44 protein-coding genes (2 of these 44 cut by a window edge) are annotated in these 57,671 nt (G+C 65.2%); 24 read left to right on the top strand and 20 right to left on the bottom strand.

The annotated features are described in order from the left end of the window. Positions 1-597: the 3' portion of a LysR family transcriptional regulator gene (locus tag AC3WJR_RS07950; RefSeq protein WP_492723722.1), read on the top strand. It extends 312 nt beyond the left edge of the window; only the last 597 of its 909 coding nucleotides appear in the window; its start codon lies off the left edge, out of view; the stop codon is at positions 595-597. Between the two features lie 82 nt (positions 598-679). Here AC3WJR_RS07950 and AC3WJR_RS07945 read toward each other — a convergent pair whose 3' ends face one another. Together AC3WJR_RS07945 and AC3WJR_RS07940 are read right to left on the bottom strand one after the other, a co-directional pair. Then, positions 680-1,615: an L-lactate dehydrogenase gene (locus AC3WJR_RS07945; protein WP_492723720.1), complete on the bottom strand. Its 936-nt coding sequence runs from the start codon at positions 1,613-1,615 to the stop codon at positions 680-682. A gap of 127 nt (positions 1,616-1,742) precedes the next feature. Then, entirely contained in the window at positions 1,743-2,048 is a 306-nt protein-coding gene (locus tag AC3WJR_RS07940) for a hypothetical protein (RefSeq protein WP_492723718.1), read from the bottom strand. An 84-nt stretch (positions 2,049-2,132) separates the two neighbouring features. On the opposite strand from AC3WJR_RS07940, the gene AC3WJR_RS07935 reads away from it, so the two are divergent. Beyond that, a complete protein-coding gene (locus AC3WJR_RS07935; protein ID WP_492723716.1) occupies positions 2,133-2,792 on the top strand; it encodes a Fe2+-dependent dioxygenase in 660 nt (219 codons plus the stop codon). A 107-nt stretch (positions 2,793-2,899) separates the two neighbouring features. Continuing rightward, positions 2,900-3,448 (top strand): ankyrin repeat domain-containing protein, encoded by a 549-nt coding sequence (locus AC3WJR_RS07930; RefSeq protein ID WP_492723715.1) that lies wholly within the window; start codon positions 2,900-2,902, stop codon positions 3,446-3,448. Here AC3WJR_RS07930 and AC3WJR_RS07925 read toward each other — a convergent pair. The 5 genes from AC3WJR_RS07925 to AC3WJR_RS07905 all read right to left on the bottom strand — a co-directional run bounded on the left by AC3WJR_RS07925 (position 3,445) and on the right by AC3WJR_RS07905 (position 10,193). After that, entirely contained in the window at positions 3,445-4,257 is an 813-nt protein-coding gene (locus tag AC3WJR_RS07925) for an NIPSNAP family protein (protein WP_492723713.1), read from the bottom strand. The genes AC3WJR_RS07930 and AC3WJR_RS07925 overlap by 4 nt on opposite strands. Before the next feature lie 251 nt (positions 4,258-4,508). Next, positions 4,509-5,933 carry a M20/M25/M40 family metallo-hydrolase gene (locus tag AC3WJR_RS07920; protein ID WP_492723711.1) on the bottom strand — a complete coding sequence of 475 codons (1,425 nt, stop codon included), beginning with the start codon at positions 5,931-5,933 and terminating at the stop codon, positions 4,509-4,511. Between the two features lie 74 nt (positions 5,934-6,007). Further along, on the bottom strand, positions 6,008-8,299 hold the full coding sequence (locus AC3WJR_RS07915; RefSeq protein WP_492723709.1) for a TonB-dependent receptor: 2,292 nt from the start codon (positions 8,297-8,299) through the stop codon (positions 6,008-6,010). A gap of 209 nt (positions 8,300-8,508) precedes the next feature. Further along, complete coding sequence (locus AC3WJR_RS07910; protein ID WP_492723707.1) at positions 8,509-9,315, bottom strand: phosphate/phosphite/phosphonate ABC transporter substrate-binding protein; 807 nt, start codon at positions 9,313-9,315, stop codon at positions 8,509-8,511. Then, positions 9,312-10,193, bottom strand: a complete 882-nt coding sequence (locus AC3WJR_RS07905) for a fatty acid desaturase (protein ID WP_492723705.1) — start codon at positions 10,191-10,193, stop codon at positions 9,312-9,314. The genes AC3WJR_RS07910 and AC3WJR_RS07905 overlap by 4 nt, the downstream gene beginning before the upstream one ends. Before the next feature lie 284 nt (positions 10,194-10,477). Here AC3WJR_RS07905 and AC3WJR_RS07900 point away from each other — a divergent pair, with 284 nt between their 5' ends. Beyond that, complete coding sequence (locus AC3WJR_RS07900; RefSeq protein WP_492723703.1) at positions 10,478-11,326, top strand: chromate resistance protein ChrB domain-containing protein; 849 nt, start codon at positions 10,478-10,480, stop codon at positions 11,324-11,326. After that, complete coding sequence (gene chrA, locus AC3WJR_RS07895) at positions 11,323-12,729, top strand: chromate efflux transporter (protein ID WP_492723701.1); 1,407 nt, start codon at positions 11,323-11,325, stop codon at positions 12,727-12,729. The genes AC3WJR_RS07900 and chrA overlap by 4 nt, the downstream gene beginning before the upstream one ends. A gap of 67 nt (positions 12,730-12,796) precedes the next feature. Here chrA and AC3WJR_RS07890 read toward each other — a convergent pair whose 3' ends face one another. After that, positions 12,797-15,190 (bottom strand): TonB-dependent receptor, encoded by a 2,394-nt coding sequence (locus AC3WJR_RS07890; protein WP_492723699.1) that lies wholly within the window; start codon positions 15,188-15,190, stop codon positions 12,797-12,799. A gap of 285 nt (positions 15,191-15,475) precedes the next feature. Here AC3WJR_RS07890 and AC3WJR_RS07885 point away from each other — a divergent pair, with 285 nt between their 5' ends. From AC3WJR_RS07885 to AC3WJR_RS07875, 3 genes are read left to right on the top strand one after another with little or no spacing between them, the layout of a single operon-like run. Beyond that, positions 15,476-16,228 carry a 3-keto-disaccharide hydrolase gene (locus AC3WJR_RS07885; RefSeq protein WP_492723697.1) on the top strand — a complete coding sequence of 251 codons (753 nt, stop codon included), beginning with the start codon at positions 15,476-15,478 and terminating at the stop codon, positions 16,226-16,228. Next, positions 16,225-17,931 carry a GMC family oxidoreductase gene (locus tag AC3WJR_RS07880; protein WP_492723695.1) on the top strand — a complete coding sequence of 569 codons (1,707 nt, stop codon included), beginning with the start codon at positions 16,225-16,227 and terminating at the stop codon, positions 17,929-17,931. Before AC3WJR_RS07885 ends, AC3WJR_RS07880 begins: the two co-directional genes overlap by 4 nt. Beyond that, positions 17,928-18,641, top strand: a complete 714-nt coding sequence (locus AC3WJR_RS07875; RefSeq protein ID WP_492723693.1) for a gluconate 2-dehydrogenase subunit 3 family protein — start codon at positions 17,928-17,930, stop codon at positions 18,639-18,641. Before AC3WJR_RS07880 ends, AC3WJR_RS07875 begins: the two co-directional genes overlap by 4 nt. A 41-nt stretch (positions 18,642-18,682) precedes the next feature. On the opposite strand, the gene AC3WJR_RS07870 is transcribed toward AC3WJR_RS07875, so the two are convergent. The 5 genes from AC3WJR_RS07870 to AC3WJR_RS07850 are packed head-to-tail and all read right to left on the bottom strand — an operon-like array spanning position 18,683 to position 26,687. Next, positions 18,683-19,861: a glycoside hydrolase family 76 protein gene (locus tag AC3WJR_RS07870; RefSeq protein WP_492723691.1), complete on the bottom strand. Its 1,179-nt coding sequence runs from the start codon at positions 19,859-19,861 to the stop codon at positions 18,683-18,685. Then, positions 19,861-22,662 (bottom strand): TonB-dependent receptor, encoded by a 2,802-nt coding sequence (locus AC3WJR_RS07865; RefSeq protein ID WP_492723689.1) that lies wholly within the window; start codon positions 22,660-22,662, stop codon positions 19,861-19,863. Before AC3WJR_RS07865 ends, AC3WJR_RS07870 begins: the two co-directional genes overlap by 1 nt. Positions 22,663-22,706: 44 nt before the next feature. Further along, positions 22,707-24,428 carry a class I mannose-6-phosphate isomerase gene (locus AC3WJR_RS07860; RefSeq protein ID WP_492723687.1) on the bottom strand — a complete coding sequence of 574 codons (1,722 nt, stop codon included), beginning with the start codon at positions 24,426-24,428 and terminating at the stop codon, positions 22,707-22,709. Continuing rightward, positions 24,415-25,344: an ROK family protein gene (locus AC3WJR_RS07855; RefSeq protein ID WP_492723685.1), complete on the bottom strand. Its 930-nt coding sequence runs from the start codon at positions 25,342-25,344 to the stop codon at positions 24,415-24,417. The genes AC3WJR_RS07860 and AC3WJR_RS07855 overlap by 14 nt, the downstream gene beginning before the upstream one ends. Beyond that, positions 25,341-26,687, bottom strand: coding sequence for a sugar porter family MFS transporter (locus tag AC3WJR_RS07850; protein WP_492723683.1), 1,347 nt, complete (start codon positions 26,685-26,687; stop codon positions 25,341-25,343). The genes AC3WJR_RS07855 and AC3WJR_RS07850 overlap by 4 nt, the downstream gene beginning before the upstream one ends. A gap of 302 nt (positions 26,688-26,989) precedes the next feature. On the opposite strand from AC3WJR_RS07850, the gene AC3WJR_RS07845 reads away from it, so the two are divergent. Next, positions 26,990-28,177 (top strand): ROK family transcriptional regulator, encoded by a 1,188-nt coding sequence (locus tag AC3WJR_RS07845; RefSeq protein WP_492723681.1) that lies wholly within the window; start codon positions 26,990-26,992, stop codon positions 28,175-28,177. An 8-nt stretch (positions 28,178-28,185) separates the two neighbouring features. On the opposite strand, the gene AC3WJR_RS07840 is transcribed toward AC3WJR_RS07845, so the two are convergent. Next, positions 28,186-29,619, bottom strand: coding sequence for a glycoside hydrolase family 125 protein (locus tag AC3WJR_RS07840; protein WP_492723679.1), 1,434 nt, complete (start codon positions 29,617-29,619; stop codon positions 28,186-28,188). Between the two features lie 306 nt (positions 29,620-29,925). Between AC3WJR_RS07840 and AC3WJR_RS07835 the strand changes: the two genes are divergently transcribed. From AC3WJR_RS07835 to AC3WJR_RS07805, 7 genes are all read left to right on the top strand, one after another. Then, entirely contained in the window at positions 29,926-31,335 is a 1,410-nt protein-coding gene (locus AC3WJR_RS07835; protein ID WP_492724226.1) for a glycoside hydrolase family 125 protein, read from the top strand. Next, positions 31,335-33,461, top strand: coding sequence for a glutaminase family protein (locus AC3WJR_RS07830; RefSeq protein ID WP_492723677.1), 2,127 nt, complete (start codon positions 31,335-31,337; stop codon positions 33,459-33,461). The genes AC3WJR_RS07835 and AC3WJR_RS07830 overlap by 1 nt, the downstream gene beginning before the upstream one ends. Before the next feature lie 34 nt (positions 33,462-33,495). Continuing rightward, positions 33,496-34,893 carry a Gfo/Idh/MocA family protein gene (locus tag AC3WJR_RS07825; protein WP_492723675.1) on the top strand — a complete coding sequence of 466 codons (1,398 nt, stop codon included), beginning with the start codon at positions 33,496-33,498 and terminating at the stop codon, positions 34,891-34,893. 67 nt (positions 34,894-34,960) lie between these two features. Beyond that, complete coding sequence (locus AC3WJR_RS07820) at positions 34,961-36,007, top strand: glycoside hydrolase family 43 protein (RefSeq protein ID WP_492723674.1); 1,047 nt, start codon at positions 34,961-34,963, stop codon at positions 36,005-36,007. A gap of 64 nt (positions 36,008-36,071) precedes the next feature. After that, positions 36,072-38,438, top strand: a complete 2,367-nt coding sequence (locus AC3WJR_RS07815; RefSeq protein ID WP_492723673.1) for a GH92 family glycosyl hydrolase — start codon at positions 36,072-36,074, stop codon at positions 38,436-38,438. Between the two features lie 322 nt (positions 38,439-38,760). Next, positions 38,761-39,873 (top strand): metallophosphoesterase family protein, encoded by a 1,113-nt coding sequence (locus tag AC3WJR_RS07810; RefSeq protein ID WP_492723672.1) that lies wholly within the window; start codon positions 38,761-38,763, stop codon positions 39,871-39,873. Positions 39,874-39,911: 38 nt separating this feature from the next. After that, positions 39,912-40,358, top strand: coding sequence for a DMT family transporter (locus AC3WJR_RS07805; protein ID WP_354282438.1), 447 nt, complete (start codon positions 39,912-39,914; stop codon positions 40,356-40,358). Positions 40,359-40,468: 110 nt separating this feature from the next. On the opposite strand, the gene AC3WJR_RS07800 is transcribed toward AC3WJR_RS07805, so the two are convergent. Further along, entirely contained in the window at positions 40,469-42,565 is a 2,097-nt protein-coding gene (locus tag AC3WJR_RS07800; RefSeq protein WP_492723669.1) for an alpha/beta fold hydrolase, read from the bottom strand. A gap of 179 nt (positions 42,566-42,744) precedes the next feature. Between AC3WJR_RS07800 and AC3WJR_RS07795 the strand changes: the two genes are divergently transcribed. Continuing rightward, positions 42,745-43,476 carry an SDR family oxidoreductase gene (locus AC3WJR_RS07795; RefSeq protein ID WP_492723667.1) on the top strand — a complete coding sequence of 244 codons (732 nt, stop codon included), beginning with the start codon at positions 42,745-42,747 and terminating at the stop codon, positions 43,474-43,476. 81 nt (positions 43,477-43,557) lie between these two features. On the opposite strand, the gene AC3WJR_RS07790 is transcribed toward AC3WJR_RS07795, so the two are convergent. Continuing rightward, complete coding sequence (locus tag AC3WJR_RS07790) at positions 43,558-44,670, bottom strand: alkene reductase (RefSeq protein ID WP_492723665.1); 1,113 nt, start codon at positions 44,668-44,670, stop codon at positions 43,558-43,560. An 865-nt stretch (positions 44,671-45,535) separates the two neighbouring features. Here AC3WJR_RS07790 and AC3WJR_RS07785 point away from each other — a divergent pair. After that, complete coding sequence (locus tag AC3WJR_RS07785) at positions 45,536-47,581, top strand: S8 family serine peptidase (RefSeq protein ID WP_492723663.1); 2,046 nt, start codon at positions 45,536-45,538, stop codon at positions 47,579-47,581. 54 nt (positions 47,582-47,635) lie between these two features. Continuing rightward, positions 47,636-47,842 carry a superinfection immunity protein gene (locus AC3WJR_RS07780; protein ID WP_492723661.1) on the top strand — a complete coding sequence of 69 codons (207 nt, stop codon included), beginning with the start codon at positions 47,636-47,638 and terminating at the stop codon, positions 47,840-47,842. A gap of 108 nt (positions 47,843-47,950) precedes the next feature. On the opposite strand, the gene AC3WJR_RS07775 is transcribed toward AC3WJR_RS07780, so the two are convergent. From AC3WJR_RS07775 to AC3WJR_RS07760, 4 genes are all read right to left on the bottom strand, one after another. Further along, the gene (locus AC3WJR_RS07775; RefSeq protein WP_492723659.1) at positions 47,951-48,448 is read right to left on the bottom strand and encodes a hypothetical protein; all 498 of its coding nucleotides are present in this window, start codon (positions 48,446-48,448) and stop codon (positions 47,951-47,953) included. Positions 48,449-48,662: 214 nt separating this feature from the next. Beyond that, complete coding sequence (locus AC3WJR_RS07770) at positions 48,663-49,247, bottom strand: hypothetical protein (protein ID WP_492723657.1); 585 nt, start codon at positions 49,245-49,247, stop codon at positions 48,663-48,665. A 362-nt stretch (positions 49,248-49,609) separates the two neighbouring features. Continuing rightward, positions 49,610-51,463, bottom strand: a complete 1,854-nt coding sequence (locus tag AC3WJR_RS07765) for a M61 family metallopeptidase (protein WP_492723655.1) — start codon at positions 51,461-51,463, stop codon at positions 49,610-49,612. A gap of 30 nt (positions 51,464-51,493) precedes the next feature. Next, positions 51,494-52,159: a TetR/AcrR family transcriptional regulator gene (locus AC3WJR_RS07760; RefSeq protein ID WP_492723653.1), complete on the bottom strand. Its 666-nt coding sequence runs from the start codon at positions 52,157-52,159 to the stop codon at positions 51,494-51,496. A gap of 103 nt (positions 52,160-52,262) precedes the next feature. Here AC3WJR_RS07760 and AC3WJR_RS07755 point away from each other — a divergent pair, with 103 nt between their 5' ends. From AC3WJR_RS07755 to AC3WJR_RS07735, 5 genes are all read left to right on the top strand, one after another. Beyond that, positions 52,263-53,462, top strand: a complete 1,200-nt coding sequence (locus tag AC3WJR_RS07755; protein WP_492723651.1) for an MFS transporter — start codon at positions 52,263-52,265, stop codon at positions 53,460-53,462. Between the two features lie 40 nt (positions 53,463-53,502). Further along, positions 53,503-54,516, top strand: a complete 1,014-nt coding sequence (locus tag AC3WJR_RS07750; RefSeq protein ID WP_492723649.1) for a zinc-dependent alcohol dehydrogenase family protein — start codon at positions 53,503-53,505, stop codon at positions 54,514-54,516. A gap of 660 nt (positions 54,517-55,176) precedes the next feature. Further along, positions 55,177-55,581, top strand: a complete 405-nt coding sequence (locus tag AC3WJR_RS07745; protein WP_354282416.1) for a DurN family substrate-assisted peptide maturase — start codon at positions 55,177-55,179, stop codon at positions 55,579-55,581. A gap of 70 nt (positions 55,582-55,651) precedes the next feature. After that, positions 55,652-55,918, top strand: coding sequence for a cinnamycin family lantibiotic (locus tag AC3WJR_RS07740; protein WP_492723646.1), 267 nt, complete (start codon positions 55,652-55,654; stop codon positions 55,916-55,918). 83 nt (positions 55,919-56,001) lie between these two features. Then, positions 56,002-57,671 carry the 5' portion of a type 2 lanthipeptide synthetase LanM family protein gene (locus tag AC3WJR_RS07735; protein ID WP_492723644.1) on the top strand. Its footprint extends 1,615 nt past the window's final position, so 1,670 of the gene's 3,285 nt are visible here — the first part of the coding sequence; it begins with the start codon at positions 56,002-56,004; its stop codon lies beyond the right edge, outside the window.

The raw sequence follows: 57,671 nt of genomic DNA, 5'->3' as shown, positions 1-57,671 counted from the left end.
GCGGCGCTGTCGCATGGGCGATTGCGCGTCGTGCCGCTGCTGGGCGCATTCGCGCAGGCGTATCCCAACATCCTGATCGACTTCGCGCTGACCGACACGATCGTCGACGTGGCAGCGGGGCAGGCGGACGTCGCGATCCGGTTCGGACCGCTGGGCGACAGCATGCTGACCGCGCGCAAGCTTGGCGAAAGCCGCCGGATGATCGTCGCGGCGCCCGACTATCTGGCGCGGTGCGGCACGCCGGTTCGCCCCGAAGACCTGCACCAACACAATTGCCTCAACTTCAATTTCCGCCGCGTCGAGCCCGTCTGGCCGTTTCGCGTCGACGGTCAGGATGTCGCGCTGACCGTGAAAGGGTCGATCGAGGCCAATAACGGCGAAACGCTGGGACAGTTGGCCGCCGCCGGGGTCGGCATCGCCCGCGTCGGTGCGTTCAGCGTCGTCGACGACGTCGCCGCCGGTCGGCTCGTTCCCGTGCTCGAGCAACTGAACCCCGGCGATGTCGAACTGATCCACGCGGTGTTCGTCGGCGGGACAAACACGCCCGCGCGCGTGCGCGCGTTCGTCGATTTTCTCGCCGAGCGCCTGACGAGTTGAGGGAGATTGCTGCCCGGCGTGAGCGACTTGCCCACCGCCGGGCCGATGCCGATCGAAGCCGACGCTCTGCCGCGAGCGGCTTTCAGTCGCTTCCTTCGGCATGGCGCAGAGTTTCCCGCAGCACCTCGGCAGACGCAAGCAGCGCCGTCTGCTCCTGATCCGAAAGCATAGGCGTCAGGACGCGCGATACGCCACCCGCGCCGATCAGACAGGGAAGGCTGAGATAGACACCGTCGATGCCATATTCGCCGGTGAGCAGCGTGGAGACGGGCAGGGCGACCCGCTCGTCGCGCACGACGGCCTCGCAAATGCGAACGATCGCCGAAGCGACGCCGAAGGAGGTGTAGCCCTTGCCTTCGCTGATTGTGTAGCCCGCGCGCATCACGTCGTGCGCGATCTGCGCGCGGTCGAACGCCTGTCCAGCCAAGAACGCGTCGAGCTCCATGCCGCCGATCCGAACCGTCGAATAGGCGACGACTTCGCTGTCGCCGTGCTCGCCCAGAACCTGCGCCTCGACCGCGCCGGGCGCGATGCCGAGTTCATCCGCCACACGCTTCCGGAAGCGGTTGCTGTCGAGCAGCGTGCCGGTCCCGATCACGCGTTCCGGCGGCAGACCCGATTCCTGCTGGGCGACTTGCGCCATCGCATCGGCGGGATTGGAGGCCACGACGAGGACACCGTCGAACCCGGCATCCATCGCCTGCCGCACGCACTCGCGCACGATCTTGGCGCTTCTGGCCGCAACAGCGGTACGAGCCTCGCCATCCTTGGTCGATGCACCCGCGGTGATCACAAGAATGCCGGCATCGGCGACATCGGCATAATCACCGCCCCAGATGCGGACCGGACGCGCGACCGCATTGGCATCGGCGATGTCGGTGGCCTCGGCGATGGCGTGGTCGATCGACTGGTCGATCAGCACGATCTCGGCGATCAGGCCGCGGAGCATCAGCGCATAGGCGGTGGTGGCTCCGACATGGCCAGCGCCGACGATCGCGATGCGGGAGGTCGCTGGCATGAAGGAGTTCCTCGGGGTGTGTGCGAATATGGCCGGAGCGCGCTGCTGCCGGTTTGTGGGTGCTCAACGATGACCGTACCGGCTGGTTGTCGCAAGCGTAAGTCCGGCGTGCTCGTGCACGGCCCTGTTAGCGTTCGCCTTCACCCTCGCCACGTTCGTTCTCGCCCCCTTCGCTTTCGCCTTCGCCGCGCTGTCCGCGATGCTGCTGTGCGGCCCGCGCGCGCCGCGGGTTCTTCACGATATGCTGCCCGTTCGTGCGCCGCACGACATGACGTTCGCCTTCACCTTCACCCTCGCCACGTTCGTTTTCGCCCCCTTCACCACGCTGATCGGCAGCGGCGGACAGCGGCAGGGCGGCTGCCTCGGTGAGAACGGCCTGACCCGATTGCGCCACGACGAACGCGCCGACACCAACCCACAATTTCATACGCATATGCTTTTTATCCCGTTTTCGCCGTAGGGCGTGAAACCGTTAGGGGGCCTGTGCGCTCCACGTCGGAACCAAGGATTTCCCATGTTGCTGATCATCGCCAACGTTCTAGACGCCAACAATCTCCGATGGTTACGAGATAAGCTTGGTGAGGTTCGCTATGTAGACGGCCGTCAGACGGCTGGCCGGGAAGCACGCACGGTCAAACGCAACGAGCAGGTCGATCGTGACGATCCGCTGCTGGCGGAGATGCAGCAATGCGTGGTCGACCGGCTGCTGGACAACCGCCTGTTCAAGATGGCGACGCGGCCGCATGTCGTCCGGCCACCGCTGTTCAGCCACTACGCGCCGGGCATGGAGTATGGCAGCCATGTCGACGATGCGATCATGGGCGGGATGCGGACGGATGTGTCGGTCACGGTCTTCCTGTCGGAGCCCGACGCCTATGACGGCGGCGCGTTGGTCATCGAGTCCTCTGCTGGGGAACAGGACATCAAGCTCGCTGCGGGTTCTGCGGTGGTCTATCCGACGACGTCGCTGCACCGGGTCGCGCCGGTCTTGGCGGGCGAGCGGCTGGCGGCGGTGACCTGGGTCCGCAGCCTCGTGCGTGATGCTGCTGCGCGCGAGTTGCTGTTCGATCTGGAGACGGCGCGGCACGGTTTGTACGAAAGGCTCGGCAAGACCCCGGAAATGGATCTTCTCGCCAAGACACAGTCGAATTTGCTCAGGCTCTGGGCGGAGGATTGAGCAAGCGTATCAGCCAGGACGCAGCCAAGGGCGGATCTTTCTTCCCATCGGTGGGAGCCAGTAGCGCGATCGGCTCGTTCAGGAGGCTCATCTTGTCAGGAAATGCCGTGTCCGAGCCCCAAACCACCGCCGATCCGCGCCCCCTGCCGCCGCGCGAGCGACTACAGGAACTGCTCCACGAGGCAGCACGGCTCGGGCGCGACGACGTGATCCCCGCGCTTCTGCAAGCGGGGGCGGAGATCGATGCGCGCGATGCCAAGGGATACACCCCGCTGATTCTCGCCAGCTATAACGGGCACGCCACCGCCACGTCGGTGCTTCTCGACCACGGCGCGGATGCCGCCGCGGGGGATGGCGCGCGCGGGAACACCGCTCTGATGGGCGTGGCGTTCAAGGGCTATGCCAGCATAGCGCGCTTGCTTGTGGATGCCGGCGTCGATGTGAACCAGCGCAATCTGGCGGGGCAGACCGCGGTGATGAACGCGGTCATGTTCGGCCATGCCGAGATCGCCGAGATGCTGCTCGCTGCCGGCGCAGAGACCGACGTGATCGATGCCGCCGGCAACACCCCGGCGAGCATCGCCGCCGGGCAGAGCAACACCGCGATGGCCGAGTTGATCGCGCGTGCCACGACCGCGGCACGTTCGACCGTCTAGATCTGCGAATAGGGCGTCGGGCTCAGGATCTGGTTGTCGATGCCCGTGGTGATCTCTGGGTCGGTAAGCCCCGGTGTCGCGATCAACCGCTGCCACGCGGGATCCGTGCCGAAGGTGCGCCAGTTCCGCTCGCGCGTTGCGAGGTCCGGGAAGGTCAGCAGGTAGGTCAGGCTGGGCAGGGTGGGTCCGGTCAGGTCCTGCGCGAAGAAGACGGGCTTGAGGCCGGTGCGGCGGAAAAGGTCGATCTCTCCGCCGGTATCGAACATCGCGATCTTGGTCGCCCCGGCCTTGTAGCTATGGCTCATATAGGTCCTGAGCTCGAAGATGCGGGCCTTGTTGCCCTCCGCAGTGTCGGGAACCTCGACACGAGGAAAGTGCGGGAACCCGCGCATCAGCTTCACGTCGAGCGAGGCATAGGCCGGGCTTTCCGGCGTGGCATTGGCAAACGCCGCGGCAGCAGCTGTATGCCGCGCGTCGGCGGCCAGCCGATCGGGCAAGGCGAGGAAGTCGGCGATCGAGGGATGCGGAACGACCACCTGGACGGCCGGGGCCCCGGGGCCGATCGCGACCGTGAACACGCCCACCGGCCCACACCCTGCGCGGCGTGCGGCCGGGATGAAGGCGTCCTTCAGATACGCGTCCAGGCGCGCTCTCATCGGGCCGTTGACCAGACTGTAGGTCCGCAGTTCATAGATTTCCGGAGTGGCGGCCGCGGTACCGCGCTGCGCCCTCGCTTCGGTGCTGGCAATGGCCACGCCGCCAAGCGCCGCGCCAGCGAGCAGCGAACGTCGATCGATTGGGTCCGCCATCATGTCCTCGCAAATTCACCTGGCCGCACAGGAAGCCCATGCCGCATCTATCGTCAACCCATCACCTGCGGCGTTTTGGTCGGCGGGTGAATGGCTTGGGGGAAAGCGCAGCCCGTCGGGAACGAACAGGCGACGTCACGACGCGAACCGGATCAATCCGCGCCGGTGCCCGGCGAGCGGAGCGCTGACCGTTTGGCCCCGAGCGGATTTTAGGCATCGCTGCCGATCCGCCTGGGGTTTCGGGGCGTTTGTCAGTGTGATGCGAAATGGGTCACGAGATCGTAGATGTAGTCCCGCCCGCGGTAGAGCGCATCCGCCGAAATCCGTTCGTTCAACCCATGCGTGCCTGCCGTGGCAGGGTCGTTCCAAAGCCCGGGAATGCCATACGTCGGAATGTTCAGCTTGCTGAGGTACGTCGCATCGGTAGCCCCCGCCGACTGCGTGGGGATGACGGGAATGCCCGGAAAGTGCTTCGCCCCAATCGCGGCGATCGGCTTGAGGATCGCGGGGTCGAGCGGCGGGGTCACCGCGACGGGGCGCTCCTGAATCTTGCTCGGCGACACTTTGACCTGCGGATCAGCGATCACCCGTTCAATCGCTGCCTTGGTCTCCGCGGCGGTTTCACCCGGCGCGATCCGGCAGTTGACGGACGCCGTCACCCGCTGCGGCAAGGCGTTCGCCGCATGCCCGCCCTCGATCAGCGTGGCGACGCACGTCGTGCGCAGCAACGGGTTGAGGCTCAGGTCCGCCGAGACGGTTTCCGCCGCCTTGGCATCACCGGGTTGCCTTGCCAGCTGGACCATCGCGGCGCCGGTGGCGTCCTTCCGCAAAGCGCCGGCCTGGGCCAGATAGGCTTGTGACACGGGGTTGAGATGGACCGGGAATTGCAGCGTGCTGACCTTGGTCAGCGCGGCGGCGAGGCGATAGATCGCATTGTCGGGTTGCGGTTGCGAGCTATGGCCACCCCGATTGGTAACCTCGAGCACGAAGTTGCGCGGCGACTTCTGCGATACCTGGACACCGAGCGTTTCTGGGCCGCCGCCGGGCGCAGTCCGCCCGCCGCCGCCTTCGTTGAAGGCGAAGCCGGCTTTCATGAGTTCGGGCCGGTTGTCGACGAGCCATCCGGCACCGTTGAGCACGCGCTCGTTCGTTCCTTCCTCGCCGCAAGTGAGCGCGAGCTTCACCGTGCGGCGCGGCTTGAACCCGGATTGCTTCCAGCGGATCAGCGTGTCCGAGAAGATCGCAGCCTGCGCCTTGTCGTCGCTGCTGCCGCGACCGTAGAAATAGCCGCCTTCCTCGACGAGGACGAAGGGATCTCGGACCCAATCCTCGCGCTTCGCTTCGACCACGTCGATGTGCGCGAGCAACAGCAAGGCGGGTTCCTTGGCGTTGGATCCGGCCCATGTCACCACCAGTCCGCCGTCGCGCGGGCGACCGTCCGGCACGTAGAGCACGAGGTCCTGCGCCGCGAAGCCCGCCGCGCTCAGCCGGGTCTGGACCTGCCGCGCCGCCTTGGTGCAGTCGCCGACCGAGGACGTCGTGTTGGTTTCCACCAGTTCCTTGTAAAGCGCGCGGAAGGCGGCCCGGTCCGCCCGTTGCGCGGGGGCCTGAGCGGTCGAAGCCACGGGGAGCATCACGGAGGCGGTCGCCAGCAGGGCGGATAGGAGAGGCTTCATGGTGTGTCGTCCTGTTCGATATGGAGGCAAGTGTGGAGCGAGATGGCAAGCCTGCCAATCTCGATCAGGGCAGGTCAGAAGCTCTTGCGCGCATTGACGCCGAGGGTTCGCGGGCGCGAGCTGACATAATAATCCGGGACCCCGGTGGCCGACGCGACGCGATTGAGGCCGTACGTGTTGAACAGATTGTTCGCGAACACTGACAGAGCGAACCCGTCCTGCGTATCGAAACCGATCCGGGCGTTGAAGATGCTGAAGTTGCCGATCTCGCGGTAGAAGGCGTTGGTCGTTCGCAGTTCGGTGTTCATCCGACCGGTATAGGTCCAGTCGAAACGGGCCAGACCCGTCAGCCGGTCTGAGAGGGGCGGGGTATATTCGATTCCCGCCGAGGCGGTCGTCTTGGGGATATAAGCCAGCGTGTCGCCGTCGCGCCCCGGCGCATTGATAAAGCCGGTCGAATCGACTTGATCGGACGTCAGCCGGGCGTTGTTGTAATTGACGCTGCCGTTGATGCTGAGGTGGCGGATCGGACGAACGCTCGCTTCCGCTTCGATGCCCTCGACCCGGACGCCTGCCAGATTGTAGATGAAGTTGAAGTTGCCGCCGCCTTGCTGGAGCGTCGATACCGAGGTCTGCACCTCGTCCCAGTCGGTCCGATAAATCGCGACGTTGAGCGTGGCCCTGCGATCGAACCACGATGTCTTTGCGCCAAGCTCGTAGTTCCACAGCGAGTCCGGGCGGTAGACGAGATATTGAGCGGGGAGATTGGGGATGTTGTTTGCCCCGCCCGGGCGGAAACCCTGCGCCGCATTGGCGTAGAACAGCACGTCGCGGGTCGCCCGAAGTTCGGCGTTGAACTTCTTGACCCAGCCCTTTGCGTTGGCCTTGGTCTCCTCATACGGCCGGGGTTCCTGGCCGTTGGTGAAATTGTACCCGAGATATTCGCCGCCGACGACCTTGGTATAGTCGAAATGGCGCAAGCCGACCGTGAGGGTCAGTGGGGACAGCACCCGGTAGCCGACTTCGCCAAAGAACGCGGTCTGCTTGACGCTGGTCAGGATGTTGCGGCCACCCAGATTGTCGACCGGATCGCGTTGCCCGCCCGTCACCGGATCGCCCGCGAACGGCAATGTGTCGACGCGGTCGAAGCGGTCTTCGTGGAACAGGCCGACGGTGTAGTTGAACGGGCCCTTGCCGTTCGATCCGAGACGTGCTTCCTGAATAAAATTGCGGACATAGCGCGGTTGATAGGCACCGAACGGCGCCTTCGAGCGGGCATAGGCCTGATAGGCGGTGCGCTGCGCGGGCGTGCAGGTCGTCGTCGGAACGCCGAGCGCGACCCGCGTGTAGAGCGGGCACCAGCGGGCTCCCGAGACGACACTGGCGAAGGCGGCATTGTTGTCGTTGGTGCTCTCGACGTCCCACCGATACCAGGACGCACTGGTCGTCAGCGTGGCGAAGCCCAAGTCGAACCGCCCGACGCCGTTGTAGAGTTGCAGCTTGTCATGCCACGGCTGGAAAATCTGGAAATCGGTGCGGAACGGACCGAGGACCGAATTATATTGCGCGGTGCCGTCGATGTCCTGGTTCTGGAGCAGCGCGGTCGCCGTGATCGAAACGGCGCTGCTTGGCGTAAAGCCGAGCATGACCCGGCCACCCTCAAGCGTTGCCCGGTTGGTGTTCTTGCGATCGAGCAGGGTGTAGTCGACATAGCCGCCTTGCCGCTCGCGGTAGCCGACGACGCGCAGCGCAAGCTTGTCGGCGACGATCGGGACGTTGAGCGCGCCCTTCACGAAATACCCTAGACCACCATTCTGTGTGGTGGTGGCTTGTGCCTCGACCGTACCTTCGTATTTGCGGGCATCGGGCTGGTTGAACAAGACACGCAAGGTGCCGCCCATCGATCCGGAGCCGTACAGCGTCCCTTGCGGGCCGCGCAAAACCTCGACCCGCTCGACGTCGAAGAGATTGAGGTTGGGCGTATTGCCTGCCGGGTCGGAATTCGTTCCGGAAGGTCCCGTCAGCGGCGTTTCACCGTAATACAGTCCGACGGTGCTTTCGCCCGCCGCCTGAACACCACGGATCGAGACACGGGTCCGCCCTGAGTCACTTTCGGTGAGTTGCAATCCGGGGACCTGGCGGATGATATCTGCGATCGTCGTTGCACCCAGTTTCGCCAACTGCCCTTCGCCGAGCGCTGAGATGGCGATGGGTGTCGTCTGCACCGTCGACTGGCGCCGCAGCGCCGTGACGACGATGTCGCCGGACTGGTCTTCGGGTGTCGCGGTCGCTGCGTTTGACGGGGCTTGCTCGGCTTCGGTCTGGGCGAAGGCCGGATAAGGTGCCGCCACCAGGGCTAGAACCATCAGGCCGGATCGTGTGGATAATAGCATTCTGCCCCCATTCGTCATTCGATCGGGTAAGCGTCCTGCGCTCACCCATCGGGGCATGATGGCTCAAACTCCTACCAATCCAATGGGGTATTGGGTTTCGGGGGGCCAAGATAATGCATGTTGCTGATCGTTCTTGCGATTTGCTACGCGCCCGGCGTTTTTGAGGCTTCCGGTGGGTGCCTTTATCGCAGGATGGGATAGCCCGCTTCGACCGCCGCACATTCAAGCGCGCGAACGCGGGCGTACGGTTCTGGTCCGCTAGGGATGACATCCGCCAGAAACACTTTCGCCCGTGCCTCGACCAGCGCGGGGTCGGCGATGACGTCGGCGAGCGCCTCCCGCAGCGCGACGATCGTTTCCTCGGGCGTCGAACGGGCCGTTACGAACGGCAGCGCGGGGGTGTCGGCGGTCACGCCGATAACGCGCAGTCCTGAAACCGCATCGGGATCGAAGCGACGCAGCGCCGCGAAGCTGACGGCGTCGATCGCGGCGATATCGGCTGCGCCCGCGCCAACGGTTTCGACGCTCGCGCGATGCGAGCCTGTCTCAATGACATCGCCGAAGAACCGCCCGTCTTGCGCAAGGGGTGCGACCGTCGCCCTGAACAGATTATGCCCGGTGTTGGAGTTGCGCGCGTTGATGGCGGCGCGGCGGTTGCGGAACGTCGCGAGCGAACCGTCGTCGCTCCGCCGTGCGACGAGATAGGAGACGTGCCGGCCGTGTGCGCAATCGGGTGCGTCATAAGCCGGGATCCCGATGACGTGCAGCGCAAGCGCGGCGTCCGTCACGAGCGGATAGCCGCACGTCTGGCCGAACAACAGCTTCGGATCCCGCCAGATCGCCTCGACCGTCCGCGTTCGGTCGAGCCGGTCGGGCGCGTCGATCCCGCGCGCGCGGAGCCGTGTCGCCAGCGCCGTCCAGAGCTGGTCATTGGCCGCCTGCTGCGCCGGGTGATCGTACATGCCGAGCGAAGCCACGGCGCCGCTCACGACGGCTTGCCCGGATAGTCGGGGTGGGTGAGGACATCGTGGTGCCGGATCGCGAACCGGCGCAGGATCGCACCATATCCGCGATACGTCGTGCGATGATCGGGGGCGAGCCTGGCGCGGTGTGCCGCATGATAGGCGGGCAGTCGATACCAGGCGAGATCCGGCCGGTCATGATGCGCGGCGTGGAGGTTGTTGTTGAGATACAGCAGCCCCAGCACGCCCCCGCGCTCGACCGTCGCAGCCCGGCCGGGTGCTCGGAGGTCGGCCCGATGTTCCACAAAGGATCGCAGCAAGGTCAACGCCATGCCGGGATATACGAACATCACGAGGTAGCGTCCAAGCCCGAATTGCGTCCAGTGCAGCCAGCCAAGCACGATAGCGACTGCCGCCAGATGCGGCAGCCAGTCTCGCGCCACCGCCAGGGGTTTGTCGCGCAGACGGCGGATCTCGTCCACGCCGAGCGACAGGATCGCGATCGGTGGTCCCAGCAGCAGGCGACCGAGCAGCGGCGCCTGCACCCGCGCCAGCCATAGCGAAACGCCGGACCGGCTTGCGACATAGCGCGATTCAGGATCGTGCCGCGGGTCGGTGATCGATGGACTGCGATGATGCGCGGCATGGCTGCGGCTGTAGAGTGCGTAGGGCAACCACAAGGCGAGCGGCGGAAAACCGATCGCTGCATTGATCCGCAGAGAGCGCGTCGGATGCCCATGGATCGTCTCATGCTGGAGCGAGCCATGCCAGGCGATCAGCCATCCGCCCGTCAGCACAAGCAGCGGATCAGGGATGACGGCGTGGAAATACGTCGCCGCAAGCCACCCGGCGTAGATGGTCAGCGTGACGAGCAGCGTCGGCCATTCGATCGAGCGTGGAGTCATGACCGGGCCTCCGACAGGCGGCGGCGAGAAAGGCAGGGGTGCGACATCGGCTTTCTCCATCAGGGACGCCATTGTCCACCAATATGATATGAATTGAAGCTTGCTTCTTCTATCGATCGGCTAAGCTCAGCTATTTGTGCCATTTGCTGCTGCAAAGGCGGTTGCCTCCGATCGGGCAGTTGACAACTCGACCGGCGGATTGCTCAATATGGCGATGGGGCCAGCGATCTCCCCATGAGGCGACAGCCGAAGCATCGCGTCCCTGCTGCACCGGAGGACGCTTCATGCCCGCGATTAATTCCATCACCCCCGAAAAACTGACCCGCCTGATCGGGCTGCCGCATGGCCCCGCGATCGTCGACGTCCGTACCGATCGGGAATTTGCGAGCGACCCGCGCCTGGTGCCGGGGTCCGTGCGTCGGGACCACACCCACATCGCTGCGTGGTCGGGCGGACTAGCCGGTCGGTCTGCGGTGATCGTCGACGCGCAGGGCGGCCCAACGGGCGAGGGGGTCGCCGCATGGTTGCGGCATGAGCGCGTCTCGGCGGAGATGCTGGACGGCGGCACGCTCGGCTGGGCGGCTGCGGAACTGCCGATGGTGCCCGAAGCGGTCCTTCCGCCGCGCGACGCGCAAGGGCGGACGCTATGGGTCACGCGCGCGCGACCAAAGGTCGATCGCATCGCCTGTCCTTGGCTGATCCGCCGCTTCGTCGATCCGGATGCGGTGTTCCTGTTTGTCAGCCCGGTCGAGGTGATGCGCGTGGCCGAGCGGTTCGGCGCGGCTGCGTTCGATGTTGCGGGGGAGGGCGTGGTGTGGAGCCATGACGGGCCGCTGTGTACATTCGACGCGATGGTGGCGCGGTTCGGGCTCGCCGCTGTCCCGGGTCTCGCGCAGCTCGCTGTGATCGTGCGTGGCGCGGATACCGCGCGGCCCGACCTTGCCCCCGAGGCGGCGGGGCTGGTCGCGCTGTCGCTTGGCCTGTCGCGGATGTTTGCGAACGATCTCGCGCAACTCGATGCCGGAATGCTGCTCTACGATGCGCTGTATCGCTGGTGCCGCGATGCGACCGGCGAAACGCACGACTGGGTGTCCCACACCCCGAAGGCGGCGCGTCCGAAGGTGTCGGCATGAGCACAATCACCGGCGACACAGTCGCACCGATCGCGCGGCCCGCGCCGGTGACGCTTCGGCAAGCCTTCTGGGTGTGGCTGAGGATCGCGGCGCTGTCGTTCGGCGGACCCGCCGGGCAGATCGCGGTGATGCACCGCATCCTGGTCGAGGAGAAACGCTGGATCGGCGAGCAGCGTTTTCTCCACGCGCTCAATTATTGCATGCTGCTGCCGGGGCCGGAGGCGCAGCAACTGGCCGCCTATATCGGCTGGCTGCTGCACCGGACCCGCGGCGGGATCGTCGCGGGAACGCTGTTCGTGCTGCCGGGGGCGGTATCGATCATGGCGTTAAGCTGGATCTACGTACTGTACGGGCAGGTCGGTTTGGTCGCGGGGCTGTTCTTCGGGCTGAAATGCGCGGTGCTCGCGATTGTGTTGCAGGCGGTGGTGCGGATCGGCAGCCGTGCGCTGCGCAACGGCGTTATGCGCGCGCTCGCGGGGGCGGCGTTCGCGCTGATCTTCTTCCTCGGCGTGCCGTTCCCACTGATCGTGCTTAGCGCGGGGGTGATCGGCTATTTGGGCGGGCGCGCGGACATGCCCGCCTTCCGGATCGGCGGGGGGCACGCTGCGGGCAAGGGGGTGGTCGTCGCCGATGCCGACACGCTGCTCGGCGAAAGTCTGCCCGCGCACGCCAGCCCCACGATCCGCCAGTCTGTGCAGCAGGCAGCAGTGTGGCTCGTGCTTTGGCTAGCACCGGTCTTGGCATTGCTGGTGCTGCTGGGGCAAGGCAACGTCTTCACCCAGATCGCGACCTTCTTCTCGACCATGGCGGTCGTCACCTTCGGCGGTGCCTATGCGGTGCTTGCCTATGTCGCGCAGCAGGCGGTCGAGCACTATCACTGGCTCACTGCGCGCGAGATGCTCGACGGGCTGGGCATGGCAGAGACGACGCCGGGGCCGCTGATCATGGTGCTCCAGTTCGTCGGGTTCCTCGGCGCGTATCGTCACCCCGGGATGCTGTCGCCGCTGCTGGCGGGGACGCTGGGCGGGTTGCTCGCGACCTGGGTGACGTTCGTGCCGTGCTTCCTGTGGATTTTCCTGGGCGCTCCGTTCATCGAGCGGATGCGCGGCAATTTGGCGTTGTCGGGCGCGCTGTCGGCGATCACCGCTGCGGTGGTCGGGGTTGTGCTCAACCTGGCGGTGTGGTTCGCGATCCACACGTTGTTCCGCAGCGTCCGGCCGTTTGCGGTTGGACCGGTGCGGCTCGACCTGCCCGTTGTTGCAAGTCTCGATCCCTGGGCACTCGGGATCGCGCTCGCCGCGATCGTTGCGATGTTCCGGCTGAAGCTCGGCATCTTTGCGACGCTCGGCGTGGCGTCGGTCGCGGGGATCGTGCTTCAAACGAGCGGTGTCCTCGCCGAGTGAGCGCCGAGCGGCAGGGGCAGCGCGCCGGAGCGGATCTCCGCAGCCGCCTTCCTGCCCCCGAGCCCGCCTAGAACCGCACCGACGTCTCGACGCCGAACTCCTGCGGCCGTCCCGGCGTGACGCGGTCGATCCCGAACCCGCCGAAATAGCCGGTCCGCGCCAATTGGGTCACCGTGTCGAACACGTTGGTGCCATACACCCCGATCCGCCACGGCCCACCCGCGCGCGGCACATAATCGAGCCGGAACCCGGCCAGTGCATAGGCTGGCAGCCGGCAGACATAGTCCGCGCCATCCTGACAGGCAGGCTTCTCGCCCACTCCGCGGACGTCGATGCTCGGCGTCACCGTGCCGCCGCGGACCTGGAAATCATAGGCGATCGCTGCGCTGTAGGTGTATTTCGGGGCGGAGTTGACCGGCGTGTCCAGCGTCAGCGTCACGGCGTTCGGCCGGATGCTGTCATAGGCTTGCGTCAGGTACGAGACGTTCCCGCGGACGGTCAGGTGCCGCACCGGACGCAACACGAACTCGCCCTCGAACCCCGCTTCATGCGCGGAGGCCGCACTTTGCACCTGCCGCGTCGAGACGTTGCCGACCAGCACGTTCACGCCCGCCTGGATGTCGGTGTACTTCTGATAGAAGCCCGACAGGTTGATGACCGCGCGCCGGTCGAGCAGGTCAAGCTTGATACCCCCTTCATACGACCAAAGCTTTTCGGGATCGTAGGAGGACGGGAAGCGTCCATCGGCCGAGGGACTGCCTAATTGCTGGTTGAAGCCGCCGGAATTATACCCGTGCGCGGCGGTCAGATAGGTGAAGACCGTGTCGGACCAGCGATAACCGAGCTGGACTTTCGGGTCGAAGCCGTCCCATTCGTTGGTGTCGCGCGCGGTGAACGGCGCGCCGCCGCAATTGGCGATGCCACCCAGGAAATCGCCGTTAAAATAGCCGCACTGGGTCGGCACGCCATTGGAGAGGAAGGTGTTTTCGCGTCCGGCGAAGAAGACATAGCTGGACCCGGTCTTGCGGTCATAGGTATAGCGTCCGCCGAGCGTGAGTTCGAGCCGCGGCGTGATCTTGTACGATGCCTGCGCGAAGGCGGCGTAGCTGCGATAATTCAGCGACGCGTCGTAGACATAGCCGAGCGGGTCGATCCAGTCGGGGCCGGTGTCCTGCAGGAAGTCGGTCTTCTGCTGGAAGTAGAAGGCCCCCACCAGGAACGTCAGCCGATCGTCGAGCACGGTGCCGCCGATCGTCAGTTCCTGCGTAAACTGCGTGCTGCGGGTGTCGTCATATTCCGCATAGATGTCGTTGGGGGCATTGTTGACCGGCGTGTAGAAACTCGCTTGCGAACGACGGTAGGCGGTCACCGAATGCAACGTCAGGCCACCGCCGAGATCGTAGCCGATCCGCGCGTTGAGCGTCGTCGCGTCGGTGTCGTTGAACGGGCCGCGGCCGCCGTAGCGCGATACGCCGCCAGCATCGCCGCCGCGTGCGATGTCGGTCACCGCCGCGCTGGTGGGCGCGAGCAGCGTCGCACCGCCGTAGACCGCATAGGGCTTTCCCAGAACGGGATAGGCCGAACAATAAGGCGTGGCGTGGAGCGCATCGTAATTCTGGATATAGCCGGCGGTGGAAAGGCAGCCGACCGGAATCGTCGCGCCGCCATCGGTCTTCGACCGGTTGTACTCGCCGAGCAGGTCGATCGTGAGCGGGCCGCCTCTGTCGACGCGCAATTGCAGGCGTCCGGACTGGTTGTTGACGTTGCCGCTGCGACCATCGTCCAGTTCGTGCGTGATATAGCCCCGGACGCTTTGCGTGCGGAAGCTCGCGCGGGCGGAGATGCCGTCGGTCAGCGGGACGTTGAGCGCACCTTCGGTATCGATCCGCCGCAGGCTGCCCGCGCGGACCTGCGCATAGCCTTCGAATTTGTCGGTCGGGCGCTGCGTCGTCAGCAGCACCGCGCCCGCGGTCGTGTTCTTGCCGAACAGCGTCCCCTGCGGGCCCTTCAGGACCTGCAATGAGGCGATGTCGTAGAAATAGAGGTCGTTGCCTTCCTGTCGGCTGACATACATCTCGTCGACGTAGAAGCCGGCCTTGGTGTCCGAATTGACCTGGTTGAAGGTCTGCCCGATCCCGCGGATCGTGAAGCTCGTGCCGCCCGACAGCAGCGGCACCAGTTCGAGGTTGGACACCGCCCCGCGCAGATCCTGGAACGTGCGGATGTTCTGCTGCACGAGGTTGTCGCGTGACAGAACGGTCGCTGAAACGGGCGTGGTCTGGAGCCGTTCTTCACGGCGGCGGGCGGTGACGACGATGTCGCCCACTGCGTCGCTGGCAGCGGCCCCTGGTGCGGTCGGTGGCACCACGCCCGATTGCGCCAGCGCAGGTGCCGCAACCATGCCCGCGATCAGCGCGAGCATCGACAGGGCGCGCCCGCCCGAAATTGGAATTCCTGCCATGATAACCCCCGTTTGCGAGCCTTTACTCGACGCTTGCCCTGTACCGATACCCTATGGCGATGATCGGGATTGTGGACAGAGCTTTTATTGGCCGCGGCATGATTCGTCTTTGGCATGCCGCGTGGCGGGGTTCCGCAAAGTGTTCGCAACGCGCGCAACAACGCCTCAGTCTTCGGTCTGCGATAGGCCCCTTCACGGACGCCTGTTTCTGTTGAATGATGGGTACAGGCGAAGATGAACCGAGATCGCTCCTCTTCGAAGAGGGGCGCCGACTGGAGAGACCTGATGGTTACGATGACAAAGGCGATCCTCTGCCTGGCCGTAGTGTCGATGGCACCGACGATTGCGCTTGCGCGAGAGGCGGCACCCAACACGATGACTGCGCGGGAACGGGCGGCGGGGTGGCAATTGTTGTTCAACGGCCGCGATCTCGACGGCTGGCGGTCGTTCGATGGCGGCGCACCGTCGCCGTCCTGGGTCGTCCGTGACGGCACGCTGGAACTCACCGCGACCAGCGGGCGGATGAGCGGCGGCGATCTGGTGAGCGCCAACAGCTATGGCGCCTTCGAACTGACGCTCGACTGGAAAGTCGCGCGTGGCGGCAATAGTGGCGTTCTCTATCTCGCGCGCAACGTGCCGCAGACCCGGCAAATCTACGAGACCGGGCTCGAGATGCAGATCCTCGACGACGCCGGGCATCCCGATGGCAAGATCCCCTCGCACCATGCAGGCGCACTCTACGATCTGACGGTGCCGCCAGCAGGCGTGTCGCGACCCGCCGGAAGCTGGAACCACGCGCGGTTGCTCGTCGATCACGGTCGGATCCGGCAATGGCTCAACGGCAAACCGACCGCCGATGTGTCCTACGGCGACAATGCCTGGCGCAGCCGCGTGGCGGCGTCGAAGTTCGCCAAGATGCCGTTCTTCGGAACGTTTCCCAGCGGCTTGATCGCGCTGCAGGATCACGGCGAGCCGGTGGCGTTCCGCAACGTCAAGCTGCGGGTGATCGGGGCAAGTGCGGTGGAAGCGCGGAAGTGATACGCGACGCGAAGCCTGCGTCGGATGCGCAGGCGGACGTCGTCATCGTCGGATCGGGGGCGGCAGGGGGCATGGCCGCCTACAGCCTGACCAAAGCGGGGCTACGATGCATCCTGCTCGAGGCAGGACGCGACTATGATCCGCAGGCCGAGGTCAACATGTTCGCGCCCGAAAGCGACGCGCCGCTGCGCGGTGCGGCGACGCCCGACAAGCCGTTCGGCTATTTCGATGCCACGGTCGGCGGCGGGTGGCAGGTCGATGGCGAGCCATACACGCTGCGCGAGGGCTCCGACTTCCGCTGGTACCGCCCGCGCATGCTGGGCGGACGGACCAACCACTGGGGCCGGCACGTGCCACGGTTCGGGCCGTATGACTTCAAGCCGTTCTCGCGGGACGGCCTCGGGGTCGACTGGCCGATCGGCTATGACGATGTGGCGCCGTTCTATGATCGCGTCGAACGTATGGTCGGCGTGAACGGTGGTCCGATCGGGCTGGAGAACCACCCCGACTCCCCGCCGGGTTGCCTGATGCCGCCACCGCATCCCCGCATTCCGGAGATGCTCATCAAGGCTGCCGCCGAGGATCTGGGGATCCCGGTGCGTGCCGCGCATACTGCGGTGCTCACGCGCGACATGCCGGACGCGGTCGCGCCGCGCAGTGCCTGCCTCAACGCGACGCCTTGTACGCGCGGCTGCACGATCGGCGCGATGTTCCAGACGACCACGTCGCTGCTGCCGATGGCGAAGGCGACCGGGCGGCTGACGATCGTCACCGACGCGATGGTGTCGCGCGTGACGATGGCGCGTCCCGATCGCGCCGCCGGGGTCGAATATGTCGATCGCAAGACCGGGCTGCGGCACACGGTGAACGCCCGCACCGTGGTGCTGGCGGCCGGCACGGGGGAAACGACGCGATTGCTGCTCAATTCTGGGGAGAGCGGGCGCGGGCTTGCGAATTCTTCCGGGGAACTGGGCCGCAACCTGACCGATTCCACCGGTGCATCCTTCCGCGCCTATATTCCGGCGCTCGCCGATCGTCCGCGCTACAATGAGGACGGCATCGGCGGCCAGCACATCTATATTCCCTTCTGGCTCTACCAGCAGCAGAAACGCGGCGAGCTCGACTTCGCGCGGGGGTATCATTTCGAGATCGGCGGCCGGTTCGGTATCCCGCCGGCGGATGCCGTGCCGCGCGTCTGGGGATCGGCGCTGAAGAAGGCCGTCCGAAGCGCCTCGGGCGCGACGATTCAGTTGACGTTGCGGGGGGAGATGATCCCCAACACGGACAGTTTCTGCGAGGCGGACCCGGTCGTGAAGGACCGGTTCGGCATCCCGGTGCTGCGGTTCGCCTTCCGCTGGTCGCAGAATGAGGTGAACCAGGTCGCCCACGGTCGCCGCACCGCGCATGCCGTGTTCAAGCGGATGGGGGGCACGATCCTCGATCCCGACCTGCCGCCCGAGAAAATCATGACCGCGGGGGGCGAGATCATCCACGAACTGGGCACGGCCCGGATGGGGGCCGACAAACGGTCGTCGGTGGTCGACGGCTATGGCCAGACCTGGGACGTCGACAATCTGGTGCTGATGGACGGTGCGGTCTTCGCGTCCGGCGCGCACAAGAACCCCACGCTCACGATCCTCGCGCTCGCCTTGCGCGCGTCCGAGCACCTTGCCCGGCGCCTGAAGTCGGGGGCTTTCGCATGACGCCGTCACGCCGCACCACGCTGCAATGGATGATGGCCGCGGCGGCGCTGCCGCTCGCGCACTGGACGACCCCGGCGATGGCCGAGGGTATGGATGACGCCGCGGGCGCGGTGCCGCCGTTCGATGGCATCGCCGACTGGCCCGACACCCCGCCACCGCCACCGGCACCGGGCTATGGCCGCGATCCCGATCTGGCGAACCCCAAAGTCCCCTGGCCGCTGACGCTGGCTGCCGCGCAGCGCAAGACGGTGGATGTGCTGGGCGATCTGATCCTGCCGCAGGACGCGGCATCGCCGGGGGCGGGGGCGCTCGGCGTCGGGGCGTTCATCGACGAATGGATCAGCGCACCCTATCCGCAGCAGCGCGCAGATCGCGCGAAGGTGGTTGGCGGTCTGCTCTGGATCGACGCGCAAAGCCGCACGCTGCATGGTCGCGCGTTCGTCGACCTCGCGGCGCAGCAACAGGCCACGCTGCTCGATGCGCTGAGCGTCCCCGTGCCGGTCGCCAGGATGGTGGCTCCGGTCGCGTTCATGGACACGCTGCGCAGGCTGTTCGTGCTCGGCTTCTACAGCTTGCCGGAGGGCAAGGCGGACATGGGGTATGTCGGCGACCAACCCACCCCCGGCGCTTACCCCGGACCAACGCGCGAAGCACTAGCGCATTATGCGCATGCGCTCGACCGGATGGGACTGACACCGCCGCCCGCATAGCCCAGGGCGGCGGACCGGCAATCGCGTCGGCGGATCGTTGCTCAGTACAGCAGCGTCCAGTCCCGCACACGCCATTGGAGCACCGCTTCGATCTGAACCATCGCGGCGGTATCGATCAGTTCTGCACGCCGCCCGGGAAAGCGCACGAGTCCATCCCCGTCGCGGCGCAAGCGCCACATCCGGTCGGCATAGCCGCGCATGGCGTCGCGATACCGATGCTCGCCGGTTTCGCTTTCAAGCAGTAGCAGGTTCTTGAAATAGATCGCGTTGAACGGTGGGGGTTGATCGTCGACGCGGTCATCTGCGACGAAATACGTATGGCTTGCGTCCGCGATGCGTCTGGCCGCCGCGAGATATTCCGGCTTGTGCGTTGCGCGCCAGAGCAGGACGTTGACGCCGACCGGCACGCCCTGATTGTAGCTCCAGACGCGCTTCTCGATCGAACCGTTCGTCTTGAGGTGATCGGCGTACAAGCCGTCCGGCCGTTGCAGCGTGGCGTTGGTCCAGTGATAATAGCGCAAGGCATCGTCGAGATAGCTGCGATCCCCGGTCAGCATGTACAGCCGAACGCCCATCTCCGCGGCCGGCATGTTGGACACGGTATTGCGGTCACCATTGTCGCTCTTCTGCGTCCAGCGCACGCCGCCGGGCGAGGGTAGGGTCGTGTCGGTCGACCACCCTGACCGGATCAGCTCGAAGATATCGCGGGCGTTGTGGAGCGATACCGGATCGCGCCGGAACAGATGGTGCTGGATCTCGGCCAGCCCGACCCATTCATTGTCGTCGTAATAGAGGTCGTCCCCATGACCGAGCGGCGGCAGCACCTTGGCCAGATGCCCGGCGCGCCCCGTCGTCGACGTCTTCGACCAGTAACGCGCCTGTGCGGCACGGACCTTCGCCAGCGCAGGCGCGAACCGCCGCCCCGTCGCGCCGGGGATCATCGTCAGGTCGAGCAAGGCGATATGTGCCTGGGAGAAGGGCCATTCCGTCGAATAGCGCTCGTCGCGCGGCTCCGGCGGATGGTATTCCCGGTACAGGCCGGTTCCATCCGCCACCGCGAAACACCGCTCCAGCGCGGCATGCCAGGCGAGTGCCCGGTCAAGCGTGGCCCCGGCGGTGCCGGGACCACGTTGACCAATCGCCGCAGTGGCGACGACGGCGGCCGATAGACCCGCCGCCATGCCGAGCAGGGTCCGGCGCGATACGCTTTGCCCCGTCATCAGAAACGGAACCGTGCGCCCACCGCGAAGACGCGGCTTTCGTACCGGACATCGCGTGGGTAGTTGGCATTCTCAAGCCCCGGAACCGCGCGCAAGGCCCGATAGGGCGACCCGGTGATGTTGCTGACGTCGAACGTCAGCGTGACGGCTTCGATCGCGGCGACCGACAGGGAGAAGTCGAGCCGTTCGATCGGGCGGTTGAACTCCGCGCCGATCAGTTGCCCGAGCTGGTCGGTGGCGAAGAAGTTCGTCACCCGCGACCGCCAGTTATACGCCAGCCGTGCGGAAACCGGACCCTTTTCGTAAATGCCGACCGCGTTGTAGCTCCATTTGGAGACGCCCGGTATGTCGCTGTTCTGGCCGGTCGTGCCGAGCGACACCGGCAGCGCCTGCGATGCGTCGATATAGGTGCCGTTGAGCTGCGTCCCGAACCCGCTGAGCCAGCCGGGCAGGAAATCGAAGAAGGTCTGGAACGCGACCTCGACACCCTGCAGCTGGCCGCTGCCGCCATTCTCCGGCCGGTTGACGACGATCTGGCCGTAAGGTTCGACCACCGTGGGAACGTTGAGATTGGTGATGAAGCCCTTCACATCCCGCCGGAAGATCGCGCCGGTCAGCGAGCCGGTCTTGGTGAAGTACCATTCGAGTGACGCGTCGTAATTCTTGGACAGGATCGGCTGGAGATTGATGTTGCCGCTGTTGCCGGTGATCGGCGGGGTGCCGTTGGGGTTGCCGATCGTGATCGCCGGGTTGAGTTGGCCATATTCCGGGCGGGTCCGGGTTTCCGTCGCGGACAGGCGCAATTGCAGTTTGTCCGAGAACTTGGCGCGGAACGAGGCGCTCGGCAGCACGTCGAGATAGTTCTGCCGCGATGTCGTGGTGACCAGCGTGCCGCCGACCAATGCATTGCCGGTCAGATTGGCCTTGGTGTTGACCACGCGCGTGCCGATCACGCCGTCGATCGGGACGGTGCCGAGGTCGAAGCCATAGTGGAACTGACCGTAGAAGGCGTAGGACCGCTCGACCGCGTCGAGCTGCTCGTTCTGGACGAACGCCGGGATCTCCGATCCCCATTGCGCCAGTTCGGCCAGGGCGGCGGGCGTCCCGATCTGCGCGAGGCCGGAGCGGGCGAGATCCCGCAGGGCGTCGATATTGTCGACGATGCCGCTTCGGGTGGGCGCGTACCACTGGCTGAGCGGTGGCGCCTGACCGCCACGGAAGCCGACGTCGATCGGCTGCCCCGTGTCGCCTCCCGGAACTGCGGTCAGCGGCAAGGCGAGCGGCCGCAGCGTTGCATATCGCCCCCCGCTCCGCAGCCGGGCGTCGCGATCCGTAAACCGGAACCCGACGTCGATCTGCTTGATGACCGGCAGTTCGGTCTGCAGTTTGAGGTCGGTCCGCCACTGGATCCCCTTGCCGGTGGCGAGCGAACGTCGATCGTAGATGCCGCGCAGGATATAGTTGCCGCCGTTGTTCGCATCGAAACCGGGAAGGCCCAGCGCGGGCCCACCGTCCTTGCCGCCGATGTCGAACACGATCGATGCGGCCTGCGCCTGCGCGGGTGCGTAATCGAAGTTGTAGTCGGTATATTCGGCCTTCGAGTCAGTATAGGCGAAGTCGGTCGTGATCGTCGCGCGATCGCTCTTCCACGATCCGCCGATCGCGCCCTGATACGCATTGGTGCGACCCGCGCGCGTGCTGCGCGAGAAGTCGATGTTCCTGCCGTTCGCGAAGTCGGGGGTCGCGGTGACGCTGGTGAGCGTACCCGGCGCGTCGGGGTTGCGGACGATGTCGCTCAGCGCGGGATTGTCGTTGACCAGGTTGAGCCCGGCGAAATCATTAGCAACGTCGGTCCGCGCGCCTTGGAACAGGCCGTCGATGTAGAATTCGAGCCGGTCGCTGGGACGCCATTGCAGCGTGCCGTTGACGGACGGCCGCCAGCGCTTGCCGCGATCGTAATAGACGCCGGCGGACTCGGGGAGCACGAAGTCACGCGATCCCGCGACGGGTTGCGCGGCGTTGGGCGCGACGATGTTGCCGTTGATGTAGCGCGACGACGTCTGGTAATGCAGCTGGGTGTACGACACGTTGATCAGCGCGCCGATCTGACCGATGCCGGTGTCCCAGCGATCGGTGACGAGCACGTTGAAATTGGGATCGAACGTCTTCGCCTGATCGCCGTACGTGCCGCGCACGGCGCCCGCGATCTGGAACCCGGCGAAATCGAACGGACGCCGTGACCGCACGTTGATCAGACCAGCGATGCCGCCCTCGATCTGGTCCGCGCTCGTCGTCTTGTAGACCTCCAGCCCCGCAAGCGCGCCCGCCGGGAAATCCTGCAGCGCGACGTTGCGTTGCTCGGCGGTGAACATCTCCCGCCCGTTGAAGGTGGTGGTGAGGTTGGGGAGGCCGCGCACCTGCACGCTGCCGGCTTCGTCGCTGCTGCGGTTGACCTGCACGCCGGTGATGCGCGCCAGCGCTTCCGATGCGTTGTTGTCGGGCAGCTTGCCGATATCCTCGGCAACGACCGCGTCGACGATCTGGTCGGAATCGCGTTTCAGCGTCTGGGCCGACTGAAGGCTGCGGCGCAACCCGGTGACGACGATATCCCCGGATGCGGGTTCCGCGGCGACCGCGCCGTCGGCGGCGGCTGGTGGGCCGGCTTCCGCGGGCGTCGCATCGCTTTGCGCTGCGGGTTGCGGTGGAGTTGCGGCTGTCGTTTGCGCGGCGCTGCCGCTGCTCCATAGCGACGCTGCGGCAAGCGCGATGGTCGAAACGACCAGTCGGTCGAGTGCTTTCATATGGTCTCTCCCTGGGTAGATTATCGTTTTGTAATGTCAGTGATTCAATCGTGCGGGCGGACGTACGCCCGCATCACGGCGCAGCGGCCGTCGCCCCCGTCGAGCGACCGCAACCGGTAAGCGCCGATTTCGGCGGGGATGATGAAGGTTTCGGCGTAATGAACTTCGTACGGCGCGAAGGCCCCGGACGGGCTCTCCACGACCGCGGCGGTGCCCGCCACGAGGTTGAGGACGTTGAGGTTCCGGTCGGTTTGAAGATCGACGCTGGACGCGAACCAGATCCGCTCGGTTTCGATGAATTCGAGCCTGTGCAACCCGGTCCGCTCCCGCGTCCAGTCGCTTCCTTCGGCGACCGTGGTGACCTGATTGACGAGTTCGTCGCACGTGAAATCCTCGCGCCGCGACCAGTCGATATTCGCGAGACCGTGCTCGAGGTGGATTGGTCGTGGTCGACCGTCGAGACCAAGCCGCTCCCAGTCCCACAGCTTGAAGGTGAAGATGTACGGGGTCGCGCTGATCTCCAGCACCATTGCATTGCTGCCCGAGCAATGGACGGTCCCGGCGGGGATCAGGAAGTGGTCGTGCTTCCGCGCGGGGATCCGGTTGACGAACGCGTCGACATCGGGGGCAGGGCCGCCGTTCTGTGCCGCGGTGAAGGTCTCGGCGAACACGGCAGGATCGGCGGCGTCGGTCAGCCCGAGATAGACGACCGCATCGTCGCCTGCATCGAGCATGTAATAGCTCTCGTCCTGCGTGTAGCGCAGGTTGAAGGCGTCGCGCGCATAGTCCTGCTGCGGATGGACCTGCAGCGACAGGTTCCCGCCCCCCATCGTGTCCAGCATGTCGAACCGGATCGGGAACTCCGCGCCGAACCGTGCGACGATGGCGGGCCCCAGCAGCCTCTCCGGTCTGAGCCGGACGAGATCGAACGCCGGAATCTCGAACCGGCGATCACCGAAGCCAAGCAGCAGGCTGTTCTCCTCTGGCACGCAATCGAAGCACCAGGCATAATTGGGCGGCCCGTCAGGCAGGTCGAACTGCGCGCGCATCCACTGGCCGCCCCACGGCCCGGCGTCGAAGAACGGCACGACCCGAATGGGGCGGCGGACCGCGAGATCGAGCGCGCGAAAGTAGGTTGCGGTGCTGACCATCCGGGGGTCGGGACCGTTCATCTCGATGACGAACTGCGTGGCTGGCAACAGCTCGTACTTGATCTCGTCTCCGACGCGCCAATCGACGAAGAAGGCTCGGCGATACAAATCGGCAGCACGGGTTCCGGCATTGCCACTGCCGAGATTGGCGATCTCCCCGCGGCGTTGGCGCTGCTGCAATTCCCACCGTGCCATCGAGACGTAGATCGCCGTATCGTGGGACGGCAGGATCGTCGCGGCGCCCGGGCCGACCACGATCGTCCGCGAATCCGTTGCGCGGGTGGATCGCCAGGTCTCGAGAAAGGCATGATCTAGAAAGGCATCGATCCCGACGGTCTCGAACCGCGCGAAGACCGGATCGCTGCCGAGGTGTGTCGCAACCGCCGCATCGATCCCCTCGGGGGCCTTGAACAGCGATGCCGTGTCGACGACCAGCGCGTCGGGATAGGCCGCGCGCATCGCAGCGATGACGTCGGCCACCGGCGCACCCGGATAACATTCGATGCAGAGATCGCCCGTGTCGGGGAGGAGAGGGATGATCTCTGACCATCCCACCGCGCACGGTGCGGGCTGGTCGTCGACCTGAACGACAGGTTGCTTGTCATAGCGGGTCATGGCGATCCTCCCAGAGCGGGGTGGCGGCGAGCAACGCCGCGTCGGACCCGAGCGCGCCCCGCACCACGACCGGTGGCGCGCCGAGGCACCAGACGTGGTGGCGGACATGGTCCTGGATGAAGGGCACGACTTCCGCCGCCGCCGCCGCGCCGCCGGTCACGAGCACGTACGAAGCATCGTAGGCGGTGACGAGATTGAGCGCGACGGTCGCCCAGGCGTTCAGGCAGATGGCACGAATGGCATGCGCGCCTTCGTCCCCCGCGCGCGCCAGATCGAGCACCGTCTTCAGGTCGGGCTCGTCCAGCGCATGAAGCCGGCCTCGCCCGGGCAAGGTCGCGATGAGACGGGGCAAGGCCCAGGTCGACGCGATCGCTTCGGCACATCCGATATTACCGCACCGGCACAGCGGCCCATCGGTGTCGATCGTCATATGCCCCGCGAGCACCGATGCGTGGCCGGTCCGGCCGCGCACGATCGTCCCCCCCATCAGCGCCGCGGATCCGATCCCGGTTCCGAGACCCAGTAGAACGGCATCGTCCCGACCGATCAGCGCGCCGTAGGTCCGTTCGCCGAGCAGCGCCATGCGACCATCGACTTCGAGCATGATCGGAAGGTCGAGATGCACCTTCGACCAACCGGCAAAGTCGAACCCGACCGCATCCTCATATTTGCCGGCCGGCGTGGAGACGACCTGCCCCGAGCGCGGATCGATCAGCCCCGGAAAGGCCACCGCCACCCCCGCTACCGCGTGCCCCGCGCGCAGGTCGGCAAGGATGCGCTCGAGTTCGGGCAGCAGCATTTCCAGGGTCGGGGTCACCGGGACCGCGATCTCGGCGCGGCGCTCCACCCCGCCGCCGCGCACCAGCGCGCACGCGATGTGGGAGCCGCCGATGTCGATCGCCAGATAGCGGTTCATGCGGCGAGGCCGGGGCTTGCGTGGTGCATCCGACGTTCGATTTCCTCGAGCGAGGCTTCCTTCGTCTCGGGAAACAGGCGGAAGACGAGGATGCATTGCACCACCATGCAGACCGCGAAGAAGGCGAACGGGATTGCGGGTGACATGGCGGCGGCGACCGGGAACACTGCCGATACGATCGCGTCGAACAGCCACACCGTTCCCGCACCCAACGCCTGTCCCGCGGCGCGGAAGCGCGCGGGGAAGATCTCGCTCATATAGACCCAGATCACCGCGCCCTGCGACGTCGCGAACGCCGCGATGAAGCAGACGAGGACACCGACCATCAGATATTTCGGTAGAATCCCGAGCATGATCGCGGTCGCGATCGTCAGCAGGACGGCCATCGCAGCCCCGCCGACCAGAAGCAGCGGTCTGCGCCCGACCCGGTCGATCAGCATCATGCCGACGATCGTGAAGACGAGGTTCGCCACCCCGACCGCGATCGCCTGAAGGTTCGCCGACACCTGCGCGAAGCCGGCCGCAGCGAAGATGTCGTTAAGATAATAAAGGATCGCGTTGATCCCGGTGAGCTGGTTGAGCGCACCGATGAGGATCGCGAGGACCATCGGGCGGCGCGCTTGCGTCCACAGCGAGGCAAGGGACACCTTGCTGCCCGTAGCGGCGGGAACGCTTTCCTCCCGGATCGGCGCATGCCCATAAAGGCTGAGCGACGCCGCTGCGGCCTCGTCGGACCGACCTCGAACGATCAGCCAGCGTGGGCTGTCGGGCACCCGAATCATCAGAAACTGGAAGATCGCTGCGGGCAGCGTGGTACAGCCGAGCTTCCACCGCCAGGCGATTGCGGGGTCGGTCATCGCGGCATCGACCGCGGCATTGCAGACATAGGCCAGCAGGATCCCGATCACGATGCTGACCTGAAAGCCACCGACGATCGCGCCGCGGCGGGCAGCGGGCGCGATCTCGGCGAGATAGATCGGCGCGAGCACCGATGACGCGCCGATCGCGATCCCGGCCATGATCCGGAAGGCGAGCAGCGGAAACCATCCCCACGCCAGCGCACAGCCGAGCCCCGAGATCAGGTACAGGGCAGCGGCCCAGCGCAGGCCGGATCGTGCGCCACGACGATCGCCGAAAACGCCGGCTGCGGCCGCACCGAACATCGTGCCGACCAGTGCAGAGGAAACCGTTATGCCAAGCGCGGCGGCCGACAGATCATATTGAAGGCGAAGCGCATCCGTCACGCCCGAGATGACCGCAGTGTCGAAGCCGAACAGCAAGCCGGATAGCGACACGGCGACGACGACAGACATCAGGGCCGTACGTGCTGCTCCAGTGCCCATCTGCGCCTCTCCTTTCAAACGGGGGGGGCGCCTACGTCGGACGAACCTCCTCCCTAATCGTGCGATCCTGGTGCCGGTCCCGTCGCTGCGTTGCGTTGGGGCACCCTGATTTCACGCAGCTTTCCCCCAACGAAATGCCGCCGTCAATTAAAAAGAAACTTTCTAGATTATTAGAGGAAACATCCCGTCGGTATGTCCCGGGCAGGGGGGAGCGGGGTCGCCGAACCTTCACCCTTGCGGAAGGGTGGAGTAATCAGGCGAGGCTCTCGCCGTTCCGCCGGCATTGAAGGATAGGCTATGGCATGCGAAGGCCGCTGATGATCGACGACAGCACGCAACAGCAGGGACCGGCGCTCCACGGGACGAACCCGGCGCGTGCGGGCGCGCGAAACGAGCGAATCGTGCTGGAGGCGATCCAGCGCGCAGGCGAATGTACGCGGCTGGAACTCGCCAAACAGACCGGCCTGTCGGCCGCCGCGATCGCCAACATCACGCAGAGGCTCTTCGACCGGAACTTCATCTTTGAGAAGGGGCGACGGACCGGCGTTCGGGGAATGCCCGCGATCCGGCTGGCGGTCGATCCGGATGGCTGCTTCAGTCTCGGGGTCAACATCGATCGCGATCACGTCAGCATCGTCGCGCTGGATCTGACCGGTGCAGTCCGGGCACGCTACACGCAGGAAACCGACTACGCGTTGCCGGAGCAGGTTCTCGCGTTCCTCCGCGACAGGGTCGCCGACCTGCTTGCGCAGAAATTGGTGTTGCCGGATCGCATCATCGGCCTGGGCGTTGCGCTTCCCGGCGGGTTGGGCCGGGTCGACTTGCCCGGGCGCCCGGCGGACTATGCGCAATGGGACACGGTGGATCTCCCCGCCTTGTTCGCCGAACTGGGGCCGTGGCCGATCCTGATCGAAAACGATGCGGCGGCGGCGGCGATCGGCGAGGCGCGGTTCGGCAGCGGGCTGATCCACCGCAGCTTCTTCTACATCCTGCTCTCCGCCGGCCTCGGCGGCGGGATGGTCGTGGATGGAAGCTATTATCAGGGCGCGACCGGCCGCGCCGGACGCATCGGCTTTCTGAACGACGGCGATGGAAAATCGCTTCAGTCGATTGCGTCGCTGTCCGCCTTGCGCGCGGACCTCGTCGCGCGGGACTTCGCCAACATCGCGCCGACCGACCTGATGACCAGCGGCCCCGTTGTGCTGGAATTGGTCAGGGCGTGGATCGAACGCGCCGCCGACGCGCTCGCGCAACCGATCGGCACCATAAACTGCCTGATCGATCCCGGCGCGATCGTGATCGGGGGCAGGCTGCCGTTGCCGCTCATCGACGAGCTGGCGGAAGCGGTTGCGCGACGGGTCAGCAGCATCGACGACCAGATCGTCCCGACGGTTCCGGTCCTGACCGCGCAACTCGCCGCAGACGCGCCTGCGCTCGGCGCGGCGATCCTCCCGTTCAACGATCTCGTCTTCCAGTCGCCGACCGAGTAACGCCCGGACTAATACCGCTCATCCAGCAGCTTGGGATGCGTCTTCGCCAGTGTGGCGATCATCATGCCGAACATGCCGTTGACCCAGGCGAACCAGGGACGTGTGAATTTGGCCGGATCGTCCTTGTCGAAGGATTCATGCATGAAGCCCGTGCCCGCGTGCGTCGCCTTCAGGTCGCGCAGGCACGCGCGGATCACGCCTTCATCCGTCGACACCATCGCGCGGGCAATGATCGCCATCGGCCAGACCTTGTCCAATCCCATGTGCGGACTGCCGATGCCGCTGGCGGCCTTGCCCTGCACGAAGAACGGATTGCGCGAGCTCCAGGCAAGCGCCGCAGTCCGTTGATACAGCGGATCCCGCGCATCGGCGGCCTCGATCAGCGGCAATCCATACAGGCTGGGAATCCCGGCATCGTCGGCGAACAGCCAGTTGCCGAACCCGTCCACCTCATACGCCCAGACCTTTCCGCCCTGTCCGTCGGGTACGATCGCATGGGCGCGCAGGGCGGCCTCGACTTCGTTCGCCAACGCCTCCGCATCGCTCGCCGCCGCACTGTCGCCGCGCGCTTCGCGATGGACGCGGGCGACCTGGCGGAGGCTCGATACGGCGAACAGGTTGGCGGGAACGAGGAACGGGTACACGCAGGCGTCGTCGGACGGTCGGAACATCGAATGGATCAGCCCGACCTTGCGCGAAGGGGGGCCATATCCGTCGAGCATCAGGCTGTCGGTCGGGATCTTGGTCAGCCGTTGATAGGTGTACGGGCCAGGGCCGGTCTTGCGTTGCTGCTCGCGAAAGGTGCTGACGATCAGCTTGGCGGACTTGGCCCAGATGGCGTCGAACGGCGTCTTGTCCCGCGTGACCTGCCAGTAATCATGCGCGAGCCGCATCGGGTAGCAAAGCGAGTCGATTTCCCATTTGCGCTGCGCGACGCCGGGTTTCATCTCGGTCGCATCGAGTGTCGCGGAATCCAGGTTTGATTTGGCGTTGGGGTCACGAACGAAGGCATTGGCGTAAGGGTCGATCAGGATGCAGCGTGCCTGCCGCTGGATCAGGCCGTGCACCATCATCCGTAGCGCGCGGTCCTCGCGCATCAGGTGTGTATAGGGCTCGACCTGTACCGAACTGTCGCGCAGCCACATCGCGTCGATGTCGCCGGTGATGACGAACGTGTCCGGCCTGCCGTCGATTGATCCTGCGAACACCGTCGTGTCGAGCGTGTTGGGGTAGCAATTTTCGAAGATCCACGCGATCTCCGGGTCGGCGATGCGCGCCTTGATCCGGGATAATTCGCTCTCCACGGCCCGGCTGAGAAACTTCCGATCCCGCACGGGGGGCCGTTGGCTGACGAATGAAGCGGCAAGCGCGGGTCGTGGTGCGATCGTCGAAATCGTCATGGCGCCGGCGGCGGCCAACACATCGCGTCGGGTGACGGGCATGGAACTCTCCCTGTTTCGGCAAGCGCTCCGGCCTGCCCATAGTCTTCTCGCTATCCACGTCATGTGACACCGGGGTCAGGAGGCTGCAATTAAAAAAACAAGTAAGTTTAAGATTGCTTGACGATGCATAAGCGGGGCGACAGAGTGTGGTCAGATGCTGCCTGTCTGGTCGCGTCGGATGGTCTTTGGCCGCAGCCTGCAACGGGCGCGGCCTCGAACGATACGGTTGGCTTGCGTCGACCGAAATGGAGGAGGGGATATGCGCGCATTCTTTCGGACAATCGCGTCGGGCGGCGATCTGACGTGCTGATCGACCGCAGAACGATGCTGTTCGCCACTGCCGCGCTGGCCGTGCACCCCGCCGCAGCGGCCGAGCCGATGTACGTCTCCCAACGCCCCAAGCCGACCGATCGGAAATATCACAGTCCCGCGGTCGAGCGCGAGATCAGCCGGGTCGGACGGATGATCGCGGACCCCAAGCTCGCGTGGATGTTCGAGAATTGCTTCCCGAATACGCTCGACACCACCGTGCTGTCGGTGACCGCAGACGACGCCTTTGTCATTACCGGGGACATACCGTGTCTCTGGCTGCGCGATTCCTCGGCGCAGCTCAGGCCGTTCCTCCATCTGGCGAAGCGCGACAAGCCGCTGACCGCGCTGTTTCGCGGTCTGATCGCGCGTCAGGCGCGATGCGTGCTGATCGATCCCTATGCGAATGCGTTCCTGCAGGACCCGGCCGCTCGGTCCGACCTGCCGTCGTCCGCGCATGACCAGACGACGATGAAGCCGGGTGTGGCGGAGCGGAAATGGGAGGTGGACTCGCTATGTTACGTCCTCCGGCTTGCCTCGAGCTATTGGCGGGCGACCGGCGATCGTACGCCCTTCACCGCCGAATGGGCGCAGTCTGCGCGCGCGATCATCCGCACCTTCCGCGAGCAGCAACGCACGACCGATGCCGGGCCGTACCGCTTCCAGCGTCGCGATATCCAGCCGACCGAGACGCAGCTGTGGGGCGTCGGCAATCCGACCCGCAAGGTCGGTCTGATCCACTCGAGCTTTCGCCCTTCGGACGATGCCACGATCCTTCCCTTCTTGATCCCCGCCAACATCTTTGCCGCCAAGACCCTACGCGAACTGGCCGAAGTGGCGCAGGGTGCGCGCGGTGACGCAGACCTTGCCCGGGAAGCGGCAACGCTCGCCGGCGAGATCGAGGCCGCGCTTGCGGCGCATGGCCGGATGCGGCTGGCGGACGGAAGCGAAGTGTGGGCGTTCGAAGTCGACGGCTTCGGCAACGCGCTCTTCCTCGACGATTGCTGCGAGCTTTCGCTGTCGGGCCTGTCGTTCCTGGGCTGCGCCCCCGCGGACGATCCGCTTTGGCGGCGGACCGAGGCGGCTGCTTGGAGCGATCGCAATCCGTGGTTCGTCCGCGGCAAGGCGGGCGAGGGGCTTGGCGGGCCGCATGCAGGCTTCGACCTGATCTGGCCAATGGCGACGATCGTTCGCGCGTTCTCGAGCAACGACGACACCCAGATTCGCGCATGCTTGAAGGTGATCCGCGACACCGATGCCGGGACCGGGTTCATCCACGAAACCTTCCACAAGGACGACCCGAGCAAATTCACGCGACCGTGGTTTGCATGGGCGAACGGTTTGTTCGGCGAACTGATGGTGCATCTGGCAAGTACCAAACCCCATTTGCTCCGCGCGGTGATCTGATGAAGGACGCCATACCGAAGACGTCCGCCATCCAGTCGATCGCGCTGCGTGCGATGACCGTTGCCCTGCTGGGCGGCGCGGTGTTCGCGCCACCGCTCGGCGCGCAGGAACCCGTCACGACCCGCACCCCCGCAACGCCGTTGATCGCGCACGACCCCTATTTCAGCATCTGGAGCTTCGCAGACACGACGACCGAGCAACCGACCCGGCACTGGACGGGGACGGACCAGCCGATGACCGGTTGGCTGCGCGTCGATGGCAAGGCGCTCCGCTTCATGGGGCGGGGCGGGGCCGGTGACGCGATGCGGCAGACATCGCGCGCGCTGACGCCGACGCGGACCACCTATGACTATGAGGGCGGCGGCGTGCGGTTGACCGCGACGTTCTTCACCCCCGCGCTACCCGACGATCTCGACGTGCTGTCGCGACCGGTCACCTATCTGAGCTGGACGGTCCGCGCGACCGATGGTGGCCGTCACGCAGTCCAGCTGTACTTCGACGCCGGCGCGCAACTGGCGGTGGACAACGATCAGCAGAGCGTCGTCTGGGGCACGAGCCGCGTCGGCGACATGACCGTACAGCATATCGGCACGAACACGCAGCAGGTGTTGCAGAAGGTCGGCGACAATCTGCGGATCGACTGGGGCTGGGCGCAACTGGCCGTGCCGCGCCAGGCCGGGACCACCACCGCGACGCTCGGCGAGCGGGCGCGGGACACGGTGTTGAAGACCGGCAAGATGCCAATCGCGGACGACATGGCGATGCCGCGCCTTGCGCATCAGGATCGTCCCGCGATGGCAATGCTGGCGGACTTCGGCGATGTCGGCGCGGCGGCGGACACGCGGCGGGCGATGCTCGCCTATGACGACATCGACGCGATCGAGTATTTCAAGCGGCGGCTACCTGCCTACTGGCGTCGCAACGGGATGACGATGGCCGACCTGTTGCTCAAGGCAGAGGCGGACGAAGCAGCGTTACGCAAGCGGGGCGAGGCGTTCGATCGCGACCTCACCGCCGATCTGGAGCGGGTCGGTGGTCGCCCCTATGCGGAGATTGCGGTCGTCGCCTATCGCCAGACGCTCGCCGCGCACAAGCTGGTCGCCGATATCGATGGCCGCCCGCTGTATTTCTCCAAGGAGAATTTCAGCAACGGCTGCATCGCCACGGTCGACATCACCTATCCGACGTCGCCGTTCTTCTTGCTGTTCAACCCCACGCTGCTGGAGGCGCAGCTTCGCCCGATCCTCGACTATGCGTCGATGCCGCGCTGGCGGTTTCCCTTCGCCCCGCATGACATCGGGACGTATCCGCAAGCCAACGGCCAGGTCTACGGGGGCGGGGAGCGGACCGAGGACGACCAGATGCCGGTCGAGGAAAGCGGCAACATGCTGCTGATGATCGGCGCATTGGCGAAGATCCGGGGCGATGCCGATTTCGCCGCGCAATATTGGCCGCTGTTGCAACGCTGGGCGACGTATCTCCGCGAAAAGGGGCTCGACCCCGAGAACCAGCTGAGCACCGACGATTTTGCCGGCCATCTGGCGCACAACACCAACCTGTCGATCAAGGCGATCAGCGCGCTGGACAGCTATGCCGAACTCGCCCGCCTGCTGGGGAAGAAGGACGAAGCTGCCCGCTATCGCACGCTGTCACGGCAAATGGCGGTGAAGTGGGTGGCGATGGCGCAGGACGGTGACCATACCAAGCTCGCCTTTGATCGACCTGGCACGTGGAGCCAGAAGTACAATCTCGCATGGGACAAGGTGCTTGACCGCAACGTCTTCCCCAAGGCGCTGTTGCGCCAGGAAGTCGCCTTCTATCTCAAGAACCAGCAAAAGTACGGCGTGCCGCTCGACAGTCGCAAGACCTATACGAAGCTGGACTGGATCACGTGGAGCGCGACGCTCTCGGACGATCCTGCGGCGTTCGCGCAGCTGATCGCGCCGGTGCATCGTTACATGCTTGAAACGCCCAGCAGGGTGCCGTTAAGTGATTGGTATGAAACGACCGATGGCGCACAAATCGGGTTCCAGGCGCGCGCCGTCGTGGGCGGCGTGTACATGAAGATGCTCGCGACACCGGCGGTCTGGTCCAAATGGGCGGCGCGGGCGCAGAAGGCCGAATGACGGGTCGCGCGCAAATTCTGAACAGGAGAGCAATGTGAAACCCACCACCATCTCGCGGCGCACGATGCTGGGCGCCGCAGCGGCACTCGCTCTTCCGACGGTCGCGGGCGCACGACGGTTGAAACCGAGCGACCGCGTGAACGTCGCCGTGATCGGTGGGGGCGGCATGGGCGCGAACAACATGCGCCAGCTCACCAGCCAGAACATCGTGGCCATCGCCGACGTCGATTTCGACCATGTCGCAAGCGCCTTCGTGACCAAGGCCGGCGCAACCAAGCCGACGATGACCACGCTGCGCGCTGCCTATGACCGCGCCACCCATTACAACGACTATCGGCGCATGTTCGATCGACAGCGCGATATCGACGCGGTGCTGATCGCGACCCCCGATCACCATCATGCCGTTGCCGCGAAGATGGCGATGGAGCGCGGCCTGCACGTCTACGTCCAGAAGCCATTGACCTACACCGTGCGGGAGGGGCGGGTGCTGCGGGATCTCGCCGCGTCCAAGCCCAAATTGGTCACGCAGATGGGCAATCAGGGCCATTCCAGCGACGACGGTCGCCGCGTGGTCGAGCTGATCCGCGGGAATGTGATTGGGCGCGTGCGCGAGGTGCACGCGTGGACCAATCGCCCGGTCTGGCCGCAAGGGATCGCCCGCCCTGCGCCCGTCGCGGAGCCGGCGAGCCTCGACTGGGACGTCTGGCTGGGGCCGGCGACGGTCGGATGGGGCTACAACCCCGATTACGCGCATTTCAACTGGCGAGGCTGGGTGCCGTTCGGCGTCGGTGCGCTCGGCGACATGGGCGCGCATCTCCTCGATTTTCCGGTCTGGGCGCTCTCGCTGGGCGTGCCGACGGCGGTCGAAAACCGGCATTCGATATGGGGCGGTGACACCGATCTGTGGGACGACAAGCCGCCGGTCGAGCTCGGCAGCTATCCGCTGGCGGGGGTGACCTATTTCGATTTCGCTGATGCGCCGGGCGGGCCGCTTCGCGTGACCTGGTATGACGGCGGGCTGATGCCCCCGACCCCGCCGGGCTTGCCGACGGGCGTGACGATGACCCCTGGCGGCGGTGTCCTGTACATCGGGGAGAAGGGCATGCTGATGCACGAAACCTACGGCGAGAAGCCCATCGTGTTTGGCGACGGTGCCGCCGAGCGCGCTGCGGCGATCCCGCAATCATTGCCGCGGATCGCAGGTGGCCGCGACGGACATGAGATGAACTGGATCGCGGCCATTCGTGGGGAAGCGAAAGCCTCCTCTCCGTTTGCAGATGCGGTGACGCTCAACGAGACGATGCTGCTCGGCATGGTCGCGATGCGCGCCGGCCAGCCGATCCGGTACGACGGGCAGACGGGGCAAGTCACCAATCTCCCCGAGGCCAATCAATTCCTGGATCGTCAGTACCGTGAGGGGTGGACGCTGTGAGGATCGGTAGTGCGCGTTCTGGTGATACTGGTCGCTAAGCGGGTCCGGGAGCAAGGATGATGTGTCGATGAACCGGCTGGGAATGACCGCGCTGGCGGTGTTGGCGGTCGCCACGCCGGTCGCGGCGCGCAATCCGATCGTTCCGGGCTGGTATGCCGACCCCGAGATCCGGGTGTTCGGCGACCGCTACTGGATCTACCCGACCTATTCCGACGACGCGGGAAAGCCCGACGTTTCGCCCTCCTTCACGCCCGCACAGCGCACGCTGCGCCGTCAGCACACCGTGCGGCCGTCCTATCTCCAGCAGACCTTCTTCAACGCCTTTTCCTCGCCCGATCTGGTCCATTGGACCAAGCACAGCCATGTGCTCGACGTCGCCGACGTGGCGTGGGCGGGCTATGCGGTGTGGGCGCCCTCCGCGATCGAACACAAGGGCCGCTACTACCTGTTCTTCGGCGCGAACGACATTCAGAGCGACGCGCAGCAGGGCGGGATCGGCGTAGCGGTCGCGGACAAGCCTGGCGGGCCGTTCAAGGATGCGATCGGCAAGCCGCTGATCGGGGCGTTCCACAACAAGGCACAGCCGATCGACCCGTTCGTCTACCGCGACGACGACGGACAGGTGTACCTCTATTACGGCGGCTGGAAACAGTGCAACGTCGTCCGCCTGAGCGACGACCTGCGCAGCGTTCGGCCCTTTGCGGACGGCACGACCTACAAGGACATCACCCCGCCGGGCTATGTCGAGGGCTCGTTCGTCATCAAGCGCAAGGGCGTCTATTATCTGATGTGGTCCGAGGGCGCGTGGACCGGATCGGACTATCGCGTCGCCTATGCCACGGGAAAGAGCCCGACCGGGCCGTTCACCCCCAAGGGCACGATCCTCGCGGAAGATGCGCGGATCGCACGCGGGGCAGGGCATCATTCAGTGGTCAACGTGCCCGGCACCGACGAATGGTACATCGTCTACCACCGCCGCCCGCTCGGCGACGACAAGGGCGAGCATCGCCAGATCGCGATCGATCGCATGACCTTTGCCGCGGACGGCTCTATCAAGCCGGTCGTGCTCACCAACAGCGGCGCACCCCTGCGTCCGATCGCACGGCGGAAATGACCGGATGGCGGACGCCGTCCGCCGCATCCGTCCGCCGCGAACTGCATTCTCCGGGAGACCTGACGTGAAGACCCTTCTTGCAGCAACCGCCGGGCGTAGCCTTGCGCTGCTCGCCGTCACCAGCCTCGGTCTGCCAGCGCCGCTGCTCGCTGCGCCCGCGATGGCGCGACAGCGGGGAGAAGCCGCGGAATCGCTGGTCGATCTGGTCAACCCGCTGATGGGCACCGATTCCACCCACGAACTGTCCTACGGCAACACCTATCCCGCGGTCGCGGTGCCGTGGGGGATGAACTTCTGGACCCCGGTGACCGGCAAGCCCGGCAGCGGCTGGGGCTATATGTACCATGATTTCAAGATCAACGGATTGAAGCAGACGCACCAGCCGAGCCCGTGGATGAACGACTATGCGGCTTTCTCGCTGTTCGCGGAAACCGGCCCGCTCAAGATCAAGGAAGACGAGCGCGCGAGCTGGTACAGCCACAAGGCAGAGACGAGCCACCCGTACAATTACAAGGTTTATCTGGCGGATTATGACGTCACCGCCGAAGTGACGCCGACCAACCGCGCCGCGCAATTCCGCTTCACCTTCCCCAAGAGCGACGACGCGCACATCCTGCTCGACGGGCTGGCGGGCGGGTCGATGGTCAAGATCGACGCGGCAAACCGGCGGATCACCGGCTATGTCCGCAACAACCACGGCGGCGTGCCCGACAACTTCCACAATTACTTTGTCGCGCAGTTCGACCACGACTTCAGCGTCAGCCGCACCTGGGACGACAATTGGCAGATCGGCGCGGACACCACGCGCGAGGGCGGCCATGTCGGCGCGGTGGTCAGCTTCAAGACGCGCGACGGGGAACAGGTCGGCGTCAAGGTCGCCTCGTCCTTCATCAGCGCAGAACAGGCGCAGCGCAATCTCGACAGCGAGATCGGTCGCGACAGCTTTGCGGCCACCGAGGCCAAGGCGAAGGCCGCGTGGGAGAAGGAGCTCGGGATCATCCGGGTGAGCGATCCCGATCTCGACAACAAGCGCACCTTCTATTCGGCGATGTACCGAATGCTGCTGTTCCCGCGGCAGTTCCACGAGATCGATGCGCGCGGCACGATGGTCCATTACAGCCCGTATGACGGCAAGGTCCACGACGGGCCGATGTATACCGACAATGGCTTCTGGGACACGTGGCGCGCGGTCTTCCCGTATTTCGCGCTCGTCCGGCCCGAACTCGACGGTCAAATCATGCAGGGGCTGGCCAACGCCTATAAGGAAGGCGGCTGGCTTCCCGAATGGATGAGCCCGGGACAGCGCGACGTGATGATCGGGTCCAACTCCGCCAACATCATCGCGGACGCCTATCTGGAAGGCGTACGCGGGTTCGACATCGAGACGCTGTACGAGGCGATGGTCAAGAACGCGACCACCTCGGAAGGGCGACCGAAGGACAAGAAGGGGGCGGTTGTCACCGCGGTCGGTCGCGAAGGCGTCGAATGGTATAACAAGCTCGGCTATGTGCCCTATGATGTCGGCATCAACGAGAGCGCCGCGCGCACGCTCGAATATGCCACCGCCGACTTCTCGCTGTCGCGCCTCGCCGCCGCGCTCGGCAAGACCGAGGATGCCAAAAAATACGCCGCGCAGGCGCAGAATTACCGCAAGCTCTACGACGCGCAATCCGGATGGATGCGTGGCCGCAACAAGGACGGCAGCTGGATGCAGCCGTTCAACCCCTACGCCTGGGGGGATGCCTTCACCGAAGGAAACGCGCTGCATTACAGCTTCTCGGCGATGCAGGACGTGCAGGGGCTGATCGACCTGCAGGGCGGCGATCGCAAGTTCACCGACAAGCTGGATTCGATCTTCACGCTGCCGCCGGTGTTCGACAACAGCTATTACGGATCGGTGATCCACGAGACGCGCGAGATGCAGATCGTCAACATGGGGCAATACGCCCACGGCAATCAGCCGATCCAGCACATGACCTATCTCTACGACTGGGCCGGCCAGCCATGGAAGACGCAAGGCCATGTCCGCGACGTGATGGCAAAGCTCTATTCGGCGACGCCCGACGGCTATCCGGGCGACGAAGACAATGGTCAGACGTCGGCCTGGTACGTCTTCTCCGCGATGGGCTTTTATCCGGTGACCCCGACGGTCGGCCAATATGCGATCGGCAGCCCGCTGTTCCGGTCGGTCCGCCTGACCATGCCAGGCGGCAAGGTGCTGACGATCGAGGCCCCCAACAACGGGCCGAAGAACGTCTACATCCAGTCGGTGACGCTGAACGGCAAGCCGCATGACAAGCCGTGGCTGTCGCGCGCGGCGCTTCAGGCGGGCGGGACGCTGCGCTTCGTGATGGGGCCGACCCCCAACACGCGCTGGGGCAGCGCCAAGGCGAACGCGCCTTTCTCGATGAGCGCACCGGTCGCGCGCTGACCTGGGCACCGAACGAGAGAATGGCGGGGCTCGTCGGGGCATCACCGCGGGCGCAGACGCGCTCGCGATTGCAGCGGCGATCCCAGCCTGAGCAGCGACCGCGGCCTATGGGTGAAGCCGCGTTCGGTCGGATGTCTGCGGAACCGGGGCTGCCGAGGCTTCCTGGACCCTACCAGCCCGCGCTGCGCCGCGAGGGGCTGCACGATCCTGCTTAAACACGCGCTGAACGCGCTGGTTCAGGGCGGAAACATGGCAGAAATGTCATGGAACGATCGCGCCGATCAACCGATTCCTGCTGGTCTGGCGCTGGAAGGATCACGATATGACGGCCTGCCTGAGCTGGGTTCACTTTGGCGACCTGCATGTGGACGAGGCGGATGGCCTGGAGGGATTGCATCGCTTCGAGACCCTGGTTGGTCTGGCCGAGCAGCACCTTGGGGACGCGGTCGACTTCGCGCTGTTGCCGGGCGACAATGCCAACCACGGCACGGAAGCGCAATATCGCGGCATTTCCAATGCGATGTCCCGGCTCGGGCGGTCGTGGCACTTGCTGGCGGGGGACCACGACTTCGAACCCGGCAACCTCGATGCGATGCGTGCGATCACCACCCGCGACGCGCCTTATGCGGCGCACATCCGTGGCTATCGCTGCCTTTTCCTCGATATCGTGTCGGCCGGGAAGGGCGGTCCCGACTCCCGCATCGACCCCGCCCAACGCCGCTGGATCGAACGCGAGCTGGATATGGCCGGTGCGGCAGGCGAGCGCAGCGTGGTGTTCATGCACGCCTATCCCGGCGATCTGCGCGACGATCCGGACGGCGTTGCCGGGGTGTTCGCCGCGCATCGCGTTGTTTTCGTGGACACCGGCCACACCCATTACAATGAATTGCTGAACGACGGGCGCGTGATCTACGGCGCGACGCGATCGATCGGCCAGAGCGAGGAAGGCGCGCCAGGCTTCTCGGTCGTCACGATCGACGATGGCGTCCCGAGCTGGCGCTTCCAGGCGATCGATGCCGTCTGGCCGCTGGTCCAGATCACTACACCCGCCGATCGCCGCCTGATCACCGATCCCGCCTGCGACCGGCAAGTGCCGCAAGGCGGCTTCACGGTCCGCGCAAGGATCTTTGGCGGGACAGCGCGGGCCACCGTATGTCTGGATGACGGACCAGAGATCGCGATGGTACGCGTCGCGGACGTGGCGGAAATGTGGACTGCGACGCTTCCTGACGTGGAAGACGGGCTACACCAACTGCGCGTTACTGCGGGCGGCAGCGCAGATGTCATCGAAGTGCTCGTACGCGGTCCCGAGGCAACGCCCAAGCGCACCGCGCCGGTCGCCTTGGGACGCAACGTCCACGCGATCGGTGCCTGGCCGGAACGGTGCATAGACGGTGCGCAGCGGGGCCCCAACCGGAATGGGGCGGATTGGTGAGGGACGGTCCCACAGCCGGTTGATCAAGGAGACGTAAAATGGGTTCGGCCTGGTTTTTCCCCTTCATTGCGGTGGCAGGCATCCTGCAGGCGGTCGGCGCCGCCATTAACGGCACGCTCAACAAATCGCTGGTCAATCCGTGGCTTGCGACGGCGGTCTCGTTCCTGATCGTGCTGTTCGTCGCAACCGCATTGTTCGTCTGCATGCCCAGGCCGCTGCCCTCGGCAGGTGACCTTGCCGGTATGCCGTGGTGGGCGCCGCTTGGTGGGGTTGCCGGCGCGGTCGCGGTATTCGCGGGACTGTTGTTGATCCAGAAGCTGGGGGCAGGGCCGGTCAACGGCGTCACGATCTCAGCGAACCTGATCGCAAGTCTCGCGATCGATCACTTCGCGCTGTTCGGGGTGGCGCAGCACGCGATGAACCCGTGGCGGGCGACCGGGGCGGTGCTGATGGTCGCCGGTGTGACGCTCATCGCGAAGTTCTGACCCGCGAGGGGGTGTGGCGGCACTGCTGCGCCACGACCCCAAGCACTCCCGAGAACCGGTACGTAGTCGTCGTCCCTTGGTACCCTCTCGAAGCCGCCGCGATAGCGCGCCTAGCGCGCGCCCAGAACGCGTTCGGCCCAGACACGTATGAACGCAGCGCTGGCCTCGGGGTGGGCAACGGGAAGCATGTGCCCGCCGTCGGTCATGTGAATCGTCGCCCCCGGTATCGCCGCCACGGCGCGATCGCCGTCGATCGCAGGGGCGATTACCTGATCGTTACGGCCGTAGAGCAGCGCAACGGGTATCGTCAGGTCGGCAAAGCGGCTCCCGATTGCAGCAAGGTCGCTATCGGCGCTCGCCAGTTCGACCATTGCCGCATTGACCGCGACCGGGCGATCGCCGAGCGCGCCACCACCGCGCGTCGCAAAATCGGCCGGGACCGGATCCGGCGCAAAGATCTTGCTCCAGCGCACGCCAAAGGCCGCGCGGCTGATCACCGTCCCAAGCATGTTGGCGAACAGTGCGCGCGTGGTGCCGTGGTTCTCGATCGCGCTTGCAACCGTAGCGGGCATTGCTTGCGGTGGCTGCGTCATCGGTGCCAGCAACGCCAGTCCCGCGACCGAACCCGGATGGTGCGTGGCAACCCCCAGCGCAACGGCCCCCGCCAAGGAGTGGCCGACAAGCAGTGGCGGATGATCCAGCGCCAGCTGTTCGATGAACGCCGCGACCACCGCCGACTGGCCGAGGATACCGGGCTGCTCCCCGGTCGGCACCGAATAGCCGGACCCGGGGCGGTCGACCAGCACGACGCGATACGTGTCCGCCAGTGCATCCGCGACGCCGTAGGAGAAGTTGCGGAGTTGGGCGCCCAACCCGTGAAGCATCACGATCGTCGGCCCAGTCCCGCGATCGACATAATGGATCCGGGCGCCGGCCACGTCGATGAACTTGCCGTCCGCGGGCACGTCGCGTTCGATCCGGCTGGTGGTTGCGCGGGTGTAGACCGCCGCGGCGGCGAGGGCAGCAGCGATCACGCCCGCCGAGCGTAGCGCAATCGAGCGCTTCGCAGGATCGCGCGATACCGCCTTGGAGGCAAAGAAACGGCGCATGTCCGCGAGCAACAGCTGGGGTTGCTCTAACGCCGCGAAGTGGCCGCCGGCGGCCATCTCGGTCCACTGGACGATGTTGTATGTTTTCTGCGCCTGCGAGCGTGGCGGCGCGGGGAAGACGGGGTCGGGGAACGCCGCAACCCCCGTCGGCACGGTGATCCGCGTCCCGGCGGGGAACTTACCCGAATCCTCGAGCATGCGACCGCGATACATCCAGGTCGAGGTCACGAACGATCCCTCGACCAGATACAACATGATGTTGGTGAGCAGCAGGTCCTCGTCGAACACTTGCCACAGCGCGGGACGGCCATGCGCGTCGCGCGGCACGTCGGCCCAGGCACCGAACTTCTCAAGGATCCACGCGGCGATGCCGACGGGGCTGTCCGACATCGCCACGCCGAGCGTTTGCGGGCGGGTGCTCTGCTCCAGCGAATATCCCGTTTCCTGCTTGGCGAGATCGGCACGCCGCGCGGCCCAGTCGCGTTCCTCGGGCCGCGTGGGCACCGCGTCCTCGGCCTGTAGCAGCACCATGTTCAGATGGAGCCCGGCGACCGCTTCGGGATGCTGATACGCCATCCACCCGCCGATCGCGGCACCCCAGTCCCCGCCTTGGATGAGATAGCGCGCCGGCCCGAACAGATCGACCATCAGCCCGTGCAGGAGGTCTGCCGTCTGCCGCGGTCCGATCGGCGACAGCGGCCGCCCCGAAAAGGCATAGCCCGGGAGCGAGGGGATGACGACGTCATGCCCGTCGGCGACGAGCGGCGCGATCAGTGTCTTGAATTCCAGGAACGACCCCGGCCAACCATGAAGCAGCAGCAGCGGGGGGCGGGAACCGTCGCCGCGTGCGTGGATGAAGTGGAGGCGCTGGCCCTCAACCATGGTGGTGAACTGTGGCAGGGTGTTGAGCCGTCGTTCCTGCGCACGCCAGTCGTACCGCGTCAGCCAGTGGTCGACGAGCCGCTTCAGGTCGGCCAACCCGACGCCCGACCGCCAGTCGCCGGCGTCCGGCATCATGCCCCAGTCGAATGCTGCAACCTTGGCGCGGATGGTGGCGAGCCGGTCGTCCGGCACGGCAATTAGGAACGGTTCTGCCATGTCGGGGTCCTGCAGCAAGGGGAATGAAATCATGCTTCGCCAATCGAAGCATGGTGTCCAACGCATGGATCCCGGCTGCGTTCACAGGCAACCCCGTTGGTACGATATCTGACCAACATGGCTCGTTGCGTGACGCGGCGCGTTCCCCTGCGCCTGAACACAGCAAAGGACGGTTGGCGATGAAGATGCAGGATCTGACGGGCAAGGTCGCAGTGATTACCGGAGCGTCGAGCGGCATCGGCGAAGCGACGGCGCGCCTGCTCGCCGCGGAAGGCGTTCGCGTGGTGCTGGTGGCGCGGCGGCGCGAGCGGATCGATGCGCTGGCTGCCGAGCTCGGTGATGCGGCGCTCGCGCTGGTCGCCGACGTCGCCGATGCCACAGCGGTGGCTGCACTGTTCGCCACGGTCGAACGGCGGTTCGGCGGGCTCGACCTGCTGTTCAACAATGCCGGTCTCGGCGTCAACGCGCGGTTCGATGCCAGCGATCCGGCAGACTGGAAGCGGATGATCGACGTCAATCTGTACGGCGTGCTCCACTGCACCCACGCGGCGATCCCGCTGATGCGGGGCCGGGCGGGCGCGATGATTTCGTCGGTGTCGAGCGTCGGTGGGCGCTACGGGACGGAGTCCTGGTCGGTCTACAGTGCTACCAAGTTCGCGGTGGTCGGCTTTCACGACGCGCTGCGCAAGGAACTGGGCGGGGAGGGTATCCGCGTCTCGGTAATCGAACCCGGCGCGGTATGGACCGAGTTCGGCCAGAACGTCAGCGAGGCCATGCGCGAGCGGCGCGAGAGCCTCGACGCACTGACCTCGGAGGACGTCGCCCAAGCGCTCGTCTATGCGTTCGCGCAGCCGCCCCGCGTGCTGGTGGAGGAAATCCTGATCCGCCCGGTCAGGCAGGTCGCGCCCTGACGCGATCGGTGGGACGTGAGCAAAGGCAACGTCGCCTTGCCCACGTCCCCGGCGTCATATTCCGCCGTGCGTCATGCCGGGTCAGGCGAGGTCGATCTTCCCATGCATGCCGGGCCAGTCCGAATAGCCGACCGAGCCACCGCCATACCAATATTCCTTGGGCGCCTCGGCAAGCGGTGCGCCGGTCCGCAGCCGGTCGACCAGATCGGGATTGGCGAGGAAGGGACGACCGAAGCTGAACAGGTCGGCATTGCCCTCCGCCAGCATCTTCTCGGCGAGGTCCAGCGTGTACTGATTGTTCGCGATGTAGGCGCCCGAGAAACGCTTGCGCAGCGCCTTGAAGTCAACCCCGTCCGGTACGTCCCGCGTCTGCTGGGTGACGCCCTCGATATCGTGGATATAGAGCAGCCCGAGCTCGGACAGCGCATTTACGAACGTGTCGAAGGTACGACCGACCTGACTGTCGAGCGGTGTCTTGCCGGGTTCGGTCGTCGCCGGCGAGATGCGGATGCCGACGCGCTTGGCGCCCCAGATGTCGACCACCGCACGGACCACCTCGAGCGGGAAGCGCAGGCGGTTCTCGATCGAGCCGCCATAGTCGTCCGTGCGCTGGTTGGTGCTGTCCCGGATGAACTGCTCGAGCAGGTAATTGTTCGCGGCGTGTACCTCCACCCCGTCGAACCCGGCGGCCTTCGCCTGTTCGGCGGCACGCCGATAGTCCTCGACGATGCCGGGAATCTCGTCGGTTTCGAGCGCGCGCGGGGTGACGAAGTCCTTGAGGCCGTCGTTGGTGAAGGCCTGTCCTTCCGCGGCGATCGCGGACGGTGCCACCGGCAGCGCGCCGTCATGCAGATCGGGGTGCGAAATGCGGCCCGTATGCCAGAGTTGCAGGAAGATCACGCCGCCGCGGCGATGCACCGCGTCGACGATCGGACGCCACGCCGCAACCTGCGCATCCGACCAGATCCCGGGTGTCATCGCATAGCCGCGCGCCTGCGCCGAAATGTTCGTGGCCTCGGTGATGATCAGGCCGGCATCCGCGCGCTGCGCATAATAGTCGGCGGCAAAGGCGGGGGGAATGCCCGCATCATCGGAGCGGCTGCGTGTGAGCGGCGCCATGACGATGCGGTTTTGCAGTTGCAAGTCACCGATCGTGACGGGTTGCAGGACGGGGCTGGCAGGCGAGGTGGACATGAATTGGTCTTCCGTGGAAATGAACAGACCCCGAGGGGCAGGGCCATAACGCGCGAGCGGCCACTTGCTCCCGACGAAACCTGTCGCAGCGGCGCATGCCAGGATCGCCAAATCCCCGGTCGGGCGTGTCAGGCAGTCCGGACAAGGGCCGGCAAGCGGCGGGCGCCGCGTTCCAACGCGCCGCCCCGGCTGATCCACCCTTGGGGGAAACGGATTGCGGCGTAGATCGAGGGCCCGGCCGTTAGGGGTGTGGAGGATGACTGCAGAAACCACCTCAAATTGCGCAGGCACTGCTTAATCAGGGATTCCAGATCCGCCGACACACCATTCCGAGGAGGCGGCAACGCCGAGCCTCGTCGTGAATTATAACAAATCATCAATACTTTAAAGATAACTCGGCGCTGCTTCCGGGGTGGGCCGGGCAGAACAGCTACCGAGTTGTTCGCCCACGCGAAAGCTTGCGGGGGCAAACATGCTGAAGAAGATCCTGATTTCATCGACAAGCGTGTTTGCCTTGGTCGGTCTGTCAGCATGTGGCGGCGCTGGTGGCGGCGTTGCTTCAGGGGGCAGCGTAGCGCCACCCGTTGCCGCGCCTGGCACGGGACCAATATCGTCGACACCTGCACCGGTAGCACCAACCCCGACGCCGACGCCTGCTCCCACACCGGCACCGACGCCGGTTCCGAGTCCCTCGCCGACCCCGACCCCAACCCCAACTCCTGCGCCAACCCCAGCGCCCACGCCCACGCCCACGCCCACACCCGCACCGACGCCGGTTCCAAATCCCACGCCGACGCCGTCGCCGACGCCAACGCCAACGCCCACACCCATCTATTCAAATCCAGTTTCGCCACCGGACGGCTATGTGATCACCCCGTCCAGCCGTCAGCCGATCCGGTCGGCAAACGATACAGCCGAGTTCCGCCGCAATTACGGTGCGAACGAATTCATGAACGCGCTCTATGCGCTTGATCATGCATACACGGGGCAGGGGGTAACCGTCGGGGTCGTCGATGACGGCGTCGTCAACGTGAATGGCGAGCTGGACGGCCGTATCAGTAGTCTCTCGAAGGACTTCGGCTTTATCGAAAGCGGGGGCGTGAGAACCAAGCGCGACGTTCTGGGTGACGAGCATTCGGATCATGGAACCCCCGTTGCCAACATTCTCGGGGCTGGTGTGAATGGACGGGGTACGGTTGGCTATGCGCCAAATGCCACGCTTGCCGTTCTGCGGGTGTCCGACTGGAACGCAGACACAAAAACCGAGATCCTGAGCCATTCCGTCGAAGCAATCAGCTATGCGGCGGACATGAGGCTGAAAGTCGTGAGCAGCTCGCTGGTCGGCGGTTCGGCCCAATGGTCGGCGGCCGTTGCAAAGCTCGGTGCTACCGACGGGCTTCTGGTGAATTCGGCAGGGAACGACGGCTCGCCCAACCCTTATAATGCGCAGTGGATCGACGCGACCAACCGTAACGCCATCCTCTTCGTGGGCGCGCTCAGCCCCGCTTTGCAAGTTTATGAGATTGAAGCCTATTCGAACAGGGCAGGGATCATGAAAGATCGCTATGTCGTCGCGGTCGGCTCCAACGTCACGACGTTGGTCGATGGCACGATCGGCGTCTTTTCTGGCACCAGTTCGGCGGCACCGGTTGTGGCGGCCCTCGCTGCGGATATTCTGTCGAAATGGCCGCAACTCACCGGCCAGCAAGCCGGTAATGTCATCCTGAGCACGACCAAGGATCTTGGCGCTCCGGGGCCGGACGATATCTACGGGATGGGGCTCGTGGACTTTGCCGCAGCGCTGGCACCCATCAGCCCGACGCTGTCGAACGGTGCGTCGCAGACCAGCGTGCAAAGCTCGGTCATGGGCGTGCCAAGCGCCATGGGTGCCGGTGCCATCCAGACCGCGCTTTCCAACGTCACCGTCCTGGACGCGTTCGGACGCGATTATCAGGGATCGGTCGCGGGGCTGGTCGTTCGACCCGAAGTGCGAAACCGGGGCACGATCGACCGGCGGGTGCGCCAGATGAACCAGCATTCCGAGCTGTCGTTCGGCGGCTTCACTAGCAGCATGGGCTTCGTCTCGCAGCGGTTCGGTCCGGCCGACGACCAGGTGCGAACCCAACCCACCGCAGGCAGCTTTGGCTACGTCGGGCAGGGGGTCGGCGTTCATGCCGCGTGGAACGCTGCGGATTCCCTCCAGTCCGATGTCATGGGTCTCGCCCCCTTTGCCGATGGCGTGCTGGCATATGTTCCGCAGGCCGATACCAGTATGGGGATCGATCGCTACCTGCCGGACGGCAAGATCGGCGTCACGGTGTCTAGCGGCAGGCAGGGGATCAGTCGCGCACAGGCGGTGACGATCGGCTGGCTGATCCACGACACCGACCTGCGGTTCTCCTATATCGATGAGAGCGGCACGGTGATGGGCATGGCGACGGGGATGGGCGCGTTGCGCCTGGGGACGGGTGCGCGGACTGCGATGGCCGAAGCGCATCGGTCCTTCGCCGTGGCGGAAGGTTGGACGCTCGAAGGCTATGGGTCACTCGGTATTACCCGGCTCAAGGTCGATGCGCTGTCCCTGGTTACGGGATCGACGCCGATCCTCGGGTCGCGGGTCGGGTTCCAGGCAATTGGTCAGGCCTTTGGTGGTCTGGTGAGCTTCGGGATCGCGCAACCGCTGACGATCGAATCCGGTGCCGCACGGCTCACATACGCTTCTGCCTACGACCTTGCTTCGAGATCACTCGTATATTCGACGAGCAACGCAAGTCTTGCGGGTGAGCGGCGGGTGCAACTGACCGCTGGCTTTGCGAAAGGCGGTCCCCGTTCGCAATTCCGGTTCGGTCTGATGCAGGATGTCAACCAACGGTCCACCAGCGCGCTTACGGGGTGGTCAATCCGATACTGATGCCATAGCTCTGTCATCGAGTCCGGGAAATATATCCCTTTGAAGGAGTGCGTTATGACGACGTTTGTGATCATTGTACTATGCCTGTACTTCGTCCCAGCCATCATCGCGCTGGTGCGAAACCATCACAACAAGATCCCCATCATTGCGCTGAACATCCTGTTGGGCTGGTCGGTGCTGGGATGGGTTGCAGCACTGATCTGGTCGCTGATGGCTGTGCATCCCAAGACAGTCGTCGTTCGGACGTCCGACCTTCCCTGATCGTTCGGGTATTGGTGGTCCTTCGCGACAGAAGGCCACCAGCGCCCGGATCACGGGATGACCAGAGCGATTACCCCGTCGCGTCTGGCGCCCCGTGGCTGGACACTCTTACAAATCCCACGCGCAGGTCAGCGCGGAGCCGCCCCGGCGTCGTGCGATCCTCGCCGCGCCCGCAAACGGTTCCATTTCGATACGCGCATATTGAGGCGCGACGGGGACGCTAAGGCCGATCCTGCCAAGCGCAGCCTGCAAGGATCGCAGCGGGAGTCGGAACACTAGGGAGCGTGTGTGCATCCCCTCGCTCTCGGCATTGGCTACATCGACCTGCTGGGCGGCGATCAGGGGCAGGCCATTCCATTGCAGTGCAGCCGCAAAGTCCGCCCGCTTTAGCGTTTCGATGCTGTTGGCGGACAGGCGGCGACGGACGGTCGTGATCCTGCTGCGGGCGGGGCCCGTGGTTCTGAACAACGCGTCGAACGCTACCTGCTGCCGCGGCGTCAGCACGCAAAGGCCTCCGGTGCCGGTACCAAGCCCGGGATCGACGCTATGCTGCGGGACGGTCGCGGTCGCACTCGCGAGCAGCGCGATGAGGGGAATGATGCTCATGGTCTGTCACGCTCCAGGGGTGTGAAGGAACCGGCAACCAGCAGGTCGTGCAGTGTCATGAAATCCCATGATCGGACTCGCTGCAACCGGCGCGGATCGCGCCGGTACGGAATAGCCGGCGCGTTTCAAGGCGAGCCGGACCGGTTGAACGGTGTCTTGTGAGCAAGCGCGATCCGCGCCGCGGCCACCAGTTGAGCGGTGACCGCGGCGTGGCTCAATGTGAATAACCGATGGACTTTACGAGCCAGGGCCCCTCGGTCGACCGAAGCAGTTCGAACGTCTGATGGGTTGCTCGCTGCGACTGGGGCGAAATAAAATAGACTTTGAAGCTAAGCGCATTGGCTGCGGGCTTCGCATAATCCGTGATACGGATCACATCCAGGCAATACCTGCCATCATGATATTGATCGCCGTCGCGGGGAACGTAACCGTAGGCATTGTTCCAGTTTGTCGGACTGACGGATTCGCGGTTGAATGCATTCCATGCATTGTTGTTGACCGCGCAGGCCCCTGTCTGCGCCAAACGCTCGATCAGCGCATTGGCGTCCCGGACATCTTGCGCAATCTGGGTATTCGGTTGCTTGACGAGTAACGCCGCGCGAAGGCTGGCCGTCTGCTCCGCCGTGGGCTGAACCGTTGCGGACGGGCGCAGAAGAGGCTGAGCGGCTGTGCCGGCGGTCGTTGGCCCGGTTGCGCGCGAAACCTGCTTCAACAGCTTTCCGAAGATGGAATCCTGCGCTTGAGCAGGGAAAACAGCGACCACGTAGAGCGCCGCACCGGACATCAGAACTTTCTTCACGCAAGATCCCCCGTTCGCACGGTTGGCGAATTTGCCGTTGCCGCGAAGACCCACGTCTAGCGTACCGTGCTTCCGCACTCTGCTATTCAACCGTTCGCAACATATTGACAGGAAGGGTAAACTCTCCAGTTAATTGATCCGGGCAAACGTCAGAACCAAAGATCAGCGCAGCATTCGGTCGTTTTGCTGAAACGGATTTTCAGGAATGTCCGGGTCTGGGTGAAAAACGGCATGGCCGCTTTGGGTTGTCGCCGGACAGCAGTTATTCGCCAAACCGCAGTCGTCACCAGCCCAAGCACATAGGTCGATGCGGTAATGGTCTAGGCATCCCTGGATCTGCCTCAGGCATTTGAAGATCCGGCCTAATTGGCCGCCGTATCCGGCCCGAGCCACTGAGTGCGAAACGCCAGCTGTCGGGCGGTCGGTGTGACCCCTGCGGTTTCGGCGCGGACGACCTCGACGGTGGGGTCGGCGACGAAGGTCAGCGTCGCGTGGCGCTCGATGCTGCGCTGGCGGTAAGTGATGTCGGCGGTCTGGCCGGGTCTGGCGCGGGCCAATGCCGCCGCCGCCTCCGCATCGCTGGTGAACGGCGTCCCGCCCAGACTGATGATCTGGTCGCCGTTGTCGAGACCGGCGCGGTAGAGCGGCGTGCCCGGCGCGGGTGCGCCATCGATGCGGACTTCGCTGCCGGTCGTCTTGAAGCGGACGTTGCCGAGCCACGCCGCGGTCGGGTTGGCGGGACGGAGTTTCAGCCCGGCCTGGTCGAGCAGCGGGGCATAGTCGGGCAGCGCGCTCGCATCGATCGAAGTCTTGAAGAAGGCCTCCGCGAAGGCCGGGTCCTTGGTCACCACGCCCAGCGCGCGCGACAGGTCGGCGCGCGTATAGGGGCGCTCGGTCTTGCCGAAGGTCTGCCACAGGTAGCGCATGTACGTGTCGAGCGTGATGTTCGGGTAGCGCTGGCGCAGCGTCAGGTCGAGCGCGAGCGCAAGACCGGCGCCATAAGTATAATAGGACACGAAGATGTTAGGGTTGGTCGCGTCGATCGCCTTCGCGGCATCGACGAACGGCGCGCGCAGGCTCATCTCCTGCGGGCCGCCATAGCTGCGAGCGGTGCCGTTGGTCAGCGCGTCGACGGTCGAGCCAACCCCGCGCAGATACGCGTCCACCGCGGATTCACCTGCGCGGCGGATCAACAGCGGCCCGTAATATTGCGTGAACCCTTCCGCCAGCCACAGCGACGGGGTCGGGTTGGCGCGGGTGAAGTCGAACGGTTCGAGCTCGGCGGGGCGGATCCGCTCGACGTTCCAGCTGTGGAAGAATTCATGGCTAAGCGTGCCGATCTGAGCGAAATTCGCCGCGCCGAAGGAGCGCGGCTGCGAGATGATCGTCGAGTTGCGATGCTCCATCCCGTCGCCGCTAATCTGCGGCATGTAATCGGCGATGAAGGTATAGGTGCCGAAGTCGTAGGCGGGATGTTCGCCCCACATTGCGATGTGCTGCGCAACGACCTTCTTGGCGCTGGCGGCGAAGCGATCGAGGTCTGCGGGCGTGCCGTCGTGATGGACCGCGAGGCGGATCGTGGCGCGCGTCGGCCCGTCGCCGACCTGCCATTCGCGCATATCGAAATCGGACAGCTCGGTCGGGCTGTCCATGAAATATTGGAAGTCGGGTGCGGCGAAGACAGTGCGGTCGGCGGTCGGCTGAAGCTGGGTCGCGGCCTTCCACTTGGGGTCGAAGGGTATGAACCGGACGCGGATCGGGCGCTTTTCCTGCCCGACCGCCCACAGGAAAGTCGCGGGCATGTTGAGATGCGCATGAGTCGCATCGATCTGCGCGTAGGTGCCGTCGCCGTGATCGCCAAACAGCGTGTAGGTGACCGTCACCGTCCCGTCGTGCCCGGCAACCGTCCAGCCATAGGGGTCGGTCCGCGTCACCGCGAGCGCGCGACCACGGCCATCCTTGGCGGAGAGCGCATAGACGTTCTTGGCGAATTCGTGGATCGCGTAGCGGCCGGGCGAAGACCGCGCCATCTGAACGCGCAACGGCGCCGGCCCGAGGTCACGCCAGGTCACGGTCACCTGCGCCTCGTGATGGACCGCATTGGGGAACCCGATTTCATACTGGATCGCCGCCGGAACCTTGCTTTGCGCGATCGCGGGGCTGGGTGCCTGCATCAGCAGCGTGGCGGCGGCTAAGGTCGCGAACATCGTCTTCATGGCTGGTCCCCCCGGATTATCTATCGTCACCTAGGATCGATCGACCATCCTCTTGTCAATGCTGTCGCCGGGGGCTTCCGGATGGGACGACGCGCGGCACTGTGTATCCCACGCCGCCATCGCGTTTCCGATCGCCGCGCGCAGCGTATCGGCCGGCACGCCGTCCCGCGCCTGGATCGAGATGCCCAGCACCAGCCCGTCGTAGAGCGCCGTCAGCCCCGCAATGTCTGTTGCAGGTTGGAGATCGCCGACGCGCACCCCGGCGGCGATGCATCGCTGCAATGCCTGCCGGGTGATCTCCCGCTCGGCACGGGTCAGGTCCCGGGTAGGTGCTCCAGCCTCGGACGAGACCATTGCCGACAGCGTCAACATGCAGCCCTTCGGATGGGCGGGGTCGGTCTGCACCGCAACCGACGCCAGCAAGGCCTGTTCGAGCCGTGACCGTGGCGATAGCGTCTCATCGTCGAGCGCGCCGACGATGCCGCCATGCTTGTCGAGATAGCGCGCAAGCGTTTCGCGATAGAGTGCTTCCTTCGAGCCGAACGCCGCGTAGAAACTCGCCGACGAGATGTCGCCCATCGCGTGGCGCAAGACCGCCAGGGACGCACCTTCATAGCCATGCTCCCAGAACAGGTGCATCGCGCTGTCGAGCGCCGCATCCCGGTCGAAACCACGCGGTCGTCCGCTTCGTGCCATAAATCGTCGCTCCCTATTGTGGACTAATCAATCCATTACTCGTTGACAAGCCGCACCGCAGGGTCGAACGCACTGGACCAGTCGATCCAGAAGTGAGTGCAGCGTGATCCCAAGACCCAGCCAGACCGACGATGGCGCGAGCGAGACGCTGCCGATCTCTGCGTTGCTGGCGCTGGCAATGACCGGCTTTACCGCGATCCTCACCGAAACGCTCCCCGCCGGGCTGTTGCCACACATGGCCGCCGGGCTCGACGTATCGGAGTCGCTCGCGGGACAGACGATCACGGTCTATGCGGTCGGGTCGCTGCTCGCGGCGATCCCGTTGACGCTCTATACGCAAGGGTGGCGGCGCAAGCCGACCTTGCTCGTCGCGATCGTCGGTTTCCTGATCTTCAACTGCGTGACCGCGGTGTCCACGTCCTATGCGCTGACGCTCGTCGCGCGGTTCATGGGCGGGGTTGCGGCGGGACTGGGGTGGGGCATCATTGCGGGCTATGCCAGGCGGATGGTCATCGCGCCTTTGCGCGGCAAGGCGCTCGCGATCGCGATGGTGGGTACGCCGCTCGCGCTGTCGATCGGGGTTCCCCTGGGGGCGATGCTGGGCACGACGCTCGGCTGGCGGATGGCGTTCGGGCTGATGGCGATCACCACCCTCATCCTGATTGGCTGGGTGCTGTGGCGCGTGCCCGATTTTGCCGGTCAGCCTGCCGAACAGCGGCTGTCGATCGCGCACGTGTTTCGCACGCCGGGCGTTCGTCCCGTGCTGGTCACGCTGTTCGCATGGATTACGGGCCATAACATCCTCTACACATATATTGCCCCGGTCGCCGCTTTGTCAGGCGTGCGCGAAAGGCTGGATCTGTTGCTGCTGGGGTTCGGACTTGCCGCGCTGGTCGGAATCTGGGTGACGGGCGTGCTGATCGATCGCGCGCTGCGGCCGCTCGTGCTCGTCAGCCTTACGACGTTTGCGGTCGTGTCGCTGGCCTTCGCGCTGTTCGCGACTACCCCTGCGATGACGATCGCGGCGACGCTCCTGTGGGGGCTGTCGTTCGGCGGCGCGGCGACGCAATTGTCGACCGCGCTCGCCGATGCGGCAGGCGAAGGCGTCGACCTGGCGAATGCGATGCTCACGACGGTGTGGAACGGGGCGATCGCGACGGGCGGGATCGTCGGCGGGGTAATCCTTGATCATGCGGGGGCAGGGCCGCTTGCCTGGGCGGTATTGGTGCCGACCCTGCTGGCCTTGGCGCTCGCCGCCGGCGCGCGTCGCCATGCCTTTAAGCCCGGCCCCAGGGCTTTTTAATAATGCGCCCGTCGTGCGCACTCAGCAGGAGACGATTTCGATGAAAGCCTTCCAGATCGGTGCCCAGAACGGCATCAGCGGCCTTGTTGCGACGACCCGACCCACGCCGGTTGCCGGACCCGGCGAAGCGCTGGTAGCCCCACGCCTCATCGGGCTTATCAGCCGCGACGTTCAGCTTTTGCGTGGCACCTACGGCGCCCGACAGCCTGAGACGCGCATCCCGATGTCGGAAGGCGTTGGCGAGGTCGTGGCGATCGGTGCGGGCGTAACCGAAGTTGCGGTCGGCGACCGTGTCGTCTGCGGTCATTTCGCGACCTGGCTGGACGGCCCGTTCCGGTCGGACGTCTTTGCGCACGATATCGGCATCACGCATGACGGCTGGCTCGCCGAGCGCGTGGTTCTCCCCGCCGCCGCGCTGATCCGGGTGCCCGACGCGCTGGCCGATGCGGATGTCGCAGGGCTCGCCTCGGCGGGCCTGACGGCCTGGAACGCGCTGGTCGAAATCTGTCGGGTCGAGGCTGGCGACACCGTCCTCTGCCTCGGCACCGGCAGCGTTGCGCTGGCGGCCTTGAAGATCGCCAAGGCCCGGGGCGCGCGCGTTGCGATCACGTCGTCGCAGGACGCGAAGCTCGAGACGGCACGTGCCCTTGGCGCGGACATCACGGTCAATTACCGGACGTCACCGGATTGGGCGGCCGAAGTGATCGCGCAGACCGGGGGCAAGGGGGCCGATATCGTGATCGAAACCGGCGGCGTCGACACGTTGGGGCAATCGATGGCAGCCGCGGCGATCAACGCGCGGATCATCATTGTCGGCGTTTCGCCGGGGGAGGGGCCGGCAATCCCCGACTATCTGTCGCTCATCGCGAAGAACGTGACGATCCGCGGGATCGCCAATGGCAGCCGCGCGATGTTCGTCGATCTGCTTGACGCAATGGTGGCGAACCGGATGACGACCGTCGTCGACCGAACGTTCGCCTTCAATGATGCACCCGACGCGGTTCGCTATTTCGCGGCAGCCGCGCATCTTGGCAAGGTGATGATTGCATTCTGATGACCGAACGTCTGCAGTTGGCGCGCGCTTGTCGTCGAGGTTTCCACCGTCCCCGTAACGGCTCGCTGTGAACCGGCGCCAAGCCCCGATCTGTTGGGAAAAAGCATGCGCATGCCGAAGCGGTCGGCACGGTCCGTGCGGTGCGGTGCGGTCGATTTAGTAAGCCCGTCAGCGACGAAAGCGGAACGGCGCATCGCCACAGCGCACGATGCAGCGTTGCGGCAGGCCCTGCATCGCTTCGTCAGCCAGCGTCGAACCGGTCGTTCTGAACGGGCTGGCGGAGGCGCCCAACCCGGATCGTTGCCGACGGGAGTCGCAGGCGCATTGAAGCGGAACGGGGGCTGTTCGCTGCATGATGGTCGGCTCAAAATGCGCAAGCGGACTGTTTGACGGAAGGGGATGAAGCGGCCAGCGAACGTTCGTTCAAGGAACGTTGACGAATGATCTATCGGGTCACCAGACTATGGCCCGAAACGAACTATAAGGCGGCCTATGTAAAGATAGCGTATTTGCCTTATTCGCGAATACCTTTCGCATAGTCATAACGCCTGGCGCCTCGATACTTTGCCAAAAATCATATCGTCATGCTTCCGTTACGTCCGAGGCGGACCATTCGTGCTTTGATGGCGTTTTCTATGAGAGTCATACCTTCGTCGCCCGATGCAGATTTCGGGATTATTCGAAGGGGTGATGAAAATGGTTGCTGTATCGACACCGATCGAAAGCCAGATCGGCACCGACGAAATCCGGCAGATCCAGCTGCTGGCGGTTCTTCTCTCCGCACTCCCGGCGAAGGGCAAGCTGCGCGAACTGCTGGACGCTGCCCTTGTGGCTGAGTCGCACAGCGAGGCCACCGATGCCGTTGGTGCTGTCCGTGAGTTCAGCACGGAAGGCCTGAAGCGTTATCTCGAAGCGCGGTGGGTTACCAACGCAGCCAAGCTGCAGCCGGCGGAAGCCAAAATCCTCGAATGGCAGAAGGACGCCACCAACGTCGCCACGGCCGTTCGCGAGCTTGTGGCCGCCGAATACGCGCTCGGCTTCCGGCTCGACGTCGTCGCGCACTGATTGCCAGGCAAAGGTTTTCGGATCCGCCGTCATGCTGACGGCACACCCATTATTTCTGAAAGGAACGATCATGCTTCGTATGAACACCCGCCAGTTCGGCGACTTTTCTGCCGACACGGCGATGTTTCTGACGGTCGTCGACCCCGAATTCCGCCAGGACATGGCCGATCGCTTCGGGACCGTCGGCGATATCGACGCGATCGAAAAGATCCTGCCGCCCGACACCACCTTCCGCGATCTGCTGCGTGAAGACCTGGAATCGATCGAAATCCTCGCCTGCGTCAGCACCTGCAGCAAGGGGCCGATCACGCTGATCTGCGACGGCACGACCAAATAGAGTTCGCATCACGGCAAAGGATGTGGACGCAGCCGTCACGGCTGCGTCCACATCCGAGCCGGAATTTTCAGGGGTGAGCAGCTATGACGCACCCGATATCGGAGGCGCAGTTGGTTGAGCTTGCGCTAGCCGCCAGCAACTTCGACGAACGCAGCCAGATCCTTGGTTTTGCCAAGCGCGATGCCGAAGATGCCGAAGATTGTGCCGTTCCCGTATCCGCGGTGGAACGCTGGCGCATCGACAAGATGACAGCCAAGCTGAGCGCCGCCTATTTCGCGGCCCTTCAGGATGACGGAACGCCTGTTGCGGCCTTGACCGACCGGGTCGGCCAAGTGCTGGAGCGCTTTCAGCGTGCCCGGCCCGCAATCGTCCGGTGCCCAAGGGCCAGGGCAGACCTGCTCGCGCTGCACGCCGAATGGGTGCCAACGTACCGTGAAGCGCTTGCGCTGGTAAATCCGCTGGATGCGGCTGCAGCCACTACGCTTGCCGAGGCCGGACAACCGCTGGCCAACTGTGTCGCCCAACCCTTCCTGGCGCTGATCGCGGCAAGGCTCGCGCCACTCGTGGACGCGCGCGACGACCGGGTACGGGTGGACGCGCAGATCGTGCGCCGATGTGTCGAGCAACTGCTCCAACGGATGGACGTCGCGCTTACCTGGGCACTCGAAACCGACATCAAGGTATTTTGCAGCAAGACGGGCATAGCGACCGTGGACGCCGGCGTCGTGGAATGCGCGGCCTATCTGCATGCCCGCTTCGCCGATGCGGCCGCCTATCATCAGTTCTTTCTGCGCTTCCCGGTACTCGCGCGGCATCTTGCGCAGCTCTCAGCGGGCATCATCGAAGGTGCCATCGAGCTGATCGAGCGGCTGAGGGCCGATGCCACGGAAGTCGCGACCCGGCTTCTGTCTACCGACAAGCCATTGTCCCTGACCGATTGCATCCTGGGAAAATCCGACCCGCACCTGCGCGGTCGCACGGTCGCGATCCTGACGTTCACGACTGCGCAGGGCTTGCGGCAACTGGTCTATAAGCCGCGCAGCGTCGAAGCGGAGAACCGCTTCCACCAGCTGCTCGAGGCTATGGCTACTGACGGGGCAGGCAGTTTCGCGACCTACGCGGTGGTCGCGCGACAGGGTTACGGCTGGGTGGAATATCTGCCTAGCGGCGATAACCACGTCGACACCCTTCAGGCGGTCGACCGCATCTACCGCCAGCTTGGCGCCTATCTCGCAATCTTCTACGTTCTCGGTGGCACCGACCTGCACTGCGAGAACATCCATGTCGCGGGCGGCAATGCCTTTATCATCGACCTCGAAACGATGCTCGGCGTTCCCGTTTTCGGCCGGGATGCGGGGGAGCGAACGCTAGCGGACTCGGTATTCCGCACCGGTCTGCTCGACTGGCCGCTGCGACCTGGCGAAGCCGGTACCGCGATGCGTGTCAGCGGCTATGGTGGTGGCGAGTCCTTCCACTTTCCGCACAGAGTTCCGTGTGTGAACGCGCGTCGCGGCTCACTACAGATCGGCGTCGGCGAGGTCGACCAGCCCTTCGTGACTGTAGAGGCGCACAACCGCGTCTTTCTGGGAAACGTGCTGGTCCAGCCGGGCGATCATGTCGCGGCGATCGTGCAAGGGTTCACGGCGGCTTATCGCTGGTTCGCGGAAGCGCCCGCGCGGGGGGGCGACGTGATCGATGCGCTGCTCGGCGATCTGGGTGTCCGGTTCATCAACCGCGCAACCCAGATATATGC

It is taken from the genome of Sphingomonas sp. FW306-05-A (genome assembly GCF_058782275.1).
The sequence above is the reverse complement of the archived record's forward strand: the minus strand, read 5'-3'. Positions and strand labels throughout refer to the sequence as shown.

Excerpts from the sequence above, each read along its gene's own strand:
- AC3WJR_RS07845 (WP_492723681.1), top strand. The coding sequence starts at position 26,990 with ATGCGAAGGCCGCTGATGATCGACGACAGCACGCAACAGCAGGGACCG.
- AC3WJR_RS07915 (WP_492723709.1), bottom strand. The coding sequence starts at position 8,299 with ATGGTTCTAGCCCTGGTGGCGGCACCTTATCCGGCCTTCGCCCAGACC.
- AC3WJR_RS07850 (WP_492723683.1), bottom strand. The coding sequence starts at position 26,687 with ATGGGCACTGGAGCAGCACGTACGGCCCTGATGTCTGTCGTCGTCGCC.
- AC3WJR_RS07875 (WP_492723693.1), top strand. The coding sequence starts at position 17,928 with ATGACGCCGTCACGCCGCACCACGCTGCAATGGATGATGGCCGCGGCG.
- AC3WJR_RS07740 (WP_492723646.1), top strand. The coding sequence starts at position 55,652 with ATGCTTCGTATGAACACCCGCCAGTTCGGCGACTTTTCTGCCGACACG.
- AC3WJR_RS07810 (WP_492723672.1), top strand. The coding sequence starts at position 38,761 with ATGACGGCCTGCCTGAGCTGGGTTCACTTTGGCGACCTGCATGTGGAC.
- AC3WJR_RS07870 (WP_492723691.1), bottom strand. The coding sequence starts at position 19,861 with ATGACGGGGCAAAGCGTATCGCGCCGGACCCTGCTCGGCATGGCGGCG.
- AC3WJR_RS07945 (WP_492723720.1), bottom strand. The coding sequence starts at position 1,615 with ATGCCAGCGACCTCCCGCATCGCGATCGTCGGCGCTGGCCATGTCGGA.
- AC3WJR_RS07925 (WP_492723713.1), bottom strand. The coding sequence starts at position 4,257 with ATGGCGGACCCAATCGATCGACGTTCGCTGCTCGCTGGCGCGGCGCTT.
- AC3WJR_RS07795 (WP_492723667.1), top strand. The coding sequence starts at position 42,745 with ATGAAGATGCAGGATCTGACGGGCAAGGTCGCAGTGATTACCGGAGCG.
- AC3WJR_RS07940 (WP_492723718.1), bottom strand. The coding sequence starts at position 2,048 with ATGCGTATGAAATTGTGGGTTGGTGTCGGCGCGTTCGTCGTGGCGCAA.
- AC3WJR_RS07865 (WP_492723689.1), bottom strand. The coding sequence starts at position 22,662 with ATGAAAGCACTCGACCGACTGGTCGTTTCGACCATCGCGCTTGCCGCA.
- AC3WJR_RS07855 (WP_492723685.1), bottom strand. The coding sequence starts at position 25,344 with ATGAACCGCTATCTGGCGATCGACATCGGCGGCTCCCACATCGCGTGC.
- AC3WJR_RS07840 (WP_492723679.1), bottom strand. The coding sequence starts at position 29,619 with ATGCCCGTCACCCGACGCGATGTGTTGGCCGCCGCCGGCGCCATGACG.
- AC3WJR_RS07860 (WP_492723687.1), bottom strand. The coding sequence starts at position 24,428 with ATGACCCGCTATGACAAGCAACCTGTCGTTCAGGTCGACGACCAGCCC.
- AC3WJR_RS07765 (WP_492723655.1), bottom strand. The coding sequence starts at position 51,463 with ATGAAGACGATGTTCGCGACCTTAGCCGCCGCCACGCTGCTGATGCAG.
- AC3WJR_RS07750 (WP_492723649.1), top strand. The coding sequence starts at position 53,503 with ATGAAAGCCTTCCAGATCGGTGCCCAGAACGGCATCAGCGGCCTTGTT.
- AC3WJR_RS07920 (WP_492723711.1), bottom strand. The coding sequence starts at position 5,933 with ATGAAGCCTCTCCTATCCGCCCTGCTGGCGACCGCCTCCGTGATGCTC.
- chrA (WP_492723701.1), top strand. The coding sequence starts at position 11,323 with ATGAGCACAATCACCGGCGACACAGTCGCACCGATCGCGCGGCCCGCG.
- AC3WJR_RS07800 (WP_492723669.1), bottom strand. The coding sequence starts at position 42,565 with ATGGCAGAACCGTTCCTAATTGCCGTGCCGGACGACCGGCTCGCCACC.
- AC3WJR_RS07775 (WP_492723659.1), bottom strand. The coding sequence starts at position 48,448 with ATGAGCATCATTCCCCTCATCGCGCTGCTCGCGAGTGCGACCGCGACC.
- AC3WJR_RS07760 (WP_492723653.1), bottom strand. The coding sequence starts at position 52,159 with ATGGCACGAAGCGGACGACCGCGTGGTTTCGACCGGGATGCGGCGCTC.
- AC3WJR_RS07805 (WP_354282438.1), top strand. The coding sequence starts at position 39,912 with ATGGGTTCGGCCTGGTTTTTCCCCTTCATTGCGGTGGCAGGCATCCTG.
- AC3WJR_RS07745 (WP_354282416.1), top strand. The coding sequence starts at position 55,177 with ATGCAGATTTCGGGATTATTCGAAGGGGTGATGAAAATGGTTGCTGTA.
- AC3WJR_RS07830 (WP_492723677.1), top strand. The coding sequence starts at position 31,335 with ATGAAGGACGCCATACCGAAGACGTCCGCCATCCAGTCGATCGCGCTG.
- AC3WJR_RS07780 (WP_492723661.1), top strand. The coding sequence starts at position 47,636 with ATGACGACGTTTGTGATCATTGTACTATGCCTGTACTTCGTCCCAGCC.
- AC3WJR_RS07885 (WP_492723697.1), top strand. The coding sequence starts at position 15,476 with ATGGTTACGATGACAAAGGCGATCCTCTGCCTGGCCGTAGTGTCGATG.
- AC3WJR_RS07890 (WP_492723699.1), bottom strand. The coding sequence starts at position 15,190 with ATGGCAGGAATTCCAATTTCGGGCGGGCGCGCCCTGTCGATGCTCGCG.
- AC3WJR_RS07820 (WP_492723674.1), top strand. The coding sequence starts at position 34,961 with ATGAACCGGCTGGGAATGACCGCGCTGGCGGTGTTGGCGGTCGCCACG.
- AC3WJR_RS07790 (WP_492723665.1), bottom strand. The coding sequence starts at position 44,670 with ATGTCCACCTCGCCTGCCAGCCCCGTCCTGCAACCCGTCACGATCGGT.
- AC3WJR_RS07905 (WP_492723705.1), bottom strand. The coding sequence starts at position 10,193 with ATGACTCCACGCTCGATCGAATGGCCGACGCTGCTCGTCACGCTGACC.
- AC3WJR_RS07900 (WP_492723703.1), top strand. The coding sequence starts at position 10,478 with ATGCCCGCGATTAATTCCATCACCCCCGAAAAACTGACCCGCCTGATC.